43 protein-coding genes and 4 pseudogenes are annotated in these 52,416 nt (G+C 72.0%); 27 read left to right on the top strand and 20 right to left on the bottom strand.

Going from position 1 to position 52,416, the window contains the following annotated elements; all coding sequences use genetic code 11:
• Positions 1-186: 186 nt before the first annotated feature.
• From ACFWI8_RS28220 to ACFWI8_RS28210, 3 genes and pseudogenes are all read left to right on the top strand, one after another.
• Positions 187-399 carry a hypothetical protein gene (locus ACFWI8_RS28220; protein ID WP_387097114.1) on the top strand — a complete coding sequence of 71 codons (213 nt, stop codon included), beginning with the start codon at positions 187-189 and terminating at the stop codon, positions 397-399.
• Positions 399-1,571: a serine/threonine-protein kinase gene (locus tag ACFWI8_RS28215; RefSeq protein WP_387097112.1), complete on the top strand. Its 1,173-nt coding sequence runs from the start codon at positions 399-401 to the stop codon at positions 1,569-1,571. The genes ACFWI8_RS28220 and ACFWI8_RS28215 overlap by 1 nt, the downstream gene beginning before the upstream one ends.
• Before the next feature lie 130 nt (positions 1,572-1,701).
• Positions 1,702-1,986, top strand: a pseudogene (locus tag ACFWI8_RS28210) (oxidoreductase); the annotation flags it as partial.
• Between the two features lie 74 nt (positions 1,987-2,060).
• Here ACFWI8_RS28210 and ACFWI8_RS28205 read toward each other — a convergent pair.
• Positions 2,061-2,249: pseudogene (locus ACFWI8_RS28205) on the bottom strand (DUF6420 family protein); the annotation flags it as partial.
• 539 nt (positions 2,250-2,788) lie between these two features.
• Between ACFWI8_RS28205 and ACFWI8_RS28200 the strand changes: the two are divergent.
• Positions 2,789-3,850: an LLM class flavin-dependent oxidoreductase gene (locus tag ACFWI8_RS28200; protein WP_387097110.1), complete on the top strand. Its 1,062-nt coding sequence runs from the start codon at positions 2,789-2,791 to the stop codon at positions 3,848-3,850.
• Positions 3,851-3,862: 12 nt separating this feature from the next.
• Here the strand turns inward: ACFWI8_RS28200 and ACFWI8_RS28195 are convergent, their stop codons facing one another.
• Genes ACFWI8_RS28195 through ACFWI8_RS28180 form a run of 4 tightly spaced genes read right to left on the bottom strand, consistent with a single transcriptional unit; the run spans position 3,863 to position 8,968 of the window.
• The gene (locus tag ACFWI8_RS28195) at positions 3,863-5,491 is read right to left on the bottom strand and encodes a dipeptide ABC transporter ATP-binding protein (protein ID WP_387097108.1); all 1,629 of its coding nucleotides are present in this window, start codon (positions 5,489-5,491) and stop codon (positions 3,863-3,865) included.
• Complete coding sequence (locus ACFWI8_RS28190; RefSeq protein ID WP_387097105.1) at positions 5,488-6,399, bottom strand: ABC transporter permease; 912 nt, start codon at positions 6,397-6,399, stop codon at positions 5,488-5,490. The genes ACFWI8_RS28195 and ACFWI8_RS28190 overlap by 4 nt, the downstream gene beginning before the upstream one ends.
• Positions 6,396-7,346 carry an ABC transporter permease gene (locus ACFWI8_RS28185; protein ID WP_387097102.1) on the bottom strand — a complete coding sequence of 317 codons (951 nt, stop codon included), beginning with the start codon at positions 7,344-7,346 and terminating at the stop codon, positions 6,396-6,398. The genes ACFWI8_RS28190 and ACFWI8_RS28185 overlap by 4 nt, the downstream gene beginning before the upstream one ends.
• Complete coding sequence (locus tag ACFWI8_RS28180) at positions 7,346-8,968, bottom strand: ABC transporter substrate-binding protein (protein WP_387097099.1); 1,623 nt, start codon at positions 8,966-8,968, stop codon at positions 7,346-7,348. The genes ACFWI8_RS28185 and ACFWI8_RS28180 overlap by 1 nt, the downstream gene beginning before the upstream one ends.
• Positions 8,969-9,292: 324 nt before the next feature.
• Between ACFWI8_RS28180 and ACFWI8_RS28175 the strand changes: the two genes are divergently transcribed.
• A complete protein-coding gene (locus ACFWI8_RS28175; protein ID WP_387097096.1) occupies positions 9,293-9,532 on the top strand; it encodes a hypothetical protein in 240 nt (79 codons plus the stop codon).
• A pseudogene (locus ACFWI8_RS28170) lies at positions 9,421-9,846 on the top strand (F420-dependent methylene-tetrahydromethanopterin reductase); the annotation flags it as partial. The gene ACFWI8_RS28175 and the pseudogene ACFWI8_RS28170, both read left to right, overlap by 112 nt.
• 276 nt (positions 9,847-10,122) lie before the next feature.
• Here the strand turns inward: ACFWI8_RS28170 and ACFWI8_RS28165 are convergent.
• The 6 genes from ACFWI8_RS28165 to ACFWI8_RS28140 are packed head-to-tail and all read right to left on the bottom strand — an operon-like array spanning position 10,123 to position 15,762.
• Entirely contained in the window at positions 10,123-11,202 is a 1,080-nt protein-coding gene (locus ACFWI8_RS28165) for an LLM class flavin-dependent oxidoreductase (RefSeq protein WP_387097094.1), read from the bottom strand.
• Between the two features lie 12 nt (positions 11,203-11,214).
• Positions 11,215-12,132, bottom strand: a complete 918-nt coding sequence (locus ACFWI8_RS28160; RefSeq protein ID WP_387097092.1) for an ABC transporter substrate-binding protein — start codon at positions 12,130-12,132, stop codon at positions 11,215-11,217.
• The gene (locus ACFWI8_RS28155; RefSeq protein ID WP_387097089.1) at positions 12,133-12,858 is read right to left on the bottom strand and encodes an ABC transporter ATP-binding protein; all 726 of its coding nucleotides are present in this window, start codon (positions 12,856-12,858) and stop codon (positions 12,133-12,135) included.
• Positions 12,855-13,712 (bottom strand): ABC transporter permease, encoded by an 858-nt coding sequence (locus ACFWI8_RS28150; protein ID WP_387097086.1) that lies wholly within the window; start codon positions 13,710-13,712, stop codon positions 12,855-12,857. The genes ACFWI8_RS28155 and ACFWI8_RS28150 overlap by 4 nt, the downstream gene beginning before the upstream one ends.
• On the bottom strand, positions 13,712-14,710 hold the full coding sequence (locus ACFWI8_RS28145; RefSeq protein ID WP_387097083.1) for an NrtA/SsuA/CpmA family ABC transporter substrate-binding protein: 999 nt from the start codon (positions 14,708-14,710) through the stop codon (positions 13,712-13,714). Before ACFWI8_RS28145 ends, ACFWI8_RS28150 begins: the two co-directional genes overlap by 1 nt.
• An 8-nt stretch (positions 14,711-14,718) precedes the next feature.
• On the bottom strand, positions 14,719-15,762 hold the full coding sequence (locus ACFWI8_RS28140) for an ABC transporter substrate-binding protein (protein ID WP_387097081.1): 1,044 nt from the start codon (positions 15,760-15,762) through the stop codon (positions 14,719-14,721).
• Between the two features lie 472 nt (positions 15,763-16,234).
• Between ACFWI8_RS28140 and ACFWI8_RS28135 the strand changes: the two genes are divergently transcribed.
• The 8 genes from ACFWI8_RS28135 (at position 16,235) to ACFWI8_RS28100 (ending at position 25,870) form a co-directional block, all read left to right on the top strand.
• Entirely contained in the window at positions 16,235-17,014 is a 780-nt protein-coding gene (locus tag ACFWI8_RS28135; protein WP_387097077.1) for an IclR family transcriptional regulator, read from the top strand.
• 280 nt (positions 17,015-17,294) lie between these two features.
• A complete protein-coding gene (locus tag ACFWI8_RS28130) occupies positions 17,295-18,404 on the top strand; it encodes an ABC transporter substrate-binding protein (protein ID WP_387097075.1) in 1,110 nt (369 codons plus the stop codon).
• Positions 18,397-19,497 (top strand): ABC transporter ATP-binding protein, encoded by a 1,101-nt coding sequence (locus tag ACFWI8_RS28125; protein ID WP_387097072.1) that lies wholly within the window; start codon positions 18,397-18,399, stop codon positions 19,495-19,497. Before ACFWI8_RS28130 ends, ACFWI8_RS28125 begins: the two co-directional genes overlap by 8 nt.
• A gap of 69 nt (positions 19,498-19,566) precedes the next feature.
• Positions 19,567-20,415, top strand: coding sequence for an ABC transporter permease (locus ACFWI8_RS28120; protein ID WP_387097069.1), 849 nt, complete (start codon positions 19,567-19,569; stop codon positions 20,413-20,415).
• Complete coding sequence (locus ACFWI8_RS28115; RefSeq protein ID WP_387097066.1) at positions 20,412-21,203, top strand: ABC transporter permease; 792 nt, start codon at positions 20,412-20,414, stop codon at positions 21,201-21,203. The genes ACFWI8_RS28120 and ACFWI8_RS28115 overlap by 4 nt, the downstream gene beginning before the upstream one ends.
• On the top strand, positions 21,190-23,085 hold the full coding sequence (locus tag ACFWI8_RS28110) for an FAD/NAD(P)-binding protein (protein ID WP_387097063.1): 1,896 nt from the start codon (positions 21,190-21,192) through the stop codon (positions 23,083-23,085). Before ACFWI8_RS28115 ends, ACFWI8_RS28110 begins: the two co-directional genes overlap by 14 nt.
• Entirely contained in the window at positions 23,082-24,338 is a 1,257-nt protein-coding gene (locus ACFWI8_RS28105; RefSeq protein ID WP_387097060.1) for an amidohydrolase family protein, read from the top strand. Before ACFWI8_RS28110 ends, ACFWI8_RS28105 begins: the two co-directional genes overlap by 4 nt.
• Complete coding sequence (locus tag ACFWI8_RS28100; RefSeq protein WP_387097057.1) at positions 24,335-25,870, top strand: carboxylesterase/lipase family protein; 1,536 nt, start codon at positions 24,335-24,337, stop codon at positions 25,868-25,870. Before ACFWI8_RS28105 ends, ACFWI8_RS28100 begins: the two co-directional genes overlap by 4 nt.
• Before the next feature lie 624 nt (positions 25,871-26,494).
• Here ACFWI8_RS28100 and ACFWI8_RS28095 read toward each other — a convergent pair.
• Positions 26,495-27,805, bottom strand: a complete 1,311-nt coding sequence (locus tag ACFWI8_RS28095; RefSeq protein ID WP_387097055.1) for an aspartate aminotransferase family protein — start codon at positions 27,803-27,805, stop codon at positions 26,495-26,497.
• Between the two features lie 83 nt (positions 27,806-27,888).
• Here ACFWI8_RS28095 and ACFWI8_RS28090 point away from each other — a divergent pair, with 83 nt between their 5' ends.
• Positions 27,889-28,830 carry a LysR family transcriptional regulator gene (locus ACFWI8_RS28090; RefSeq protein ID WP_387097052.1) on the top strand — a complete coding sequence of 314 codons (942 nt, stop codon included), beginning with the start codon at positions 27,889-27,891 and terminating at the stop codon, positions 28,828-28,830.
• Positions 28,831-29,476: 646 nt separating this feature from the next.
• Positions 29,477-30,061 carry a hypothetical protein gene (locus tag ACFWI8_RS28085; RefSeq protein ID WP_387097049.1) on the top strand — a complete coding sequence of 195 codons (585 nt, stop codon included), beginning with the start codon at positions 29,477-29,479 and terminating at the stop codon, positions 30,059-30,061.
• A 759-nt stretch (positions 30,062-30,820) separates the two neighbouring features.
• On the opposite strand, the gene ACFWI8_RS28080 is transcribed toward ACFWI8_RS28085, so the two are convergent.
• Positions 30,821-31,384, bottom strand: a complete 564-nt coding sequence (locus tag ACFWI8_RS28080; protein ID WP_387097047.1) for a DinB family protein — start codon at positions 31,382-31,384, stop codon at positions 30,821-30,823.
• Between the two features lie 950 nt (positions 31,385-32,334).
• Here ACFWI8_RS28080 and ACFWI8_RS28075 point away from each other — a divergent pair.
• Positions 32,335-32,583: pseudogene (locus ACFWI8_RS28075) on the top strand (TIGR02391 family protein); the annotation flags it as partial.
• 323 nt (positions 32,584-32,906) lie between these two features.
• Here ACFWI8_RS28075 and ACFWI8_RS28070 read toward each other — a convergent pair.
• On the bottom strand, positions 32,907-33,596 hold the full coding sequence (locus ACFWI8_RS28070) for a BlaI/MecI/CopY family transcriptional regulator (protein ID WP_387097044.1): 690 nt from the start codon (positions 33,594-33,596) through the stop codon (positions 32,907-32,909).
• An 829-nt stretch (positions 33,597-34,425) separates the two neighbouring features.
• Between ACFWI8_RS28070 and ACFWI8_RS28065 the strand changes: the two genes are divergently transcribed.
• The gene (locus tag ACFWI8_RS28065; protein ID WP_387097042.1) at positions 34,426-36,195 is read left to right on the top strand and encodes an ABC transporter ATP-binding protein; all 1,770 of its coding nucleotides are present in this window, start codon (positions 34,426-34,428) and stop codon (positions 36,193-36,195) included.
• A 107-nt stretch (positions 36,196-36,302) separates the two neighbouring features.
• On the opposite strand, the gene ACFWI8_RS28060 is transcribed toward ACFWI8_RS28065, so the two are convergent.
• The gene (locus ACFWI8_RS28060) at positions 36,303-37,328 is read right to left on the bottom strand and encodes an NADP-dependent oxidoreductase (protein WP_387097039.1); all 1,026 of its coding nucleotides are present in this window, start codon (positions 37,326-37,328) and stop codon (positions 36,303-36,305) included.
• Between the two features lie 136 nt (positions 37,329-37,464).
• On the opposite strand from ACFWI8_RS28060, the gene ACFWI8_RS28055 reads away from it, so the two are divergent.
• Positions 37,465-40,629, top strand: a complete 3,165-nt coding sequence (locus ACFWI8_RS28055) for a BTAD domain-containing putative transcriptional regulator (protein ID WP_387097036.1) — start codon at positions 37,465-37,467, stop codon at positions 40,627-40,629.
• A gap of 395 nt (positions 40,630-41,024) precedes the next feature.
• On the opposite strand, the gene ACFWI8_RS28050 is transcribed toward ACFWI8_RS28055, so the two are convergent.
• Positions 41,025-42,218 (bottom strand): MFS transporter, encoded by a 1,194-nt coding sequence (locus tag ACFWI8_RS28050; RefSeq protein ID WP_387097033.1) that lies wholly within the window; start codon positions 42,216-42,218, stop codon positions 41,025-41,027.
• Between the two features lie 67 nt (positions 42,219-42,285).
• On the opposite strand from ACFWI8_RS28050, the gene ACFWI8_RS28045 reads away from it, so the two are divergent.
• Positions 42,286-42,675: a MerR family transcriptional regulator gene (locus ACFWI8_RS28045; protein ID WP_387097030.1), complete on the top strand. Its 390-nt coding sequence runs from the start codon at positions 42,286-42,288 to the stop codon at positions 42,673-42,675.
• A gap of 8 nt (positions 42,676-42,683) precedes the next feature.
• Here the strand turns inward: ACFWI8_RS28045 and ACFWI8_RS28040 are convergent, their stop codons facing one another.
• Entirely contained in the window at positions 42,684-43,208 is a 525-nt protein-coding gene (locus tag ACFWI8_RS28040; RefSeq protein WP_387097028.1) for a hypothetical protein, read from the bottom strand.
• Positions 43,189-43,494: an ATP-grasp domain-containing protein gene (locus tag ACFWI8_RS28035; RefSeq protein WP_387097026.1), complete on the bottom strand. Its 306-nt coding sequence runs from the start codon at positions 43,492-43,494 to the stop codon at positions 43,189-43,191. Before ACFWI8_RS28035 ends, ACFWI8_RS28040 begins: the two co-directional genes overlap by 20 nt.
• A gap of 307 nt (positions 43,495-43,801) precedes the next feature.
• On the opposite strand from ACFWI8_RS28035, the gene ACFWI8_RS28030 reads away from it, so the two are divergent.
• From ACFWI8_RS28030 to ACFWI8_RS28010, 5 genes are all read left to right on the top strand, one after another.
• Positions 43,802-44,863: a protein kinase family protein gene (locus ACFWI8_RS28030; RefSeq protein ID WP_387097023.1), complete on the top strand. Its 1,062-nt coding sequence runs from the start codon at positions 43,802-43,804 to the stop codon at positions 44,861-44,863.
• Between the two features lie 88 nt (positions 44,864-44,951).
• Entirely contained in the window at positions 44,952-45,992 is a 1,041-nt protein-coding gene (locus ACFWI8_RS28025; RefSeq protein ID WP_387097116.1) for an LLM class flavin-dependent oxidoreductase, read from the top strand.
• 151 nt (positions 45,993-46,143) lie between these two features.
• Positions 46,144-46,356: a hypothetical protein gene (locus ACFWI8_RS28020; RefSeq protein WP_311594799.1), complete on the top strand. Its 213-nt coding sequence runs from the start codon at positions 46,144-46,146 to the stop codon at positions 46,354-46,356.
• The gene (locus ACFWI8_RS28015) at positions 46,353-46,724 is read left to right on the top strand and encodes a fic family toxin-antitoxin system, toxin component (RefSeq protein ID WP_387097020.1); all 372 of its coding nucleotides are present in this window, start codon (positions 46,353-46,355) and stop codon (positions 46,722-46,724) included. Before ACFWI8_RS28020 ends, ACFWI8_RS28015 begins: the two co-directional genes overlap by 4 nt.
• 235 nt (positions 46,725-46,959) lie before the next feature.
• Positions 46,960-47,397, top strand: a complete 438-nt coding sequence (locus ACFWI8_RS28010) for a GNAT family N-acetyltransferase (RefSeq protein ID WP_387097018.1) — start codon at positions 46,960-46,962, stop codon at positions 47,395-47,397.
• A 193-nt stretch (positions 47,398-47,590) separates the two neighbouring features.
• Here ACFWI8_RS28010 and ACFWI8_RS28005 read toward each other — a convergent pair whose 3' ends face one another.
• A complete protein-coding gene (locus tag ACFWI8_RS28005) occupies positions 47,591-48,766 on the bottom strand; it encodes an MFS transporter (protein WP_387097015.1) in 1,176 nt (391 codons plus the stop codon).
• Positions 48,767-48,953: 187 nt separating this feature from the next.
• Between ACFWI8_RS28005 and ACFWI8_RS28000 the strand changes: the two genes are divergently transcribed.
• Positions 48,954-49,868 carry a LysR family transcriptional regulator gene (locus ACFWI8_RS28000; protein WP_387097012.1) on the top strand — a complete coding sequence of 305 codons (915 nt, stop codon included), beginning with the start codon at positions 48,954-48,956 and terminating at the stop codon, positions 49,866-49,868.
• 95 nt (positions 49,869-49,963) lie between these two features.
• Here ACFWI8_RS28000 and ACFWI8_RS27995 read toward each other — a convergent pair whose 3' ends face one another.
• Positions 49,964-50,314 (bottom strand): hypothetical protein, encoded by a 351-nt coding sequence (locus tag ACFWI8_RS27995; protein WP_387097009.1) that lies wholly within the window; start codon positions 50,312-50,314, stop codon positions 49,964-49,966.
• Between the two features lie 466 nt (positions 50,315-50,780).
• Here ACFWI8_RS27995 and ACFWI8_RS27990 point away from each other — a divergent pair, with 466 nt between their 5' ends.
• Positions 50,781-51,986 carry a MalY/PatB family protein gene (locus tag ACFWI8_RS27990; protein ID WP_387097006.1) on the top strand — a complete coding sequence of 402 codons (1,206 nt, stop codon included), beginning with the start codon at positions 50,781-50,783 and terminating at the stop codon, positions 51,984-51,986.
• Positions 51,987-52,416: the final 430 nt, after the last annotated feature.

The following is a 52,416-nucleotide window of genomic DNA, read 5'->3' as shown; positions in this document are numbered from 1 at the left end:
CCCGCCACCAGCCGCAACGCCTGTTACTGACCGGGAGGAACGGCCGCAGCCGTTCCCACTCGGCATCCGTCAGATCACCCCGCTCCATGTCCACATCAACGACCAACACGCGAAGTAGTCACATGATCGGCAGGACAAGTCCTAGGCGGGCGTTACCGACTGAAGTCCCGGCTGGGTCACGGCGGCATGGGCACGGTGTGGCGGGCGCACGACGAGCTGGTGGACCGTGAGGTCGCCATCAAGGAGCCGCGGGTCCCGGAGTCCGTTCCCGACCGGGAGCGGACGACGATGTACGAGCGCATGCAGCGCGAGGCCCGGGCTGCGGCGCGGATCAGCCACCCGGCCGTGGTCACGGTGCACGACGTGGTGTGTCGGAGGCCGGCCAACCGTGGCTGGTGATGGAGCTGGTTCGCGGGCAGTCGCTCGAGGACGTGCTGGAGGCCGGCACCCTGGACGTGCGCGAGGCGGCGCGAATTGGGCTGGCCGTGGTCGACGCCCTTACCGCCGCGCACAAGGCGGGCGTGACCCATCGGGACGTCAAACCCGCCAACGTGCTGCTCGACCAGAACGACCGTGTGGTGCTCACGGACTTCGGCATCGCCCAGGTGGAGGGCGAGCAGGGTCTCACGGACACCGGTTCGTTGATCGGCTCCCCGGAGTTCATGGCGCCCGAACGGGTCCTTGGCCAGCGCCCGGGCCCTTCCTCCGACCTGTGGTCGCTCGGCCTGCTCCTGTACGTGGCGGTGGAGGGCGTGTCGCCGTTCCGGAGGAACAGCACCGCGGCCACGTTCCAGGCGGTGATGTCCGCGGAGCCCCAACGGCCGGTCCGAGCAGCCGGGCCGTTGGGGGACCTGATCACACGCCTGCTCGGTAAGCGTCCGGACGCGCGCCCGGACGCGGCCGAGGTTCGCCGCGCCCTGGAGGCTGTCGTCTCCCTGCCACCGGCCCCCCAGGCGGTGACCCAACCGTCGTGGATGCCGCTGCCGCCCGGGCGCCGGCTCGGCCGGAGGGGCCTGGTGGGGCTGGGGGTGGCGGCGCTCGCGCTGGTGATCCTGGTGGCGCTGTTCGTGGTCGGGCCGGTAGGGGGAGGCGGCCTCCCCGATGGTTGGGAGGTTGTCCCGGAGGAGCGTTTCCAGATGGACATCGCGCTGCCGGACGAGTACGAGCGGATCGTCGACGAGGAGAACGAGGACCACGTCATCTATCGGTCACCGGACGGCATCTACACCGTCGACGTATGGCTGAGGCGTTCGGAGACCCGAGGCGCCGTCCAGGCGGCCAGCGCCGTCCTCGACGACTTCCAGGAGGGCCCGTCGATCTACGACGACGGCGACATCCAGGAGACGGAGTTCCAGGACCGCGGCGCGGCCGAGCTGCTCGTGCTCAGCCGCTCCGAGGCAGACCAGCCAAGAACGCAGCGCAGGGCGCTCTTCTACGGACTGGAGGACGAGGAGCTGATGTGGCGGGTGCAGGTCCTCATGCCGGGTGAGGACGGACCACCGAGGTCACACGGCGAGGAGCTCTACACCGGCGTCATCGAGCACCTGCGGATTCGCGACTCCGCTGGATGACGCCTCGGCGCCGCGAGCATCGTCGGACCTCTCCCATCACCTGTGACTCACGTCCCCGCCCTTCCTGTCAGCAATCGGGGCGCCGTTCCGCTCAAGTCACCGAGAGTAAGCGGACCGACAGGAGCATCACATGAAGCACCGCATCGTCGTCCTCGGCGCCGGCTATGCCGGGGCCTACGTGGCCGGGACCCTGGCCCGCAGGCTGTCCCCGGCGGACAGCGAGATCACCGTGGTCAACGCCGAGCCGGACTTCGTCCAGCGCATGCGGCTGCACCAGCTCGCGGCCGGGCAGGACATCGAGGCTCCCAAGCTCGCCGACGTCCTCGCGGGCACGGGGGTACGCCTGCGCCTCGCCCGAGTCACCGCCGTCCGCCCGGGGCGCCAGGTCGTCGCCGTGGCCGATGCCGATGGAGAACCGGGCGGGGTGTGTGCTCCTGTCCGGAGACACTGGCCTTCGGCCGAGAGGGCGAGCCGCTTGAAGGCGTCTTCCTTGGGGGCGGTCGTCTGGGCTTCGCAGCCGGGGTGGTCCACGGTGATCTGGGGGCGGGTGGTGGTCCCAATGGTCAGCCGGCCGCCGCCGGGCGTCAGGCAGCGGCCGGTCCAGCTGGTGCTGTCGGTCGCGTTGACGCGGGCGAGCAGCGTGCGGACTTCCTTGGGGCGCCGACCGGCCACCGCCATGTCCAGGCGGGTGAAGAGGCCACGGCTGACCTCGGCCTGCTCCTCCAGCCAGCAGGGGTCGGGTGAGCGGGTCGGGGATCCGGACTCGGACGACTCCTGGCAGCCGGGTCCGTAGGTTCGTCGACGTCACGGCGGTGGTCTCGCTCCCTTGCTTCCTGTCGAGGGAGCGGGAGTCGGAGAGGTGGGCCGACGGCCGGGCACTCGGCACTGCACGGGAGCGCGCGGAGGCACGGGTTGGGGCACGCGCCGCCTGGTGACTCGGCTACACAGACAGCTGGCGGAGCGGCGCAGGCCGCTCGGCAGGCAGCGGACCAGCGGCACCATGTGTGCACCGGGCATGGTCGACCCCTCACCCGGAAACGACGGCGACCCGGCGTGCGTGGCCGGGTGGGACGACGCGAAGCTGACAAAGGTGCTTCCGGCTTGTCCACGGGTCGCGGCGATGTGTGACCTCGCGCCGGGCAGCCCGCCATGTGCCGGCCACGCCCCCGCAACAACCGGCGCGCAGAGTGGGGTTCGGGTCCGTCGGAGGGGTCGCCATGAGGTTCTCCGTCCTCACCATCGTCGGTAACGCGCCGCATCCCGTGACCGGTGCGGTGACCCCGACCGCCGAGCGGTTCGACGAGGTGGTCGGGAACGGCGTGCTCGCCGAGCGCCTCGGTTTCGACGCCTACGCCGTCGGCGAGCGGCACGCCGGCACGTTCGTCTCTTCCAGCCCTACCGTGCTGTTGGGCGCGCTGGCCGCCAGGACCTCCCGGATCCGCCTGATGACCGGGGTGACGGTGCTGGCCATCCTCGACCCGGTGCGGGTGGCCGAGGACTACGCCACTCTCGACCAACTGTCCCGGGGCCGGATCGAGTTGGTCGTCGGGAAGGGCGCCGAGGCAGGGCACTTCGACCTCTTCGGCCTCGACGAGGCACGGCAGTGGGAGTACCAGGCGGAGAAGTACGAGCTGCTGCGCCGGCTGTGGCGAGAGGAAGGGGTGGACTGGCAGGGCGAGTTCCGGCCCGCGCTCAAGGGCGTCACCACCGTGCCACGCCCCTTCGCCGGACCGCCGCGCGTCTGGCACGGCTCGGCCACCAGCCCTCACTCGACCGAGTTGGCCGCCAGACACGGCGACCCGGTCTTCACGGCCAACGCCATCCAGCCGCGCGCGGCGTACGCGGAGCTGCTCGCGCACTACCGCGAGCGGTTCGAGGCGTACGGGCACGACCCGGCCGGCGCACACGTGGCGGCCGGGTCCGGCGGCCTCTACGTCGCGGACACCACCGAGCGGGCGATCGCCCGGCTGAGGGAGCGTTACGAGGCGCGGGTGGCCCAGAACTTCAAACCGCACCTGGTCGGCAGGGCCGGCTACAACACGCCGTTCCGCACCATCGAGGAGGCGGTCGAGAACGGCCCCGCGTTGATCGGAAGTCCGCAGCGGATCATCGAGAAGATCCTCGACTTCCACGCGGCGTACCGGCACGACCTGCAGTCCGTCACGGTGGACGGCTTCGGCCTCGACCGCGCCGAGCAGGAGGAGCAACTCCGGTGGTTCGCCGAGGAGATCGCCCCGGTGCTCCGCCGGGAGGCGCCGACCCGCCTGTGGTCAGCCTGAACGGGCGCACGGTCAGCCGGCTGCCGTCCCTCCCGGGATGGCCGCCAGCAGTTCCTCGGTGTAGGCGTGGCGGGGCTCGGCGAAGATCCGCTCGGTGGTGCCGGTCTCCAGCAGCCGGCCGGCCCGCATGACGCCCACCCGGTGCGCGATCTGTCGCACAACCGCCAGGTCGTGGGAGATGAACAGGTAGCTCAGCCCGAGCTCTCGCTGGAGCTCGGCGAGCAGTTCCAGGATCTGGGCCTGCACCGACACGTCGAGTGCCGAGACCGGCTCGTCGCACACCACCAGGTCGGGTTCGAGGGCCAACGCCCTGGCGATCGCTACGCGTTGGCGCTGGCCACCGGAGAGCTCGGCCGGGCGACGGTGCAGCGCGCTGGTGGGCAGCGCCACCCGTTCCAGCAACGCGGCGGCGCGGCGCGCCCGTTCCCTTCGGCCGGCCGTCCGGAAGGCCCGTAGCGGCTCTCCGATCGACTCGGCGACCGAGAACCTCGGGTCGAGCGAGGCGTAGGGACTCTGGTAGACGATCTGCATCCGGCGGCGGAGCCGGCGCAGCGGTTCGCCGGTGAGCGCGGTGGCGTCCTTCCCGTCGAACGTCACGGTGCCCGCGGTGGGGGCGGTCAGCCGCATCACCATCCGGGCCGTGGTCGACTTGCCCGAGCCCGACTCGCCGACCAGGGCGAACGTCTCGCCGCGGGCGATGGTGAAGCTGACGGCGTCCACCGCGCGCAGCCGCCGGGTGCCGGCGGAGCGTGGTAGCGGGAAGTCCTTGACCAGCTGGTCGGCCACCACCAGGGGGCCGGCGTCCGGCTCGCGCGCGGCGCGCGCGCCGACGAGCCGGGTGTCGGCCAGGCTGGGGGCCGCCGCCAACAGCCGCCTGGTGTAGGGGTGTCGGGGGCCGCGCAGCACCTCGTGCGTGGGGCCGGCCTCCACCACCTCGCCGTGTGACATCACCACGGTCCGTTGTGCCCGGTCCGCCGCGACGCCCAGGTCGTGGGTGATCAGCAGCAGCGCGGTGCCCCGGTCGCGGGTCAGGCGTTCCAGGTGGTCGAGGACCTGGCGCTGGACGGTGACGTCCAGCGCGCTGGTCGGCTCGTCGGCGATCACCAGCCGGGGCGCGGCGGCCAGTGCGATGGCGATCAGCACCCGCTGCCGCATCCCGCCCGACAGTTCGTGCGGATACTGCCTCGCCCGTGTCTCGGGGGCGTCGAAGCCGGCCTTGGCCAGCAGTTCGACGGCCTGCTCCCGGGCTCCGGCCCGGTCGGCGAGGCCGTGGATCAGCAGGCTCTCGGCCACCTGGCGCCCGACGCGCTGCACCGGGTTGAGCGCGAGATAGGGGTCCTGGGGGATCAGGCCGATGTCGGAGCCGCGCCTGGCGCGCAGCGCCCGCTCGCCGCCGGCGGCCAGGTCCTCCCCGCCGAACAGGAGCTGTCCCGCGGTCCGTCGGCCACCCCGCGGCAGCAGGCCGATGACGGCGTGCGCGGTGGTCGACTTGCCAGAGCCTGACTCACCGACCAGCGCCACGGTCTCACCGGGCGCCACCTCCAGGTCGACGCCGCGCACCGCCTCGGCCCGGCCGTAGCTCACCCGCAGTCCGCGCACGGCGAGCAGCGGAGGGTGGATCGTTCCGGTCTCCCGGTTCATCGTTCCTCGCCTTCCCACGCGCGGGCGATCCGGTTGGCGGCCAGCACGGTGGCGGCGATGGTCAGGCCGGGGAAGGTGGTGAGCCACCAGGCGCCGGCGAGGTAGTCGCGGCCCTCGGAGACCAGCGAGCCCCACTCGGGTGTCGGGGGCTCCGCGCCGTAGCCGAGGAAGCTGAGCGCCGAGACGGCGAGCACCACGGCGCCGAACTCGACGGCCGCGAACACCAGGACCGGTCCTGCCGCGTTGGGCAGCACGTGCCGCAGCAGCACGGAGTGGCGGCGGGCGCCCGCCGCGTGGGCCGCCTCCACGTAGACGGTGCCGCGCACCCGCAGCACCTCGGCCCGCATCACCCGGGCGAACCCGGCGACGCTGGTCACGCCGACCGCGATGGCCACCCGGGTGGTACCGAAGCCGAGCGCGGTCACGATGGCCAATGACAGCAGCAGCGCGGGGATGGCGAGCAGGACGTCGGCGCAGCGCATCAGGACGTCGTCAACCAGGCCGCCGAGCGCGCCGGCGAGCAGCCCCATGGCCGAGCCGGCCACCAGACCCAACGCCACCGCGAGCGAGGTGGCGCGCAGCGAGAGCGAAGCGCCGTGCACCGTCCTGGCAAACAGGTCGCGTCCCAACTGGTCGGTTCCGAAGGGGTGTTCCAGGCTGGGGCCGCGGAGTTTCTCGGCCGGCACGCCGGCCAGCGGGTCGCGCGAGGTGAACAGCTCGGGCAGGAAGGCCGCCGTCAGCACGGCGGCGACCACCAGCACGGAGAGGGCGAGTCCCGGCCGCCGCAGCCAGTACCCGAGGCGGGGCCGCGGCCGCCCGGCGCCGACCGTCGCCGCCGCCGGCGACGGGGCTGGCGCCGCGCCCGCCGCGCCGTCCGGCCGGCTCGTCACGTCCGTCCGCCGGCTCACGCCGGCACCGCCCGCTCGGCCGTCAGCCGGGGGTCGAGCAGCGGGGCGACGAGATCGACCAGCAGGTTGGCGAGCACGTACACCAGCGCCCCGAAGCTCACGATCCCCAACACCAGGGGAATGTCCTGCGCGTTGACCGCCGTAGCGGTCGCCCGGCCGAGCCCGGTGCGGGAGAAGACGCTCTCGACCACCACCGAGCCGGCGAGCAGGTTACCCAGCAGCACCCCGAGCACCGTCAGCGGCGGGAGCGCAGCGTTCCGCACCGCGTGCCCGAGGTGGACCCGGGCGGGCGAGGCGCCCTTGGCCCAGGCCGTCTCGGCATAGGGCTCGGCCAGCGCCGTCCGCAGGCTCTTGGCGAAGACCTGGGCCAGCACCGAACCAACGGGCAGGGCCAGGGTGATCGCGGGCAACACGATGGCGTCCCAGCCCTCGTTGCCGAACGCGGGCAGCAACCCCCAGCGGAAGGAGACGAGTTGCACCAGCAGCAGCCCCACCCAGAAGGTGGGTGCCGACACGCCGAGCGCCGGCAGCGAGAGCAGGGCCTGCCGCAGCCAGCCCCGGCGCGACCAGCTGGCCGCCAGCGCCAGGGTGCCGCCCCCGACCGTCGCGAGGGCCAGGGCGCAGCCGGCCAGTTGGAGGGTGGCGGGCAGCGCCTCGGCGATCACCCGACCCACCGGTTCGCCGCTCGACACGGACTGGCCGAAGTCGCCTCGGACGGCGGCCACCAGCCGCTCCAGGTACTGGCGCCAGAGCGGCTGGTCGAGGCCGTGGGCCGCGCGCAGCTCGGCGACCTGCTCGTCGGTGACCGCGGACGCCTCGCCACCGCCGGCCGCCATGATTGCCACCGGATCGCTCGGCAGCAGGTACAGCACCACGAACGCCAGGGTGAACGACGCCCAGAGCACCAGCGCCGACTGGCCGAGACGGCGGGCCAGGAAGCGGCCCATCAGGAGATCCAGGTGTCGTGTAGCTGGATTCGGGAGGATGCCTCGAACTCCAGGTCGTGCACGTGCTCGGCCACTCCGAGCACGGTGGTCAGCTCGAAGACCGGGACGGTCGCGCCGTCTTCGATCAGCAGCCGCTGGGCCTCGGCCGACGCCTCGGCGCGCCGCTGGGGATCGGTGGTGGTGTTCTGCGCGGCCAGCGCCTGCTGGAGCGGGGTGCCGGGCGGCTGGCGGTAGATGTTGCGTAGGTCGGCGGAGAACGCGGTGCGCATGATGTCCGGGTCGGTGCGAGTGGTGTTGCCCCAGGAGTAGTCGAAGTCGCCCTCCTCCTGGGCGGCCGGCAGGTCGGGCAGCGGCACGGTGCGCAGCCGCAGGTCGACGCCCACCGCCCGCAGTTGCTGCTGGATCAGCTGCAGGGCGTTCTCGTTGGGCCCGAAGTTCGGTATCCACATCACCGTCAGCCGCAGCTCCTCGCCGTCCCGTACTCGTACCCCGTCGGGGCCCGGCATCCAGCCGGCGTCGTCGAGCAGCCTGGCCGCCTCGTCCGGGTCGTGCGGCAGCAGCTCGGAGAGGTCCGCGTAGGTGTCGGTGGTGTGCGCGAGCGAGCTGGTGGCGACGGTGAACGACGGGCTGAGGACGGTGTCCACCACCTCCTGCCGGTCGACGGCCAGGCTCACCGCCCGGCGGATCGTCTCGTCCGCCGGGAGTGGGCGGGAGAGGTTGGCGGTGAGCACGAACGGCAGTCCCGGGTTGGGGCGGCTGGCGAGGGTGAAGCCGGCGTCCGCCAGGGCCGCCTCGTCCTGGGCCGCCACCCCACCGATCGCGTCCACCTGACCGGACTGGAGGGCACCGGTGCGCACCCCGGACTCGGGGATGACGCGGAACGTCACCCGGTCGAGGAGGGCGGGGCCCTGGTCGCGCCAGAGCGACGAGCCCCAGGCGTAGTCCTCCCTGCGGGTCTCCACCACCGACACGTTGGGCGTGTACTCCTCGAGGACGAACGGGCCCGAGCCCACCACGTGGTCCGTGCACCGCTCCGCCGCGGGCAGTTCGGTGGTGGACCTGGCGAGTATCCCCAGCGCGGACGTCGAGGTGGCCTGGAGGAACTGCGCGTTGGGCGCTTCGAAGCCGACTCTGGCCGTGTACTCGTCGACGACCTCGGTGCCGGTGTACCCGGACAGGTAGCCGCTGCCGAGCGCCGCCTGCGCGCCGAGGGCCACGATGCTGTCGAAGGTGTCCTTGACGGCCTGGGCGTTCACCGTTGTGCCGTCGCTGAACGTCGCGTCGTCCCGCAGCGTGAAGGTGAACGTCCGCGCCTCCTCGTCCACCTCCCACCCGGTGGCCAGCCACGGCACGATCTCCCCGGTCTGCGGATCCTGGTCGGTCAACGAGTCCACCAACTGCCGCGCCGGGTAGATCGCGTCGTTCGTGGCTCGCTGATGCGGGTCGACGCACACCGGGTCGGAGGCGAGCGCGAAGGTCAGCTCGCCTCCGGAGCTTGGCTCGCCGCCTCCGCCGTCGTCCCCGCCGCCGGACGGGGGACCGGCGGCCGAGCACGCGGCCGTGGCGAGGATGACGGTCGACAGGACGGCGGGAAGGACGCTGTGACGGCGCGATCTAGCCATGAAGTCCACTGTCTCCGCGAGGCGTTGACACGGTGTGTCCGCGTCATGGACGGCTGCCCGAACCCGGCCTGGCGGCAGACTTCGGGGGACCGGGGGCCGTGGACAACCCGAAGCGCTCTTCTTAGCGCCGAAAGGCTTCACGCCGCTCGGCCAGCTGTCTGTGTCGCTGACCCCGACGCGCCTCCCCTCCCCCTCCACACCCCGAAACGCGACCTCGCTGAGGGGCGTGTCGGCCCGCCCGCGCGCCGCCGTGCCGCCTCGTGTCCTCTTCCCGCGGGCAGGGTCTTCGACCAGGACATCGTCGGCCGCCCCGACACCCTCCCGGTGCTGGCCGTCACCTCCTTCGACGCGTTCACCGGCCGCAACTTCCGGCGCGGCGGCTTCCTGGCCCGCGAGCAGCGCTACGTCCGCGCCGGGGAGTTCCTGGCCGTCACCCGCCGCCTGTGGGACTCCTGGCCGGCCGACGCGATCTTCTCCCCCACCACCGGCTCGACGAGGCCCAGGAGTTCTACCGCGACATCCAGGCCAGGGCCACCCGCCTCGGCCGACCGCCGGGCTCCGTGAAGCTGCTGCCCTCGGCGTCCTTCGTGCTCGGCGACACGGAGGCCGAGGCCGAGGAGCGCCACCGGGACATCCTGCTGCGGCGGATCACCGGGCAGACCGCCCAGATCCTGCTGGAGTCCGTCTGGAACCGTGACCTGTCCGGCTACGACCCGGAAGGACCGCTGCCCGACATCGACCCCGACCCGGCCGGGCCGCCCGTCATCCAGGGGCGGGCCAGGATCGACCAGGACCCGTTCGCCACCGTCGCCGAGTGGCGCCAACTCGCCGCCGCCCGCGGCTACTCGCTGCGCGAGCTGGCCATCCACGTCTTCGGTAGGACCGAGTTCGTCGGCACCCCGACCCAGGTGGCCGACCGCATCGACGCGTTCGTCCAGCAGGACGGCTCCCAGGGCTTCATCCTCGGCTCCCACCCGGCGCCGAGCGGCCTCGACGAATTCGTCGACGAGGTCGTGCCGCTCCTCCAGGAACGCGGCTCGCTGCGCGCCGAGTACGAGGGTGGCACGCTCCGCGAGAACCTGGGCATCCCGACGCCCGCCGCCGTCCTGGCCGGGACCCGAGCCGCCGGGGGCGGGTCCCGGCGCGCGGCGGGGTCAGGAAGGCGCCGGCACGCCGAGCGCCGGCAGGATGGTCTCCCCGACCCGGTAGGCCTCCTCGAGGAGGGGGTTCCCCGACAGGATGAAGGTGTCGACGCCCAGGTCCTCGTACTCCTTCAGCCGCTCGATGACCTGGGCGGTCGAGCCGACGACGGCGGTGCCTGGACCGGGGCGGAACAGGCTCATGCCGGGCCAGAGGTTCGGATGCCGCTCCAACTCGCGGGCCCGCGCGGGCACCCTGCCCCCGTGCTGCCGGAACTGCCGTTGCCAGCCGACCCCGTCCTCGCCGGAACGGTCCCGGAGTTGGCGGGCGTAGGTCGCCTCGCTCGTGACGTCGAGCAGCCGGTCGGCGGCGGCCCATGCCTCGTCCTCGGAGTCCCGGACGATCAGGTGCAGGCGCAGCCCGAAACGGAGGGTCCGGCCGTGCCGGGCGGCGCGCTCCCGCACGCGGTCGAGCTTCTCCTTGAGCTGCGCCGGGGGTTCGGCCCAGGTGAGGTAGACGTCCATGTGCTGGGCCGCCATCTCGATGCCCGGCTCCGAGGAGCCCCCGAACCACAGCGGCACGTGGGGGGACTGGACCGGTTTCAGGTCGCCGAAGGAGCCGCCCGCGTCGGTCAGGTCGTAGTAGTTCCCCTGGTGGTCGAAGACCTCGCCGGCGGTCAGGCGTTTCACGATCGACCAGTACTCCGCGCTCAGCGCGTACCGTTCGTCGTGTTCGACGTTCAGTCCGTACTCGCGCAGGGTCCTGGTGGAGCCGTTGACGACGTTGAACCGCAGCCGGCCGCCGAACAGGGTGTCGAAGGTGAGCGCCATCTTGGCCAGCAGCGTCGGGGAGATCAGGCCCGGGTGGACCGCGAGCAGGGGCCGGAAGCGTGTGCTGGTCGAGGCGGACAGTGCGCTGCCGAGCGGCCACACGTCGTGCAGGTCGGTCGCCAGCAGGGCGCCGCTGAAGCCGAGGCTGTCGACCGCGCCGGCGAGCCGTCGCAGGTAGCCCAGGTCCACTGGGCGGCGCCCTGCGGGCTCCCATGGGTAGGCACCCTCGCGGGGGATGAGGTACCAGAGGACTTCGGAGGCCATGGTGTGTGTTCCTCAGGGACGCGACCGGTCGGGGGCTGTGGTTCCGGGCGTGGACCCGGCGGTGGGCTCCGGTTCGCGCGCGACGGCGTCGGCGGTGCGCACCGGCCGTTCGATGAAGCCGACGCGGGCGAATATGTCGGCGGCCCGCTGCTGTTCGGCGAGGAACTCCTCGCTGACGTCCTCGATGTGCCAGGGCAGCGCCCGCAGCGCCGTCTCCCAGTCGCGCACCTCGCCCCCCTGGTGGTCGGCGGCGATGGCGGCGGCCTCGCGCGGGTGTGCCGTGACCCAGGCGTCCGTCCGGCGGAGTGCGCGCAGCAGCGCCGCGATCACGTCGGGCCGCTCCTCGGCCAGCGCCCGGCGCGTGAAGAACACCGAGCGGTCGGTGATGACCTCGCCGGTGGGGAGGAGGACGCGGAGTCCGCCCGCGCGTCGGGCGGCGGCCAGCTGCGGGCCCTGGGCCACCCAGGCGGCGATCGCCCCGGACCGCAGGAGCTGTTCGCTGTCCTCGCCGCCGCGCTCGGCGACGATGTCCGTGGCGTAGGAGAGGCCGTTGTCGTCGAGCGCCTTGGCGACCAGGTGGGTCTGCCAGGAGCCGATCGCCAGGTGCACGATGCCGCCCTTGAGGTCGGCAACGGTGCGTGCGGGGCTGTCCTCGGTGACGAGGAGGGCGCCGTGGTCGGGGCGCGGGGCCGAGACGGCCGTGTAGACGATGTCGTGCCCCGCCGCCTGGGCGGTGATCGGCGGGGTCGATCCGGTGCCGCCGAAGTCGATGACGCCGTCTGTCAGCAGAGGGCCGGTGCGCACCCCGTTCGCGTAGGGGTGGAAGACGGCGGTCTCCCCCACGGTGGCGAGTTCCTCGGCCGCGTGGTCGAGGCGGGAGAGGTAGTAGAGGGTGGGGTTGCTGTTGTGGACGCCGATGGTGACGGCCATTCAGTTCACTTCCCTTCGGGTGGGTGTGGGGGCGGGGGTGGGGACGCCGAGGTCGGCGAGCAGGCGGCGGCGCAGCGTCGCGAAGGACGGGTCGCCGGGGTCGCGGGGTCGGGGGACGTCGACGGGCTGGTCGGTGATGAGCCGGCCGTCGCGCAGGACGCAGACGCGGTCGGCCAGGCGCACCGCCTCCTCGACGTCGTGGGTGACCAGCAGGACGGCGGGGCGGTGGGTTCGGCACAGCTCGTTGACCAGGTCCTGCATGCGGAGCCGGGTGAGCGCGTCGAGGGCGGCGAACGGCTCGTCGAGCAGCAGCAGTTCGGGTTCCCGCACCAGGGCGCGGGCGAGCGCCACCCGCTGTGCCTCCCCGCCGGAGAGGGTGGTGGGCCAGGCGTGGGCGTGCTGGTCCAGGCCGACCTCGGCGAGGGCCCGCCGGCCGCGTTCGGCCTGGTTCCTGGGGAGCGCGACGGTCACGTTGGCCAGGACCCGTTTGGAGGGGACGAGCCGTGGCTCCTGGAAGACGGTGGTGCGTGCCCGGGGTACCAGGATCTCGCCCGAGTCCGCGGCGTCCAGGGCGCCGAGGATCCTCAGCAGCGTGGTCTTGCCACTGCCGCTGGCCCCCAGCAGCGCCACGAACTCGCCGGCGCCGATGGTGAGGTCGAGGCCGTCGAGCACGGCGCGTGCGCCGAACGTCTTACGCAGGCCGCGGACGTGTACGGCGGTGCTCATCGGCCGGCCCTCCGCCACGGCATCAGCAGCCGTTCCAGTACGCGCACGATGACGTCGGCGAGCAGCCCGAGCAGCCCGTAGACGAGGATGCACACGGCCAGGATGTCGGTTCGGGCGAAGTTCCCCGCCTGCACCATGAGGTAGCCGATGCCGGCGGTCGCGTTGATCTCCTCGGCGGCGATCAGGGCGATCACGCTGAGGGTCATGGACAGCCGGAGCCCGGCCAGCAGCGAAGGCAGCGCCCCGGGCAGCACCACCTGGCGCACGATGGCGAGCCGGCCCATGCCGAAGCTGCGCATGGCCTCGACCAGTTTGGGGTCGATGCCGCGGACTCCGCTCGTGGTGGAGACGTACATGGGGAAGGTGGTGGCCACGGCGATCAGGAGGATCTTCGCCGTCTCGTTGATCCCGAACCAGACCATGAACAGCGGGACCAGCGCCAGGAACGGGATGGTGCGCAGGATCTGGACGGAGGAGTCCAGCAGTTCGTCGCCCAGCCTGGTGAATCCGGTGAGGACCCCCAGGCTCAGGCCGGCGGTCAGGCCGATCAGCAGGCCGCCGCCGGAGCGGGTCAGCGAGGTGGTGAGCGCCTCGGGAAGCTGGCCGTCTCCCCACAGTTCGCCGATGGCCTGGGCCACGGCGCCGGGCGAGGCGAGTACGTCGGGGGTGAGCACGCCCGTGGCGGAGGCGGCCCACCACAGCGCGAGCAGGGCGAGCGGGCCGACCGCGCGTACCGTCGCCGCGTACCAGCGTGGGCGGGGGCGCCTGACGTCGGCGCGCGGCGTCACCAGACGGGTCACGTCCTCGGTGCGTTCGGTGGCCGGCGTGTCGGGAACTCTCTCGGTGGCCGTCATCACAGCGTCGTCACGTCGAGCACGTGTGCCGCGATGTCCACTTCTTCGGGGGTCACTCCCTGCTCGGCGTAGAAGCGCGCGACGTCCTGGAACCGCTCGATGTCGGCGTCGGTGATCGGTTCGACGGTGCCTCCCTGGGCGGAGAACTCGACCTGCACGCGCAGGGCCTCGCCGGTGAGGGCCTGCGGGCCGACGTCGGTGTTGACGTTCAGGAACGCCTCCGGGTCCTCGCGCTCCCGCACGCTGGCCTCGTGCAGGTAGGTGTAGAGGGCCCGCACCACGTCGGGATGCTGTTCGGCGAACTCCGTCCTGACGGCCGTGAGGCTGTAGTTGTCGGAGCCGATGTCCGCTCCGTCGACCAGGAAGTGGGCGTCGCCGCTGCCGATCTCGGCCACGGAGTACGCCGCCCACACCGCCCAGGCGTCCACCTGGCCGGCGTTGAAGACGGCGGCGGTCTGGTCGGGGCGGAGGTACACCCGCTCCACTTCGTCCGGATCGATGCCCTCCTCTTGCAGCGCCTTCAGCAGCAGGTACTCGCCGGTTCCGCCCTCGTTGACGGCGACCTTCCGCCCGACGAGGTCCGCGACGGAGTCGATGCCCGAACCGTCGCGTACGAGGATGCCCTCGCCGGCCGGGTCGGGCGCGGTGGCCGTGAAGAAGGCGAACCCCGGGTTCTGGGACAGCGATGTGATGCCGGAGGTGATGGATCCGGTGGCGATGTCGAGTTGGTCGGCGTTCAGGGACTGGGCGGCCGGCGCGAACGGGCCGGCGCTTCCGGTCCAGGCGACCTCGGCGTTCACCTCGGCGAGGGCGCGCTCCAGCGAGCCGTCCTGTTTGCCGAGGGCGAGGACGCCGGAGTTGCCGGGGTCGGGGATGCGGATGGTGACCGCGGGCTCCGCGCCGTCGGCCGCGTCCGCCTGCGAACCCCCGCAGCCGGTGAGTGCCGTCAGGGTGACGAGGGCGGTGACGGTGACGAGGGCGAGTCTGGGAATGCGCATGGTGGGTCCTACAGGTCCGATGAGGGGTGGGAGGGGAGGGTCGACCGCTCCGTGGCGCGGTGCGTCCGGGTCGCCCGGCGCAGGGGTTCCGGGGCGGCCCAGGCCCGCACGTCGACGCGCGCGGGCAGGAAGCCGTGGCCGTACAGGGACTCGGCCTGGCGGGTGAGCAGCTCCAACCTGTCCTCGGACAGGTCGGGATGGAGGGCGCGGTGCGAGCCGGCGCGGTAGGCGCCGTGGACGCCCTCCGGGCCGGCGCCCGTCTCGGCGCCCAGGATGCGGGCCACCTCGTGCGGCTGGTCCGCGGCCCAGTCGGCGGCACGCAACAACACGGCGAGGAAGCGGTCCACCAGGGCGGGGTGCTCGTCGAGCAGCCGCTGGTGCACGGTGATCGGGCGCGGGGTGCCGTTGTTCACGCGGTGCGCGCGGTCGGGCAACTCGTCGAGTTCCAGGGCAACTTCGGCGCCGATTCGTTGGGCGGCCTCGACGGCCACGGCGCCCTTCACGTACACGGCGTCCACCTCGCCCCGGCTCAGGGCCGCCAGTTCCGCCGCCCACTGCCCGCCGGGCCCCCCGGCGCGCACCTCGACCAGGCTGGCGTCCGCAAGTCCCGAGTCGGCGGAGGCGAGCGCTCCCTCGAAACCGCGCAGGGCCATGGCCCGCCAGAAGTCGATGGGCAGGTCGTGTCGGGGCACGGCGAGGCGGCGTCCGCGCAGCGCCGCCGCGCCTCGGATCCCGGAGCCGGGTGCCACCAGGATCACCTGTCGTTCCTCGATCCAGGTCAGCCCGATCAGCCGGGTCGGCTCCCCCCGCGACCGGGCCCACAGCGCTGGCACATTGCCGCCCTCCCGGAACAGCGTGGCCTCGGCGTGGGTGTAGTGCGTGCTTCGCGGCACCGCGTCCGCGCCGGGCGCCGCGTCCTGCAGGGAGCGGACCGCGATGCCGTCGGGCGCGAACTCGTCGGCCAGCCAGTGGCGATCGGCCGCGATGCCGGTCGCGGTCGGCACCGGACAACGCGTGTACCACAGGGTCGTGGGCAGGGCAGGGTGTGTCATGGGCTCTTCCCTGAAGGAAGCCGGTCCCCTCGACGGGGGTGGCGGTGAGAGTGAGCGGGCGCCGCTACGCCGGAGGCGTGGGCCGGAAGGAACACGGGCGCGCGGAGGAGAGCTTGGGGGCATCCCCGCGCCTCGGGCGGGGACGGGGATCAGCGACAGCCAGCGCTGGAGACGCGCCCCAGGTCGACGTGGCGGCGGACCGTGAGCGGGCACGGAACGGCGTCGGTCGAGCGCATCGCTCCGCTCCCTTCGGTGACTCCCGGTCGGACCTGCTCCGGCGGATGCGTCGCAGCCTGACACAGCGCGGAGAGGCCCGGCAAGGAAGGTCCCACGATGTGGGACCAGGTGTGAACACGGTGTTGCGAAGGGGGGCCGGCGTCCTCGACGGATGCCGGAATGTGGGAAGTTCGCCCTCCGGGACCAGAGCGCAGTGGCCGCTTCGCCGAGCCGGGCGCACACGAAGGGACAGGTTGTGACGCGGACTTCGGGCACGGGAACGCAGGCCGTCGGGCGCGCCCTGGACATCCTGCACTGCTTCCACGACAACGCGCCCGACCTCAGCGCCTCGGAGCTCGCCCGCAGGCTGGAGTTGTCGACATCGACGGCGCACCGGCTGGCCCGCGCACTGCTGGACGCCGGCTTCCTGGAACAGGACCACCGCACGGCGCGCTACCGCCTCGGGCCCGCGGTCACCGAACTCGGGCGGCTCTCCTACCACCAGCGGGGCCTGCACCTGGTCTCCCCCGAGCTGACCGACCTGGCCGAACGCACCGGAGCCACCGCCGACCTGGCGCTGCGCAGCGGCCCTTACGCCGTGATCGTGGCCGGTGGCTCCGTCACCCCGCGGGTCGGCCTGCGCCGCCCGCTGCACTCCACGGCGCTCGGCAAGGTGCTGCTGGCCTGGCCCCGTCCGGGCGAGGGCGGCGCGGAAACCCTCCCGCCCCTGCCCGCCTTCACCGACCGCACCATCGTCAGCCCCGCGCTCCTCGCGGCAGAGCTGGAACAGGTGCGCACGCGGCGCTACGCGGTCAACGACGGCGAGTCCGCGCAGGGCATCCGCACGGTGGCCGTGCCGGTGCTCGACCACCTCGGCGCCGCGCGCTTCGCGCTCGCCCTCCGGGGAACGCCCGCGCTGATCACCGACGAGCGCAGGGAGTGGTTCGTCGACCAGGCACGCGCCTGTGCCTGGGCCCTCGAGGTGCTGCTGCTCCCCCCGGCGGAACGCCGCCGCGCGGCCGAGCGCGACATGTGACGAACGCCACAGACTGACCTGCTGCATCAGATGCCGCGCCGTCGTGCGGCACCCCTCGCGCGGACCAACGGGAGTTCTCGGGGGCCCTGCGGCGCCTCGGAACCTGTTGCATCAGCCTGGGAAGGCGAGGGCAAGGTTGCCACGGGAGATTTAACATGCCCGAATTACTGCGCAATGAACGGGCTTGACCGGTCGGCCGCCCGCGGGGCACAGTCTCGGCTCACCCGGCCCGCGGTGCGCGACGCGAGGCAGTGACCACCAGAGTGATGAGGAAACTCCCATGCCGCACACCGCCCGACCTACCCGCCTGCGCCTGGCCGTTCTGGCGGGTGCGTCCGCCCTCGTGCTCGCCGCCTGCTCTTCGTCGGCGTCGTCGCCGACGACCGGAGGCGACGAGGGCGGCGAGGGCGGCGAAGGAGACGGTCAGACGCTGAACGTGACCGGTTTCTCCGGCGCGTTCGCCGACCAGTTCCAGGAGACGGTCATCGACCCGTTCGTCGAGGCGAACCCCGGCGTGACCGTCAACTACCAACCCGCGCAGAACTCGGCCGAGATGCTGGCCGGGCTGCGGACCAACCAGTCCTCGGCGACCTACGACGTCGTCGTGATCGACAGCTCGGTCCAGCGCACCGCGAACTCCGAGGGCCTGTTCGCCGAGCTCGACCCCGCCGACGTGCCGAACCTGGAGCAGCTGATCGACACGGCGGTCGTCGACCCCGGCTACGGCCCGGCGCTGTACATCGACAGCCTCGCCATCATCTACAACCCCGATGTCGTCACCGAGCCGCCCGCCACGTGGAGCGGGTTGACCGACCCGGCGTACGACGGGCAGCTGGCCCTGCAGATCGCCGACACCCGCGGCATCGCGCTGATCGCCGGGCTGGCCGACGAGTTGGGCCTCGACTACCAGGAAGGCATCGACCCGGAGCTCGAGGTGCTGCGGGAGATGGCGCCGCAGGTGCAGACCTGGGAGCCGCAGCCGAACCTCTATGACGCGATCATGTCCGGGAGCGCCGGCATCGGCGTCGGCTGGAACGGCCGTGCCCAGGCCCTGCACGACGCGAACGAGGGCCTGCTGAACGTCGTCGTCCCCGAGGGCGGCGGCGTCGCGCAGATCAGCACCATCAATCAGGTCGCCAACTCCGAGAACCCGGAGCTCGCGCAGCGGTTCATCGACTTCGCCATCGGCGAGCAGGCGCAACAGGCACTGGCCTCGGAGGGTTTCTACGGCCCGGTCAACCAGAACGTCACCCTCGACGACGAACTGACGCGGCGGATCGCCTCGCCTGACGGCCTGCTCGCCGACGCGGCGCCGATCGACTGGGCGTGGATCTCACCGCACTACGCGGAGTGGGTCGAGCGCATCCAGCGGGAGGTCATAGGTGGCTGAGGCGGGGGCGCACCTGTCGGTGCGGGGGCTGTCGAAGACCTATCCGGGCGCGGCGGACCCCTCGGTCGACGGCGTGGACCTGGATGTCGAGCAGGGCGCGATGCTCGCCCTGCTCGGCCCGTCGGGGTGTGGCAAGACGACGACGCTGCGGATGATCGCCGGTCTTGTCGAGCCGTCGGCCGGCACGATCAGCGTCGCGGGCGAGGAGATCACCCGGCGGCCGGTGCACAAGCGCGGCATGGGCATGGTCTTCCAGTCGTTCGCCCTGTTCCCGCACCTGGACGTGGCCCGCAACGTCGCCTTCGGATTGGAGATGCGCAAGGTCCCCAAGGCGCGGGCGGCCGAGATGGTCGAGGCGGCTCTCGAGCGGGTGGCGCTGCGGGAGCTGGCGGGGCGTCGGGTGTCGCAGCTGTCCGGTGGTCAGCAGCAGCGGGTCGCGCTGGCCCGTGCCCTGGTGATCGATCCGACGTTGCTCCTGCTCGACGAGCCGCTGTCGGCGCTCGACGCCAAACTGCGCGAGTCGCTGCGCACCCAGATCCGCGACATCCAGCAGGCGTCAGGTACGACGGCCGTCTTCGTCACGCACGACCAGGACGAGGCACTGTCGATGGCCGATCGGGTCGCGGTGATGAACGAGGGCAGGGTGATCCAGGTCGGGACGCCCAAGGAGATCTACGAGAACCCCGCGACGGTGTTCGTCGCGACCTTCATCGGCAGGGCGAACCTGTTCCGCGGCACGCTGCGGCAGCTCGGGGCCGGGGCGGCGCTGGACACCGAGGGACTCGGCGTGATCGGCCTGCCGGCCACTCCGATCGCGGCGGGCACCGAGGTCTCGGCGGTCGTGCGGCCGCAGTCCGTCCAGGTGCGGGAGCTGGGCGCCGACACGGACACCGCGCCGGGTGAGCCCGTCGCCCGGTACGAGGGGGTCGTGGCCGCCACGAGTTACACGGGCGACCAGATCGGTTACCGCGTCCGGGTCGGCGACACGGTGATCGAGAGCGAGCAGAGCTCCCACGCGGTCCGGGTACTGGCGCCGGGCACAGCGGTGACGGTGTCCTGGCCGCGCCGGAACACGCTCGTGCTGGAGCGGTGATCGCCGGTGTCCACCACTTCTGCCTCCGAGGCGCCGCGGGGCACCGCCCCGACCGGGCGCCGTCGTCAGGTGCGCACGATTGTCCTGCTGCTCGCGCCGGGCGTGGCGGCGCTGTCGATCGGGTACCTGCTGCCGATGGTCTGGGTGCTGCGGATGTCGGTCAACCGCGGCCTGCCAGGCGGCGGCATCGAGCAGACGGTCACGGCGCACTCGTTCGTCACCGTCCTCGGCGACCGCTTCTACTGGGACGTCGCGCTGCAGACGGTCCGGCTCGGCCTCGTCGTCGCGGTGCTGACGGTGCTGGTGTCCTATCCGGTCGCGTTGTTCCTGGTGCGTACGACGTCGCGGTACCGCGGGCTGCTGACGGCGCTGGCCATCACGCCGCTCCTCGTCTCCGGCGTGGCCCGCACCTACGGCTGGATGGTCGTGCTCGGCAACCAGGGCCTGGTCAACAGCACGCTCGACACGTTGGGCGTGATCGACCGGCCGATCCAGCTGTCGAACAACTTCACCGGCGTGGTGATCGCACTGGTCCAGATCTTCATGCCGATCGCGATCCTCGCGATGGTCAGCGGCTTCGGCCGTCTCGACCGGACCGTCGAGCAGGCGGCGGCCTCGCTGGGCGCCAACCGGTGGCGGGTCTTCACGCGGGTGACGCTGCCGCTCTCGCTGCCCGGCGTCACCTCGGCGGGCCTGCTCGTGTTCGTGCTGGCGATCAGCGCGTATGTGACACCGCGGCTCATGGGCGGCGGTCGGGTGTTCGTCCTGGCCACCGAGATCTACGACCAGGCGACCAACACGTTGAACTGGCCGGTGGCCGCGGCTCTTTCCCTGCTGTTGTTCGCCATCTTCGGGGTGGCCATCGCGGGATACCAGATCGTGCAGCGACGGGTCGAGAGGAGAGCGAGCGGCCGATGAGGAACGTCGTCGCCAAGGTCAGCTGGCGCCTGCTGATCACCGTCCTGTTCGTGTTCCTGTGGGCGCCGATCGTCGTCGTCGGGGTCATCTCCTTCGACACCTCGACCTACATGCGCTTCCCGCCCGACGGATTCAGCTTCGAGTCGTACGCCACGGTCTTCCGCACGCCCGAGTTCCTCACCGGGTTCCGGGTCAGCCTGGTGATCGCCCTGACGGTCGCGGTGCTGGCCGTGACCATCAGCGTGTGCGTGGCGCTGGCCATCCACCGCCACGGCTTCCGGGGCAGGTCAGCGGTCAGCGGTCTCTTCCTGTCCCCGCTGCTGGTGCCGAACATCGTGCTGGCGCTGGCGCTGCTGCTGTTGTTCTCGCCGCTGGGGCTGACCAACAGCTATCCGGGGCTGATCCTCGCGCACCTGACCATCTGCGTGCCGTACGCCGTCCGGACCGTCAGCGTCAGCCTGTCCACCGCGGACGCCGCCTGCGAGGACGCGGCCCGGGTCCTCGGCGCGAACGGCTGGGCGACCTTCCGGCGGGTGACGCTGCCGCTGATCCGGCCCGGCGTGGTGGCCGGCGGGGTGATGTCGTTCCTGGTGTCCTTCGACGAGGCGGTGCTGTCACTCTTTCTCAGCGGCTTCCACGTCACGCCGCTGCCGGTCGAGCTGCTGCACTACGTGGAGACGCAGGCCGGCCCCGAGGTGGCGGCGCTGTCCGTCGTGCTGATCGCCCTGTCCCTGGTCGTGATGGTGGTCGTCGAGCGTTCGTTGGGGCTGCGGCGTGCGCTCCGCTGAGGGCGCCGGCGGCGGGCGGGCACCGGCGATCGTCGTCGTCGGTGGCGGCCCGCGTGGTCTCGCGGTGCTCGGCCGGCTGATCGCCCGGGCCCGCGACGCGAGTGACCTGACGCTCCATCTGATCGACCCCTTCGAGACCGGCCGGGTGTGGCGGGACGACCAGTCGCCGACGCTGCTGATGAACAGCCGCCTCCGGCAGGCCACGATCTTCGCCGACGCCGGCCTGCCCGACGTCACCCCGCTGCCCGGCTCGCTCGACTTCCGCGAGTGGGTCGAGCGCGTCGCCGTGGCGGAGCTGCCGGATCCCGACCGCCGGGCCGAGGCGATGTCGCTCGGCCCCGACGACTTCCCCACCCGGGCCCTGTTCGGCGGCTATCTGCGCTGGTGCCGCCGGTTCCTCGCCGCGTCCGCCGCGCCGGGTGTCCGCCTCCTCGTCCACCGGGCGACCGCGATGTCGCTCACCGAGTCGACGGATCGCGCCCAGCACCTCGAACTGCGCCACGAGGAAGGCGGAGAGGTCGGAACGCTCGTCGCCGACGCCGTGGTCCTGGCCACCGGGCACACCGCCGTCCACGCCACCCCCCGGGAGGCGGGCCTGGCGGCCTTCGCCGCCGAGCGCGGCCTGCACTACGTGCCGCCGAGCCCGGCCATCGACGTCGACTGGGATCCGATCGCCCCCGGCACGCCGGTCGCGCTCCTGGGCACCGGGCTCAACTTCTACGACTGCGTGGCGCTGCTCACCGAGGGCCGGGGAGGGAAGTTCGTCCGCTCCACCGAAGACACCGACGGCCGGCTGCGGTATCTGCCCAGCGGCCGGGAGCCGCGGCTGATGGTCGGTTCCGGGCGCGGTATCCCCTACCTGGGCCGGGCGCTCGTCCCCGGCGCCGCCCAACCGGTCTTCCTCGACGCCGAGTCGGTGGCCGGGCTGGTCGGCAGGCGACATGTCGACTTCGCCGCCGATATCTGGCCGTCGATGGTGAGGGACCTGCGGTGGGCGTACTACTCCTGCCTGTCGAGTGACCCCCGACACCGCGCCGTCCTGGACGCCTACCGGTCGCTGCCGGCCGAAGGACCGGCCGTCGACGAGCTGTTCCGCTCGGCGTTCCCAGGGGTGCCCGCGTTCGATCTCGCCACGCTGCTCGACCCGGTGGGCGCCGAGATCTTCGCGGATCAGGCGGCGCTCGACCGGGCGGTCGTCGACGTGGTGCGTGCCGATCTCGCCGAGTCGCTGGCCAGGCCGCGCGGCCGGGTCAAGGCGGTCGGCGAGATGCTGGCCGCCCTCAAGGACCGCCTCAGGACGGTCGTCGCCTCCGGCGCGCTCGACGGCGCGTCGCAGGTGCGCGACGTCGACGGCTGGTTCGGCAGCGTCGGGGCCTATCTCGCCGCGGGCCCACCGGCTCTCCGGCTGGCGCAGCTGCTGGCGCTCGCCGACGCCGGCCTCGTCGGCTTCCTGGGTTCGCGGGCCCGCGTCCGACCGGACCACGAGACCGGCCGGTTCGCCGTCACCACCGCCAACCTCGCCGGCGAGCGGCTCTTCGAGGTCCTCGTCGACGCCCGGCTGCACGGCGTCGACCTGCGGCGGACCGCCAGCCCGCTGCTGTCGGCGATGACGGCGGCGGGCCTCGCCCGCCCGCACGACATGACCAGCGCCTCGGGCGAGCGGATCGCGTCGGGCGGGCTCGACGTGGACCGCGACACGTTCGGGGTCGTCGGCGCCGACGGGGTCGTGTCGACGCGCCGGTTCGCCTACGGCATCCCGATCGAGCCGATCCACTGGAACATCGCCAACCTCCCCCAGCCGGGGAAGGGCCACCCAACCATCCGGCAGGCCGACGCCATCGCGCGCGCGGCCCTGGGAGCCGTGAGAAAGGAGCATCCGTGACGGTCGTCGTGCGCAACGCAACGGTCATCACCGGAGTCGGTGACGAGGTCATCGAGAACGCCGGCGTGCGGATCGAGAACGGGATGATCGTCGAGGTCGGACGCGGGCCGACGTCGGTGCCGGACTCGGCGACGGTCCTCGACGCCGAGGGCGGCACCGTCCTGCCCGGACTGATCAACCTGCACGACCACATGGCGCGCAAGAAGCTGCGGATCTCCGAACCCGGCAGCCGCTACCGGGACCAGAGCGACGCCCTGATGCGCAGCCCGGAACCGCTGCTGGCGTACCACACGGCGGCCAACATCCAGGCCCAGCTGCGCTCGGGCGTGACCACGATCCGCGACTTCGGGCTGCCCGGATCCACCGGCATCCTGGCCCGCCGGGCCGTCGACGCCGGGGTGATCCCCGGACCGCGCATCATCGCCGGTGGCGACCCGATCTGCATCACCGGCGGCCACGGCAGCAACTGGGGAGCCGTGGAGGCCGACGGCCCGGTCGGGGTGACCACCGCCGTGCGCCGGCAGATCATCAACGGCGCCGACGTCCTGAAGTTCATGGCATCCGGCGGGTTGGGCACCTACCCCGAGGAGGACCCGGGGATTCCGGAACTGAACCCGGAGGAGTTGGCGGCCGGCATCGCGGAGGCGCACAAGTTCCACAAGCGGGCCGCGGCGCACGCCTACTCGACCGAGTCGATCAGGAACGCGGTCGAGGCCGGCGTGGACACCATCGAGCACGGCGCGTTCATGGACGACGAGACGGTCGCGCTCATGGTCGAGAGGGGCACGGCACACGTCCCGACGATCTCCGGGCTGATCGCGATCGCCTTTCAGTACCGGCTGATCGGCAACGAGGCGATGGCCGGGCAGATCCTCACCGACATCATCGAGCGGCTGCGGAACAGCGCTCGGCTGACGTGGCGGGCCGGCGTGCCCGTCGGCACCGGCACCGACACCAGCGGTGAGGTCGTCGAGGAGCTGGAGCTGCTGCAGGAGGCGACCGGGGCGGCGACGGTCGACGTGCTCCGCGCGGCCACCAGCACCGCGGCGGGGATAGCCGGCGTCGGTGAGCACACCGGTTCGCTGGTGCCCGGCAAGGCGGCCGACGTGCTGGTCGTCGACGGCGACGTGCTCGCCGAAGGGCTCGACGTCCTGCGCCGGCCGCGGTGGGTGCTGCGTGCCGGAGCGGTCTTCGAGGGCGCGCCGATGCCGCTCGGCGTTCGCGTGAGCATGCTGCGCGGAGTCCCTCAGTGAGCGGCCGCCCAGTGACCGGCGTCGGCGCGGGCCCCGTTGTCGCCACCTCGGCCGGGCGCGTGCGAGGGTTCACCAGGGACGGGGTGCACGCGTTCCTCGGCATGCCCTACGCTGCCCCGCCGGTCGGCCCCCGGCGCTTCGCCCCGCCCGGCCCGGTTGAGCCGTGGGACGGGGTGCGGGACGCCCTGCGCCTCGGCCCCGTCTGTCCGCAGGTGCCGACCTACGGCCCGGTCGGCACCGCGGCGACCTCGGCTTTGCCGTCGGGCGACGACTGCCTGACGCTCAACGTCCGCACGCCGGACCTGGGCGGTGGCCTGCCGGTGCTGGTGTGGCTGCACGGTGGCGGGTACGCGGTGGGCTCCGGTGCCGAGATCGTCCTCCAGTCGGCGGCATTCGCGCACAGCGGCGTCGTGGAGGTGACGCTCAACTACCGCCTCGGCGCACTGGGCTTCCTGTACGCCGAGGGCGCCGGAGCCGCCGGGAACACCGCGCCGGCGAACCGGGGACTGCTCGACCAGATCGCCGCGCTGCGGTGGGTGCGGGACAACATCGCGCGGTTCGGCGGCGACCCGGCCAACGTCACCCTGGCCGGGCGCTCGGCCGGCGGGTTCGCCGTCGCCACGCTGATGGCTATGCCGCAGGCGCGCGGCCTGTACGCCCGCGCGATGCCGCAGAGCGGCGCGGGTCCCGCGTACCTGTCGGTCGACACGGCGCGGAACATCACCGCGCGGGTGCTGCGCGCTCTCGGCGCCTCGGCCGCGGACCTGGCCGACGTGCCGATCACCCGGCTGCTCCGGGTGCAGAAGGCGCTGTGTGACGACGCCTACACCCGGCATGATCCGGACCGCTACGGAGAAGTGGCCGTGCTCGGCCTGCCGTTCCAGCCGGTGGTCGACGGCGAGACGCTGCCCGCCCCGCCCACCGACGCGGTCGCGGCGGGGTCGGCGGCCGGCATCCCCCTGATGATCGGCACCACCACGGGTGAGGCGGTGACGCACACGTCGATCCACGACGAGCTGACCTCCGCCCGGGCCGCCGAGCTGCTGGACCCGAGGCTGCGCCCGTTGGGGCGCACCGGCGCGGACGCCGTGCGCCACTACGCCGGCCTGTTTCCGGAACTGAGCGGCAAGGGCCTGCTCACCGTCATCACCGGCGACCTGGTGTTCCAGATGCCGACGTCACGGTTCGCCGACGCGCAGGCCGCGCACGCGCCGGTGTACAAGTACCTCTTCGGAGAGTTCGGGGACGACGGCGGCGGCGCGCCACACGGCGCCGAACTCGGCTACGTCTGGCGCCGCCAGGACGGGCCGCTGCCAGGACTGCCGGACAGATTCGTCCCCACCGACGACGAGCTCGCGGAGACCGTCCACGCCGCGTGGGTCTCGTTCATCCGGGACGGCAGACCGGCCGTCCCGGGCGTGGCGGACTGGCCCGCCTTCGATCCGGCGCGCCCCCGACTCGTGCGGTTGAGCGGCACCGGCCCCGCGGTGGAGCATGACCGGTTCGCCGACCGGCTCGCCTTCTGGCGCTGACCGTTTTCTCGTTGTTCGGTGACCGAGCGCGGTCGACGCATCGCGCTAGCCGGCGTTGGCGACGGAGTCGGGCGCCGTCCCCCTGGGCCGTGAACCGACCTGCTGCGCCCGCAGGTTGGTCGGCAGGTCACGTCGACGTTTGACGTTGAGCTTGCGATAGACGCGAGTCAGGTGCTGCTCCCGGTGCTCGGGGTGACGCACTCTCGCCGGTTCTCAACAACTCCCACAACGCCTCCGGGCGGGGGCGCTGGGTGACCGGCAGGCGAGTCCGATAACGACGATGGGCTCTTCTCCGGTCCTGGATGTCCCCGTACGGAGAGGGACGGCACGTGCTTCATCATCACCTCATGGTCGGCAGACCTCCAGCCGGTGAGCTGACTGGATACGGCATGGCAAGCTCCTGACGGAGCGCGAAAAGGTGTGGGCGCGGGCAAGCCCCGTCATCTTTGACGGAATGCGGTGGACTCACGATTCGCGACCAGAGCTGGCGCCTCGTCAACTTCGAACATCGGGGCGATGCTAAGCGCGCGAGCCGGCCGAGCAACCCCCTGATGCGCCTCGGGAACACACCTAGGGGATGTGGTTTACAAGGCAGTGGGCACCGAGTCAGGTCGTCCGTTTTCTTCAGGGGTTTGGCGCCGCCACCGCCGCCCGCTCGATCGAGGTGGCGAGGATGTCCAGGCCGGCGTGCAGCTCGGCCTCGGTCACGGTGAGTGGTGGGGCGATGCGGAAGATGCCGCCCATGCCGGGGAGTTGGACGATGTTGAGGTGTAGGCCGCGGGCGAGGCAGTCGTGGGTGATCCGCTGCCCGATCTCGTCGGCCGGGGTCCTGCTCTGCCGGTCGGTGACGAGTTCGAGCCCCTGGAGCAGGCCGCGGCCCCTGACGTCGCCGACGATGTCGTAGCGGTCACGCAACTCTCCTAGGCGGGTGGCGAGTTGTTCGCCTAGGGCCGCGGCGCGGGCGACCAGTCCCTCGCGCTGGATCACGGAGAGGACCGTCGCGCCGACGGTCGCGGCGAGCGGGTCGGAGACGTGGGTGGTGAAGAAGAGGAAGCCGCGCTCGTGGCAGACGCGCTCGACGCGCTCGCCGGTGAGGACGGCGGCCACCGGCAGGCCGGCGCCGAGGGTCTTGGAGAGCGTCAGCAGGTCGGGGACGACGCCGTCGCGCTCGAAGGCGTACATCGTTCCGGTGCGGCCGAGGCCGGTCTGGGCCTCGTCGAGGATCAGCAACATCCCGCGCTCGTCGCACAACTCTCGCAGGCGGGCGAGGTAGCCGGGCGGCAGCTCGATGATCCCGCCCGAGGAGAGGATCGGCTCCACCAGGCAGGCGGCGAGGCTACCGGAGGACTGTCGGTCGACCATCGCGAAGCCGTACTCCAGCTCCGCCCGCCAGTCGTGCGAGCCGTCGGCGGCGCGGAACGGCGAGCGGTAGGCGTTGGGCGTCGGCAGGGTGAAGTTGCCCGGGGTGGGCGGGCCGTAGCCGCGGCGGCCGGCGGAGAACGTGGCCGAGGCCGCGCCCTGGCTCATGCCGTGCCAGGAGCGGTCGAACGACACGATCTCGTAGCGGCCGGTGTAGAGCTTGGCGAGCTTGATCGCCGCCTCGTTGGACTCGGCGCCGGTGCTCAGCAGCAGCGTCTTGCCCAGTTCGGGAGGGAGGGTGGCGGCGAGTGCCTCGGCAAGGTCGAGGACCGGGCGGCTGAGCATGCCGCTGTAGAGGTGGTCGAGGGTGGAGATCGCCGTGGAGACCGCCGAGACGATGTCGGGGTGGGCGTGGCCCAGCACCGAACTCATCTGGCCCGAGGTGAAGTCGAGGATCGGCCGGCCCGCCGTGTCGTACACGTGGGCGCCGGCGGCACGCTCGATGACGCGTGGGCTGAAGGTCGTGCCGTAGCGGATCAGCAGGCGGTCGGCGTCTTCCCAGAATCGTGAGTCCACGGCTACCACCCTCGCCTCCTCGACCGTCCGTAACAAGCGACAAAAACCGCCGGACCGTTCGGTGGTGGCTTACGGTGGCACCCATGCTCACCACGCATCGGCTGGCGGTCCTCCGCGCGGTCGTCGAGGCCGGCTCGATCAGCGCCGCGGCGCGGAACCTCAGCTACTCGGCCGCGACGATCAGCCAGCACATGGCGGCGCTCGCCAGGGAGACGGGGCTCACGCTTTTGGAGAAGGACGGGCGGGGCGTCGCGCCGACCGCCGCCGCGCTCCAACTGGCCGAGGAGGCGGGGCCTTTGCTCGCCGACCTCGGGCGTCTCGAACGCACCGTCGCGGACCTGCGGGCCGGCCAGGCCGAGCGGTTGGCGATCGCCTGCTTCGCCTCGGCGGCGGAGCGGCTGATCCCCGAGGTGGTGCGGGCCGTCCGCGCGGACCGGCCGAACATCACGGTCGAGGTCAGCCTGAACGAACCGGTCGACGGGCGAGGCCGGCGCCGGCCCGACCTCGACATCCGCACCGAGCCGGTGGGCGGCGCCGGGATCCGTCTGGACGGCTACCGGCGCCACGACCTGCTCACCGAGGAGCTGCTTGTGGTGCTGCCCGCCGACCACCCGCTGGCGGGCGCGCGTTCGATCCCGCTCGGCCGGCTGCGGACGGAGCCCTGGATCGACCACGACATCTATGACAGCCCGGTCGGGCAAATCATCCAGAACGCCTGTGGCGCCGCCGGCTTCGCGCCGCGCCACGTCGCGCGGCTCGACGACCACCACGCGGCGCTCAGCCTCGTCGACGCCGGCATCGGCATCACCGTGCTGCCGCGCCTCGCGGCGGTCGCGCTGCCCGCCACGGTGGTGGCCAGGCCCCTCACCGACCCCGTGGTCGGCAGGCGCGTCGTGCTGCACGCCCGCCGACACCCGCACCGCGACCCGCTCGTCGCGGCCGCCGCCGCGCACCTGCGCCGGGCCGCCGACCGCTGGCGGCGCGACGTGACGCCGGACTTCCCGGCGGCCGGCGGCGACGGGTAGGTGCGCGGCGGGCGCGGGGTGGCTCAGCCGCGGGCGATGGCGATGCTGCCGGCAAGGCGTTCGCCGGCCTCGTAGATCACGTACGGGACACCGCGGTCGGTGCCGAACGCCGGGGCCGCGGAGCGGCCGTTGTCCGGAGCGCCGGCCGGCCACCGGGTGGTAGAAGACGCCCCCAGGAGGCTGTCCCGGGCCGTTGCCGACGCGCCAGCGGCATCGCCCTGGGCAGCCTCTCTGTCATCCGCCCCGCGTCCAACCCGGTGACGGGACGCCGCGTTGGAGGCAGGTGAGCGGACCGCCGCTGGCGTCCGCCAATTCCCGCACGGGCCCCGTCGACCCAAGTTCAGCGAGAGGAGATAATGGCTGTGAGTCCACCGAGGGGGAGCGCATGGCGGGTGAACAGGTTCCCGGGCGAGTGCGTCGTCCCGAGTTACCGTCAGGTGGAGGGCTTGTGCCCACACAGCGGGCCAGGAGTGAAACAGGCCCCTACGTCTCATCGGCGTCCCGGCTCCCCGCGCCGGAAACGGAAGCGCCAGGCCTTGTGTCGCCGATCCATCAGCCTGGCGGCTTTCCCACCGATGGTTCAGCGCCCAACCGGCAGCAGTGCTGGGACATGCTGGGCCCGAGCACTCAGAACACGCTCCAGGAGATGGCCGGCACCGTGCTGGAATGGTGGGCCCGGTTGGAAGAGGGCGGTGATGGGCGTCCCACGGCCTTCGTCTTCGGAACCGACGGCCTGTGCAAGGCCAGCCCCATGCCCCGGAACGGCAAACGGGTTTACCTGGTCGAACGCCTCAAGCTGGACGCGCGAACGATGCGGCGGCAGTCCTTCAGCACGGCAGCCACCAAGACTCATTCACGAGCCGTTTCCCGCATCTTCCGCCGCACTTCCCCGGCCGACGTCCCTCCGCAACCGCGTACCGAGTCCGCGCATCCGCTGAGCATACATACCTACCACCTCGGCGTTCTCGGGAACTTCCCCGCCGATGTGCAGGACTTTCTCCAGCGTCCCTTCCTGCGGGACGACCGACGTGTTGTCGCGGACCACTACTACGAGGACTCAGTCGAGTTCGCAAGCCAGCGCCTGTTTGCTCTCTTCTGTCTGTCCGCCGACCGGAACGTGACGCTGGCCACGGGCACCCGCATCCTGCCCCGGGGCAAGCCGCTGGATCACGCGCAATGGCAGATCGAGTGCTACCACTCTCTGGTCCGAACTCCTTCCCAGCCGCAGTGATCCTTGGCCTGGGTGGCCGAGCCTCCGCTCGATACAGACGCTGAAGCCTCGACGGGGAACACTCACCTACTGCTCGTTCGCCGGCCTGAACCCTTACAGGTCGACGTCGACGTAGTCGATGTAGCCGAAGGTGACTTCGCTGAGGTCGGGGGCGCTGCGGCCGTGATCCTGGAGGTAGGTGTACGCAGGGATTCGGCGACGATGGTGCTCTGCTCCCGTGCTCGCCGCATCGACAGCCAAGACAGACGCCCGGGCCCGCATCGACTACCTGGCGCAGCGGGTCCACGAAGGCGACACCCTCGCTTCCGCGTGCAGCCGCGGAGACCTGCAACGATGTGTCGGAACCGTCGTGCCCCCTGAACTGACCGCTTCCGGTCCGCACCGCGCCGTGTGGACCGCGCACCCCGAGCAGGCCGGGTCGGGTTCCTTCCCTATGGGCCGGTCTGCTAGCACGTTCAACTCGACAGCCACAGCGCTCAGTCACAGCTGCTGCTTGGGACTGAGCGTCGTAGGTGGCGAATGTGCGGTTGAGTTGACCGGTTCAACGTTCGGCTTGCCTTCAGCCCTTTTGTGCGGGGCGACGCCGTGCAGGTCAGCACCATCGCGGCTGTGCATTGAGGAGGATCACGAACGTCCATGCTCGATCCGCTGTGTTGATTCGGCCGACGCGGAGGAGTTCGTCTCCTCTGAAGCTCGGAGCAACGGAGAGTCACGGAGTCCACGTAGGTTTCCGAAGCTCGATCGCCGGTTATCGGAACGTCAGATGCGGCGCGGTACGGCTCCGTCCTGCCAGCGGTAGAGGTCGCGCAGCAGGGAAATCTCGGCGCCGTGATGGATCAGCTCCCTGTTGACGTGCAGGATCCTGTTCTCCATGGGAAACCGCTCGGGACCCGCCGTGGGCGGATTCTCCAGGTCAGCGTCCGAGAGCTCGCGGACCCCCGCGTTCCATCTCCCATACATCTCATCGAGCTGTTTCAGCGCCTCGTCAGCGGTCCCCGCGTAGGCGAACGTCTCGGAGTCGACGTCCTGGCCGCCGAAGTACCATCCGACCCGATAGCCCAGGCAGGAGACGATGATGTGCGCCAGCCGCCAGGCAATCGTGGTCACCGGCGCCGGCACCGGGTCAGGGGACGCGAAGTCCATCGTCCATGCCCCCGAACCTGCCGACATCGGTGCGGCCGACGTGCCACGTGGGCGGATGCTCCAGCAGCCGCGCACCGGCTCCCAGAAGTACTCCTCATTGGTAAGACCGTCCAGCCGCGGCCGCAGGTTCTTGTGCCAGTACCAGTCCAGCTGGTCCGCGAGACGCTCGCTTCTTGTCATTTCCGCACACTACATACAGCGGAGACCTTGCTGCGAACCTCGCGGGCACCGTCGCCGGCCGTGGGCCGCGGGTGTATACCGCACCGGGAGATGACGCTCGGGTCTGGGCCTGCTCACCAGTAGCTGTCCTCGGGATCGTCGACGGGCGAGTCGTCGAGCATCGTCTTCAGACGGTCGAGGACGGCTCGACTGTCGCCGAGAGACCGTGACGGTCTCTGCGGGGCCGCCAGCGGCAGCGCTCGCCGTAGTCGTTGGGCTCGCCGAACCTGGCGGAGTAGGCGCGCATCGCGTACTGCCACCGCAGTGCGTCGATGAGGGCGTCGGCGGCCGGGGGATGTCGCCGTCGCTGCCGAGGTGGCGGCCGGTGGCGCGCGCTTGGTCGTGCAGGTGGAGCTCGTGCCGCAACCGGCCCTTTCCGTGCTTGAGAGTTGCGCCCGGTGGCCTCGGTGTCCAGAACCACGGTCGCGCGGCCGGATCTGACTCGACCTGCTCCCACTCGTGGTTCGGCCTCGTCGGCCCGTCGCTCCAGCTCGGTCGCGCACCGGTCGCGGGGACGGGGCGCCAACCAGACGTCCGCGGCCGGGGCGTTGGCGGATGACCGGAGGGGTCTCGCGATCCTCGCGTCTGGTGCTTCTCCACCGGGGACACGCCTGACTCTCCCCCAGCCTCTGGCCAAGGGCGCGGCCGGCCACTTTCGTCGCAGCGGCTTGACGTCGAGGCACATCGATCGCAAAGGATCGCGCCAGGAGTGAGCACCCGATGGGCACCGTCGCGGTCCATCTTCAAGGGCCGGCAGAGCAACGAGATAATGCTTTGGCCGCGCTTGCAGCGGCTGACATCCGCGGAGAGCTGGGCGATTTTGGCATCATTGCCTACTTCCACGACAGCACCATGGATCCCGGCGTGGACCTCCACTCGTTCCCTACCGCCGGGTTCGGCTCCGTCGCCAGTTGCGGCGGCCGGAAGGCTTCAGCGGCCCGTCACGTCGCCACTGGCGACGTCGACTGGGGGGGTTCCGGCTGGCGGCGCGGCCCTGGGTCGGCGACTCGAAAACCAGATCGGCCACCGGGGAGGCGGTGGCCACCATGGAGCTCTGCAATGGAGCACTCGGGCTGTTCGACAACCCGGCCAGCCACCGGCACGTGGAGATCGCCGATCCGACCGAGGCAGCTGAGATCGTCCCGCTGGCCGACGTGCTGATGCGGTTGCTCAACAAGATCGAAGCGATACCCGGATGGCGGCCCCCCATCAGCCCTGCCCCGTCTCCCCCAGCTCGTGCCGACGCGTGTTCGGCGAGGGTTGGGCCGCCAGACAGGAGCGCTCGCCCAGGTCAGCCAGGTCGCTCCCGCTGGCCGGCTTCTCCTCCTTCTGTGGCCGGTGACCAGGGCGGGCACACACCGCCGCGCCATGTCACAAAGCCGTGGCCGGCCTCAGTCACCCAACGCCGCAGGATGCGGCTCAGGAGGTCCGTCACACGATGGGAACCGTGCGCTGACCTCCTGCCAGCACAACGCCGTGGCGATCAGACCTCTGCCGCGACCGACTCGCTCACGTCCGCGCCCCGCGGCGCGGCAGCGATGTCGGCTGGAGGCGTGACCTCGTCCACAGGCGTGAGCGCCGTGTACATCACGGATCCCTGCCTGCGCTGCCTCTCGACAAGCCCCTTCGCGACGAGCCGCTCCAAGGTGTTGCGCGTCGTCTGGTGGGAGCTGGCGCGCCCGGTCCCTTCCACTGCTGTGTGGATTTCACGGGCCGTGCGGGGCTCACCAGGGTGGGCGCGCAGAAGGCTCAGGACGACATCCTGGAGCAACGGCCGTGTTGACTTCTCGGCCGTCGCCCTCTTCGCGGTGGCCTTCTTCGCGGCCGGCCTCTTCCTGCTGCGGCCGGCCGCGCCGGCATCGTCCTTCGAGCTCGTTGTGCCCTGACGCTGCGTCGGGAGGCTCCCGGGCTTGGCGGCGTCCTCGGAGGTGAGACCGGTGGACGGTGCCGTCTCGTGGACCTCCTCGCCGGCGTGTGGTGCCTGCTGCGTGTCCGCCGACGCCAGCTGTCCGGTCAGCCAGGTCTCGTCGGCCTTCAGCTGTGTCAGCCGTGCCTCGAGCCCCGCGATCCGCGCCGAGACGGCCTCCTGCTCCTCGCGGTTGTCCTTGAGGTCGGCAGCGAACTGCTCTGCGTACCTGCTTTGAATGGGGGTGGTGTCCGGCTCGTCGGCCACGGCAGCTCACTCTCCTCGTACCTGATGTGTCGCTGCCGGATGCTACGCGCCAGAGCGCGCTCGGGGGTTGCGGTGGGGCCGGGCGGACGTCATTGCCTTTCCGCGCACGGCGCTTGTCAGTGCACGCGTACCCAACAACCCCCGCACCCCCGTGCGTGTCATATCGTCACGCACCCCGATGTGCCCACCCCTGGGGGCCACTGGCGATAGGGCCCGGTTCCTCACCATGGACGCCACTCTTCCGGGCTATGCGAAGCCGAGAGCTGACGACGACTCCTGTCGAGGACGAAGCCGTGTGTTTTCTCGACGAGCTCTTCGCGTGCCTGCACCCCGTCGGCGGTCAGCCGCCGCTGACCGCCGAGCAACGCGCCGCCGGCCGCTCCCGCTCCGGTCGCCGAGCCCACCCCGGCCGGGTCCTCGGCTTGAGCCGGACGCCACACGTCGCAACGACGCCACGCTGCTATACCGCCATGCTGTGCGACGTCGTAGCCGACCTCGCTGACCGGCAGCTCCGCGGTGTGGCGATGCCCTGCCGGGAGGGGGCGCGGCCGTCCCGCTGCGCGCCGGGCCGGGAAAAATCCTTGGACTCGCCCGGAGCCGGTACGGGAGACTGACTCGTCCCTGCCCCGTACTCGCATGTTCTTCCCGCCAGTACCGCGTGGCGGTCCGGCCCGGTCCGGACCTCGCAGGGCGCCCATGAGAGGGCCCCACTCGACCGATACTCATCGCGGCCGGTCTTCCCAGCCACCGGCGGTGGGCCGCCGCACGACCGTACAGAGGTGGGATGGGAACGTCGCCTCCACACGAGAGTCAACCGCAGAGGGGCTCCATGCTCCTCGCCCTTCGTCACTACACAGGTGAGCTCGTCCGGCTGCGCCTGCTGGCCGTGCCCGGGATGCTGCTTCCGGCGTTGGGCACCATCGGCACCCACTACATCGCGCCGCTGATCGTCGCCAAACTCGTCGGTCACATCGCCGACGGCGGCGCGACGTCCGCCGACGCGACCCTGCCCTACGTCCTCGCTTTCGCCGGTGTCCTGCTGCTGGCCGAGGCGTTGTGGCGCATCGGCATCCACTGCCTGAACCGGCTCGACGCGCTCGGCATCGAGCACCTGTACGTCATCGGCATGGACGAGCTGTTCAGCAAGGACGCCGCGTTCTACCACGACAACTTCGCCGGATCGCTGACCAAACGTGTGCTCAGCTTCGCGTCGCGTTTCGAGGAGTTCGTCGACACCCTGACGTTCTCCGTGCTGGGCAGCCTCGTGCCGCTGGCGTTCGGCTCGTTCGTGCTGTGGGGCTACGAACCGCTGCTCGTCGTCGGGCTCCTGACCGTGATCGCGTTGACGGCGCTGTTCGTGGTGCCCCTCATCCGCCGCCGCCAGGCACTCGTCGACCAGCGCGAGCAGGCCATCGCCCGGGTGTCCGGACACGTCGCCGACAGCCTGATGAACATGGACACGGTTCGCGCGTTCGCTGCCGAGGGGCGTGAGGCCGCCGAACACCAAGTCCGTGTCGCGGAGTCGAGGCGGCTGTCGCTGGCTTCGTGGGACTACAGCAACCTGCGGATCGACGCGCTGGTCGCACCGATGTCCGTGTTGGCCAGCACGCTGGGACTGGTGATCGTGCTCGGGCTCTCCGGGGACGAGCTCGGCGTCGAGGCGCTCGTGGTCACCTTCACCTACTACAGCAACGCGACCCGACTCATGTTCGACTTCAACCGGATCTACCGCCACCTGGAGAACTCGCTGACGGAGGCCGGGCAGTTCACCGAACTGCTGCTGACGCCGCCGACCGTGGTCGACCCGCCGTCGCCCGAGCCGCTGAGGCCCCGGGACGCCGACATCCGGTTCGAGCGGATCTCCTTCACCTACCCGGGAGGCAGACCGCTCTTCGACGGGCTCGACCTGAAGGTGCCCAGCGGGTCGCGGATCGGGCTTGTCGGTCGTTCCGGCGGCGGCAAGACGACCCTCACGCGGCTGCTGCTGCGAATGACGGATGTCGACGCCGGTCGCATCCTGATCGGCGGACAGGACATCAGCAGGCTCAGCCAGGCGGACCTGCGGAGCCAGCTCGCCTATGTGCCGCAGGACCCGGCGATGTTCCACCGCTCGCTGCGGGACAACATCGCCTTCGCCCGGCCGGACGCCACGGACGCCGACATCCGGCGCGCGGCAGACGCCGCGCACGTCACGGAGTTCGCCGACACGCTGCCGCAGGGCTTCGACACCATGGTGGGCGAGCGCGGTGTGAAGCTGTCCGGCGGACAGCGCCAGCGGGTCGCCCTCGCCCGGGCGATCCTGCGGGACGCCCCGATCCTGCTGCTCGACGAGGCGACAAGCGCCCTGGACTCGGAGAGTGAACTCCTGGTCCAGGAGGCGCTGTGGCGGCTCATGGAGAAGCGTACGGCGCTCGTGGTCGCGCACCGGCTGAGCACCGTCGCCGGGATGGACCGGCTCGTGGTCCTCGACCAGGGGCGGATCATCGAGCAGGGCACGCACGAGGAACTGCTCGCACTGGACGCCACCTACGCGAAGCTGTGGCAGCACCAGTCGGGCGGCTTCCTTGACGAGTCGGCCGCGCCGCTCGTCCACGACTGACAGCGGGCGCGACCGCGGGGCCACCGGTACTTTCCCGGTGGCCCCGCGGTCCCCCCGACCACCACGACTGAGGGCGCGCGAAGGCCGTGGCGGATGACATCGTCCCGTCACCGCGGCCCGATGCCGTCAAGGGAGACCAGCATCTTGCCGGTGTTGGCGCCGCGTAGCACGCCCAGGAATGCCTCGGGGGCGTGTTCGAAGCCCTCCACCACCGTCTCTTTGGTCCGCAGGCGGCCGTCGGCCAACCAGCCGGCCGCCCGCGAGACGTACCCGGGGAAGCGGTCCAGGTGGTCGGTGACCAGCACCCCCCGGAGCGTCAGCCGCCTGGTGACGATGTCGTACAGGTTGCCGGGGCCCGGCACCGGGCCGGTGGCGTTGTACTGGCTGATCATCCCGACCAGAGCCGCCCTGCCGTGCACCTTCAGCGCGCCGATGGCCGCCTCCAGGTGCTCTCCGCCGACGTTGTCCACATAGACGTCGATGCCGTCCGGCGCGGCCTGGGCCAGCTGCGCGGCGATCGGCCCGGCGCGGTGGTCGACGGCCGCGTCGAACCCGAACTCCTCGGTCAGGATCCGGCCCTTCGCCGGCCCGCCGGCCGACCCGATCACCCGGCTGGCGCCGAACAGGCGGGCCAGCTGTCCGGCCACGCTGCCGACCGCGCCGCCGGCGCCGGAGACGAACACCACGTCGCCCTCCCGCACCGGCGCGATCTCGGTGACGGCCAGGTACGCCGTCAGCCCGGTCGGCCCCAGCGCCGACAGGTGGTCCTGCGGGCGGGCGGCCGAGACGTCCACGACGGCCGCGTCTGCCGCGTTCAGCAGCGCGTACTCGCGCCACCCCGCGAAGTGCGACACGGTCGCGCCCACCGGGACGTCCGCGCTGCGTGAGGCCACCGCCTCGCCGACCGCGCTGCCCTCCAGGACGCGGCCGACCTCGAACGGTGGCATGTAGGACTCGGCGTCGTTCATCCGCCCGCGCATGTACGGGTCGACGGACATCCAGGTGTTGCGGACCAGGATCTGTCCCTCTTCGGGCTCCGGCACCCGGGTCGTGACCAACGCGAAGTTCTCCGGCCCCGGCTCGCCGACCGGGCGGGACGCCAGCCGGAACTCACGGCTCACGATCGCGCTCATCGTGCCGCTCCCCTCTCTCGTCGGGTTTCTCGCTTGCGCTGTCCCCGCACGGTGTCGCACGGCACTTCAGGTCCGCTCCAGGTCGGCTGCGGATCCGCCTGCAGGCGGCGTCGGGGCCGTTGGGTACGGTGCCCCTGTGCGTTTCGGGGTGCTCGGCCCGCTGGCCGTCTGGACGGAGGGCGGCTCGCCGGTGCCGGTCCCGGAGGCGAAGGTCCGTGCGCTGCTGGCCGACCTGCTGACGTCCGAGGGGCGGCCGGTGCCGGCCGACCGGCTGGTCGAGGACCTGTGGCGGGAACGGCTGCCGCGCAACCCCGCCGCGGCGCTCCAGACCCGGGTCTCGCAGCTGCGCCGCGCTCTCGGGGATGCGGAGCCCGGTGGCCGCGACCTGGTGGTGCGGCAGCCGCCCGGCTACCGGCTCGCGGTCCCCGCCGACGCCGTGGACGCCGGCCGGTTCCGCGCCCTGGCCGCCCGGGCCCGCGCCACCGGCGACGCGTGGGAACGCGCCGCGCTGTTGGCCGACGCGCTGGCCCTGTGGCGCGGCCCCGCCTACGCCGACTTCTCCGACCAGCAGTTCGCCGGCCCGGCCGCCGTGCGCCTCGAGGAGGAACGGCTGGCCGCGGTCGAGGAGCATGCCAGGACCCGTCTCGACCTCGGCGAGCACCACACGTTGGCGGCCGAACTCGGCGACCTCGTCGCCCGCCACCCGCTGCGCGAGGGGCTGCGCGCCGTCCATCTACGCGCCCTCTACCAGTCCGGCCGGCAGAGCGAGGCCCTCGCCGCCTATGCCGAGCTGCGGGTGCTCCTCGCCGACCAGCTCGGCGTGGATCCCGGGCCCGAACTGGTCGCGCTGCACGCGGCGATGCTCCGGCAGGACCCGGAGCTGCGGGCCACCGTGCCCGCCCGGCCGCCGAGCAAGCTGCCGACCGCCCTCACCCCGCTGATCGGCCGCGAGGAGGCGGTCGCCGAGGTTCGCGGGCTGCTGGCGGAGCACCGGTTGGTCACCCTTACCGGGCCCGGGGGCGTGGGGAAGAGCCGGCTCGCTCTGGAGGCCGCGCGTGCCGTCGGCGAAGGTGCTGACGCCGGCGCGTTCGCCGACGGCGTGTGGTCGGTGGAGTTGGCCGGACTCGACCGGGCCACCGTCACCCCGGCGGCGGTGGCCGACCTGGTCGCCTCCGTGCTTGCTCTGCGTGACGAGGTCAGCGCGGCGGCCCCCGGCGATCCGGTGGACCGGCTCGGCGGCGCGCTCGCACCCCGGCGCCTGCTGCTGCTCCTGGACAACTGTGAGCACGTCGTCGCGCCCGTCGCCGCGGTGGCCGAGACGCTGCTGCGTGCGGCTCCCGGCCTGCGTGTGCTGGCCACCAGCCAGGAGCCGCTGGCGATCCCCGGCGAACGGCTGTGGCCCGTGCCGCCGCTGCCCGCGCCGGGGCCGGGGGTGCCGCCGGAGGAGCTGGAGTCGTTCGGTGCCGTGCGGCTGTTCGCCGAGCGGGCCGCCGCGGCGTCCCCCGGTTTCCGGCTCGGGCCGGAGAACGCCGCCGCGGTCACCGCGATCTGCCGCCGCCTGGACGGCATTCCGCTCGCCCTGGAACTGGCCGCCACCCGCGTCCGCGCCCTGGGCATCACGGAGTTGGCCGCGCGCCTGGACGACCGGTTCGCCGTCCTGGCGACCGGGCGGCGCGGCGGCCCCGCGCGGCAGCAGACGCTGCGCGCGGTGATCGACTGGAGCTGGGAGCCGCTGTCGCCGTTCGAGCGGGCCGTGCTGCGCCGCCTGGCCGTGCACGCCGACGGCTTCACCCTGGCGGCGGCCGAGGCCACGGCGGGCGGCGACGTCCTGCACGCGCTGTCCCGGCTGGTGGACCGGTCGCTCGTGGTGGCCACGGACAGTCATGACGGGCCGCGCTACACGCTGCTGGAGTCGGTCCGCGCCTACGGCCTCGACCGGCTGCGGGAGGCCGGCGAACTCGACCGGATCCAGCGGCGGCACGTCGGCCACTACACCGCGCTGACCGAGCGCGCCGGGCCCCATCTGCACGGCCCCGGGCAACGGCACTGGCTGCGGACCCTGGACCGTGAACGGGCCAATCTGCGCGCCGCTCTGGAGACGGCCGTCCGACTGCGGGACGGCCGGTACGCGGCGCGGCTGGTCACCGCCCTCGCCTGGTACTGGCACCTGCGCGGCCGCCTCGCCGAGGCCGTGCGCTCCTTCGACCTGGCGCTGAAGACGACCGACGACGCCGGGGCCGTGGCCTGGCGTGCCGGCCTGGCGCTGCTCGCCAGCGACGGGGCCGACGCCGCCGCGCGGACGGCCGCGACCGCGCCCGACGGGATCGCCGACCCGGCGGCGCGGGCCCGCGCGCAGTGGTTCCTCGCCTACGCGCACCGCCGGTTCACCGACCCGACGGCGACCACCGGCCTGCTCGACGCCGCGCTGGATGGCTTCCGCGCGGTGGGCGACCGGTGGGGCGTCGCCGCCGCGCTCGGCCTCCGGGCCAGCATCGGCCGCGCCCTGGGCACGCTGGACGACGCCGAACGCGACGCCCGGGACAGCCAGGCGGTGTTCGAGGAACTGGGCGACGCGTGGGGCCGCCTGAAGGCCGCCACCACCCTGGCCGAGATCGCCGAGATCAGGGGCGATCACGCCGAGGCCGAACGGCTGAACCGGCACGGGCTGCGGCTGGCCGAGGGGCTCGAACTGTGGGAGGAGGTGTCCCTGCGGCTCTCCGGCCTCGGCCGGATCGCCCTGCTCGCCGGCGACCTCGCCACCGCCGACACCCTGCACGGGCGCGCGGCGCGCACGGCCGCCGCCCAGTCCCACCGGGTCGCCGAGCACTTCGCCGAGATGGGGCTGGCGTTGAGCGCCAGGCGCCGGGGGCGGTACGCGGAGGTCCCCGCCCGCCTGACCCGGTGGCTGGAGTGGCTGCGCCATGCCGGGGGCGAACCCGGCCTGCCCCTGGTCCTGGCCGAGCTCGGCTTCGCCGCCGAGCAGGGCGGCGACGCGGCGGCGGCGCTGCGCCTGCACCGTGAGGGGCTGGCCGCCGCCCGCGAGTTCGGCGACCCACGGGCCGTCGCACTGGCCCTGGAGGGACTGGCCGGCGCACACGCCCTGGCCGGTGCCCCGACGCACGCCGCCCGGCTGCTGGGCACGGCCACCGCGCTGCGCGCCCGGCTCGGCGCCCCACTCCCACCGGCCGAGCGCCACGACGTCGACCGCATCACCGCGGTCCTCCGCGGCGCGCTCGGCGAGCGGACGTTCGCCAGTGAATTCGCCCACGGCACCCACCACCCCGCTCCCCCGGATCCCTGACCCGCCCGCCGCCACCCATTCGGGGGGCGAGGGCGTCGAGTGGGGTCTGCACTGCTGCCTGGTGCTGGCCCGGCTCGACGATCGGGCGCCGATCCCACCGGGCGGTTGGCGGAGATCTTCGAACTGCCGCCGGAGTACCTCAAAAGCGCTTGCAGCCGCTGGTGCGCGAGGGGATCCTCGAGTCCACGCCTGGGCGCGGGGTGGGTACCGCCTGGCGCGGGCGCCGGAACGCGTGACGGTGCTGGACGTACTTCCTCGGTTCCGCCCTGGCCGCCGCCTCAGTCGTCTACCTGCGCGCCACCGCCAAACGTGTCACCCCGGGCCGCTGGCCCCGGTGCGACCGTCCGGGCGCCCCTGACTGACCAGGAAGGGTCCACCCGCGGAACGGGCCCCGGTCAGACGGTGGTGAGCATGTCGCCGTCGGTGGGTCGCGTGGACCGTTTCTCGTGGGGAGTGCGGGGCAGGACGAGCAGGGTGAGGGCCAGCCCGGCGAGGCTGAGTGCGGCGCCGGCCAGCCCGGCCCAGCGCAGGGCGTCCGCCGCGACGATGAGGCCGCCGATGGCCGAACCGGCGGCGGCGCCGAGGTTGAACGCGCCGACGTTCGCCGCCACGGCCAGGGTCGGGGCGTTGCCGGCGTGGCGCAGGATCAACCCCTGTAGCGGTGCGATGGTGGCGGTGGAGAGGAGTCCGAGCACGAGGATCGCCACCACTGCGGTGGGCTGCCATACGGCGGCGAAGGGGAAGAGGAGCAGCGCTCCCGTCAGAGCGCTGAAGACCGCGCGCACGGTGACGCTCATGGACTTGTCGGTGAGTCGCCCGGCGATCAGGTTACCGAGGAAGCTGCCCGCGCCGTAGGCGAGCAGGAGCCCGGAGACCGTCGTGGTGGAGAAGCCCGACACCCGGGTCAGCAGCGGGGCGACATAGGTGAAGACCACGGCGACTCCGGAGAAGCCGACGGCCGTGGTGGCGATGGCCAGCAGGACCGGGCGACGGGTCACCACGCGGGCCTCCTCCCGCAGCCGCGTGGCGGGCGCCGCCTGCCTCGGCAGGACGGCCGCGAGGAGCACCACGCCCACCAGGGCGAGGCCGGTCAGCGCGATGAACGGGGCACGCCAGCCGGCGAGTTCCCCCAGGAGCGCGCCCAGCGGCACACCCAGCAGCGTCGCGACGGTGAATCCGGAAGCGACGGCGGAGATCGCCGTTCCGGCCTTCTCCCGTGGCACCACGCTCGTGGCCATCACCAGCGCCAGGGCCAGGAACGCGGCATGGCTGAACGAGGAGACCACGCGCCCCACCAGCAACAGCTCGAAGGTCGGGGCCGCGGCGCTGATCACGCTGCCCACCGCGAACAACAGCATCAGGCACATCGCGAGCGCCTTGCGAGGCACCTTGATGGTGAGCGCGGCCACGACGGGCCCGCCCAGCACGACGCCGAGTGCGTAGGCGGTGACCGCCTGTCCGGCCGTGCCCACGGACACGTCCAGGTCCGCCCCGACCTGGGGCAGCAGCCCGGAGATCAGATATTCCGACGTGCCGACGACGAAGACGCTCACACACAGGGAGGCGAGCGTCGCGAAGCTTCCTCTCATGACGCGGACGCTAAACTCTCACATCGATGTGAGAGTCAAGCCGTGTTGTCGAGGGAAGGGGCGATGGATGCGTATCGGCGAGCTGTCGCGGAGAACCGGCGTCCACGAGCGCCTGTTGCGCTACTACGAGGAACAGGACCTGCTCCATCCGGAGCGGCGCCCCAGCGGCTACCGGGACTACGACGAGGACGACGTCGACACCGTGCGCCGCATCCGCGGCCTCCTGGCCGCCGGCCTGAACACCACCACGATCGCCACCATCCTCCCCTGCCTGCGCGACACGGGCGAGGGCCTGGTTCCCACCTGCTCCGACCTGCTGGCCGACCTGCACCGGGAACGCCACAGGATCGCCCAGTCGATCAGCGACCTGCAGACCTCACTGGGCGCACTCGACAAGGTCATCGCCGCAGCCCCGCCCGAGGTCGCCCGCCGATCCCTCGCCATGCTCGACGACTGAGACGTACGTCAGCCGGCGGGTTCGATACGGAGGACCGCGGTGCTGCCGAGGGCTTCGACGACCTCCAGGCTCATGGCCTCGTTGATCGTCGCGACGGTCCCCGCGTCGCAGCTCAGCCCGACACCGCCGCCCCCTCCGGACGACACGCCGCCGCCACCGGAACAGCCCGAAACGCTGTAGCCCGAGCCCGTCAGCGGCGCGACCATCTCGACCGTGCCGTCGCTGATCGCCGTCACCTCGATCGGCCCGAGACCGTACGTCTCGGGCACCGCCACGACGTCCCCCACGGCGACCTCGATCTCGCACGTCCCGTCAACGCACGGCCCGGTCGGCGAGGGCGACGGCGTGGCCGTCTCCGTGGGAGTCGGCGCGGGGTCGGACGCCCGCGCCCCGGAGCCGGACCCGCCGGACCTGTCCTCGGCGGGGGCTCCCTCCGAAGGATCCGACGAACACGAGGTGAGCGCGGCGAACACGACGGCGACAACGACACCGACGACCGCGGTGGATGACGTTCTACGCATCATGGTCGCCATGGAACCACCCTCGCTCGGGACCCCTCCCGGCCCTTGCCCGGGCAGGCGCGCCGCCACGATGCCCGCTGAGGAGCGCGGTGATCAGGTCTTCGGCCGGCACCGTCCGGGGACGGTCGCTGACCTGGCCGTCGCCGAGCTCGACGATCCGCCGGGCGCCGTCGGCTCTGCGGGCCAGGTCCACGGTGACGAAGTGCAGGCCCAGCCGGGCGACCAGTTGTGCGACGGGCGCCAGGTCCAGGTCGGCGGGTGCGGGGTCGTCCGGAGTGTCGGGATCCGCTCCGATCATCTTCCGGGGCGTCCCTCGCGTCCGGTGCAACGAGACGCCTGGCGGCTCGTCACGAGGCGTCCCCAGACCGGGTGCCGGCGTTCCCGTGAACCACTTCGGGCTCGGCGGCATCATGTCGGCATGCCCTGGCCTTTGCGAGGTGACTCGGAGATCACTCGCGGAGCTTCTGGAGTGTGAGTCGGTGTAGCCGGGGCGCTGCGGCAGTGACCAGGGCTCCGGCACCTCCGCTGTGAGAGAGTTGCGGCGGCCCCCACCGGGTGCCTGGCGAAGTGGCTGCCCGAGAGGCGGGGGCCGGGTTGGAGGCGTCATGGAGAGCCCTGACATGTCCCGCGGTGCTCGGCTGGCCGCCCATAGTGCCGCTTCCACGTCGCTGGCGTTGTGTGGCGATCGCCGACTGCACGAACTCCTGAACGCCGCCATACCGATGGGCTCCGGCATCGGCGGTAGGACAGCGCTGCTGGAGGTCGACGGAACCTCGGTCTTCGTCAAGCAGGTGCCCCTGACCGACCTGGAGCGACTGCCGGGGAACGTGCACTCCACGGCGAACCTGTTCGACCTGCCGGACTTCTGCCACTACGGCCTCGGCACCATCGGCAGCTCGGGGTTCGGCGCCTGGCGGGAGCTGGCGGTGCACATCATGACGACGAACTGGGTGCTCGCGGGTGACCATGAGGGCTTCCCCCTGATGTACCACTGGCGGGTGCTGCCAGGGCGCGGCCAACCACTTCCCGAGGAACTGGCCGACGTGGAAAGGGCTGTCGCCTACTGGGGAGGTGGACCGGCGGTGCGCAGCAGGATCGAGGCTCTCCGGCAGTCCTCGGCGAGCCTGATGCTGTTCCTGGAGTACATCCCGCAGAACCTGCACGACTGGCTGGGGACCCAGATCGGCGCCGGGGAGGAAACAGCCGAGCGCGCCTGCGCCATGGTGGAGAACGAGCTGGAAACCGGCATCTCGTTCATGAACGACCATGGGCTGCTGCACTTCGACGCCCACTTCCAGAACATCCTGACCGACGGCCGGCGCCTCTTCTTCACCGACTACGGCCTCACGATCTCCTCCCGCTTCGAACTCACCCAGGACGAGCACGACTTCTTCGAGCAGCACCGCACCTACGACCGGTGCTACGCCGTCACGCATCTGGTGAACTGGCTGGCCGTCGCTCTCTACGGGTACGAACCGGAAGAACGCCGGGCGTTCGTGCAAGCCTGCGCCCGGGGGGTGACGCCTGAGGGCGTCCCTGCGGCGGTCGCGGCAGCGCTTGTCCGGCACGCGCCGGTCGCCGCGTTGATGGGCGCCTTCTACCGCCGCTTCCAGCAGGAGAGCCGGGCGACTCCCCACCCGTTGGAGGCGATCCGCCGGCTCGGATGAGCCTTCCGCGCAGGCACCCTGCGGGCCGGTGCCAGGACCTGTCATGCTGAGCGAGTTCGACTCGTTCCTCGCACCGTGGAGGGCACTGATGCGTGCCGGCGTCGTGGTCACCGCACACCCCGGTGTGGAGGATCTCGCCCGGCGGGCGGAAGAGTTGGGCCTGCACAGCTTCTGGGTCTACGACAGCCCGATGGTCCACGGCGACCCCTTCGTCGCCTTGAGCCTCTGCGCGAAGGCCACCAGCCACATCAGGCTCGGCATCGGTGTGACCTCGCCGGCGCTGCGCTCGGCCCCGGCCGCCGCAAGCGGGCTCGCCAGCCTCAACGCCCTCGCGCCGGGCCGGATCATCTGCGGGGTCGGTACGGGAAACACCGCCCGACGCACCCTGGGGATGCGGCCAACCACCGCGGCCACACTGGAGCACTTCACCTCCGCGCTGCAGGACCTGTGCGCCGGACGCACGACCGGGCATCACGAAGGTGACCGGGTCCGCGACATCCGGTTCCTGCACACCGGCGGGCATGTGAACACCACCGACCCGATCGAGTTCGTCGTGGCCGCCCTCGGCCCGAAAGCCGCCGCCGTCGCCGGCCGCCGCGGCACCGGCCTCATCTCCTTCGGCCTGCTGGACCCGACCGCCTGGCACGCGCTGCACGACGCTCGCCGCCATGCCGCCCAGGGCACACACGGCGATCCCGACTCGTACCTGGTCACCGCGGTGCACGTCCTCGGCGAGGGCGAGGACCCGCACGGCGACGCGGCCCGGGACGCGACCGGCCACCTCGCACTGTCACTGCTGGCGTACGCCGCCGACACACCCGCCTTCGCCGAGCGTCTCGGCCCTGAAGAGCGCGAGGCGGTCCGGCGACTGCTCGACCGGCGCGGCACCACCGCCACCGCACCGGACCGGTACACCAGGCTCTACCCCAACTACCTCCTTCGCATCGCACCGCGGGACCGGGACCTGGTCCTGCCCTCGCTGATGAACACCCTGGCCCTTGTCGGCACCCGTGACGACCTCCTGGCCCGCGTCACCACCCTGGAACAGGCGGGCATCGACGAACTGCTCGTCCAGCCGGTGATCGACCCACCCACCGAGATGGCCCAGCTCGCGAAACTCCTCGTCTGAGCGGGTCTGCGGAGGTGTTGCCCTACTCGCGTACCGAGTCGCAGTCCGGCCGGCGGTTCGGGCCACGAGACCTCGCCGGCGACGCACCCGCTGCCCGCTGTCCGCTATCACCCGCTACCAGGCTCTGCTACCAGGTGATAGCTTTCCTTTCATGGCGAAGACCCAGATGAACCTCCGGCTGAAGGAGGACGCGGCCGAGATGGCGCGGCAGGCCGCGGAGACACGGCACCTCCCGGTGAACGAGTACGTCGAGCAGTTGATCCGAGCAGACAACGAGAAGCTCCGCGAGACCTTCCTCGCCGGCGCCCAGGAGGTCCTGGACGGCTACGGCGACCTCATCGACCAGATCGAGGACGCTGCGTGATCCTGCACGTCGACCTCTCCTGGATCCTCGAGGTCGCCCGCCGCGCGGGCCAGGACGACCCGGCCCCCGACGACTACGGCGTGCCGATCGCGGCCGTCGAGCGGCACCGCGCCGTCCTCGCCGGTCAGGACGTCTACCACGGCGCCTACGCCAGGGCCGCGGCGCTCGCGCACACATTGGGCCGGCTCCGATGGCTGGAGCGCTCCAACCTCCGCGTGGCCATCGCGGTCGCCCACGGCTACCTGGTCGCCTCCGGAATCGACGCCAAGCTCACGCAGGAGGGCGTCACCGCCCTCGCGACCGAACTCAAAAAGGATGACGCCACGGCGGCGTCCGTTGCCGCCGTCCTCCGCGACTGGTCGGCCTGACCAGCCGAGCGTCTCCGTCTGTGCGGCGCCGAACGCCGCGACCGGGCGCCGTCGCCGATGCCCGTCGCAGTGCCCGTTTCCGAGAGGGCGCCGCTGCCGACACTGCCCCCGTGACCAGGACGATGAGGGAACCACTGCCGGGAGGCGGGCTCGTACGGGCCGTGGCCGTCGGGCGATGTTCGCTCGGTGGTGCGTAAGGTCTACCTCGATCACTGGGTCGTTTCGGGGGATGGGTGTGATCCGCTATACCGATGACATCGCCGAGGTCGATGAGGGCATGCTGCACGGGTTCTTCGTGGGCTGGCCCCAACCGCCTTCGGCCGGGCAGCACTTGGCGGTGCTGCGAGGAAGCTTCCGATCGGTGGTGGCGATCGACGGCACGGCAGCCCGGGTCGTCGGCTTCGTCAACATGATCAGTGATGGCGTGCTGACCGCGTCGATTCCGTGGTTGGAGGTCCTTCCCGGCCACCAGGGGAAGGGGATCGGGACCGAGCTGATGCGCCGCGTCCTGGAGGGCACTGAGTCGTTCTACTCGGTGGACCTGCTGTGTGACGCCCCGTTGCAGCCGTACTATGCCCGCTTCGGGATGGCCTCGGTGCCTGGTGCGACCCTGCGCCACCCCGCGGCACTGCGCGGCCGCGCAGTCCGTGGCGACGGGCGCCCAACGGGCTGATGTCGAAGGCCACATGCGCACCTGTCGCCCCTTCGAGTGGGCCCGTCACATGCCTCGCGCCGGCAGTTGGAGGCGTAGGCCCGGACTTCGCGAAACGCGCGCACCCGGTGAACGTCACGCCGCGGACGCGCCCGGCAGCCAGACCGCCGCTTGACATCACCGTGCCCGATCAGCAGTTGGGGGCGCGCCTCGCTCATCGGCGGCGCAGCAGCCTGGTGCTCACCGCGGCATTCACCATGAGGAGGGCCGTGGTGAAGCCGAGCAGGGCGACGGGGTCGCTGACGAACCGGGTCGCGAGGCCCACTCCGACGACGGGCACCGCCAGACCGAGGTAGGCCGCCAGGAACAGGCCGGCGAGCGCCTCGCCACGGGCCCGGTGGGGAGCCACCGAGGCCACCGTGGCGACTGTCCCCCTGAACAGCGTTCCGGCTCCGGCGCCGGTTATCACGCCGGCGACCAGGAAGAGCCCGAGGTGGGGCAGCCAGACCGCGGCCGTGATGCCGACGATCCCCGCACTCATCAGCAGCAGGCCGCTCGCCAGTTGTTGGCGCGCGGTCAGCCGTGTCAGCGCGACCTGGGTGGCCGCCGCGGTGCCGAAGACCAGGAAGGTCACCAGGCCGGCGAGCACCCGCGAGGGGTGGTGCATCGTGCCGGCGACGAAGCCGGGGGCCAGGGAGGTGAACAGGCCGAGCACCGAGAAGGCGGCGAGCGCGGCCGCCGCCGCGGCGAGGTACAGCGGGCGGGAGGCGGCCGGCACCTTCACCCGCTGCGGCCGGTACGGGGGCCGTTCCTCGGCCAGTTCGACGGTTTCGGGCACCAGCGCGACCCCCACGGCGCTGAGCACGAGCAGGATGAGGAAGACGAGGTAGGGCGTGCGCAGCGGGTCGGCGACGTACTGTGCGAGCAGGCCGGACACCAGCGGTCCGACCGCGAGGCCGCCCAGGTTCGCCGCGGTGGCCACCACGTCGGACCTGGTCCTGTCGGTCGTGGGGCGCGCCGCCAGGTGCAGTTCGGCCAGGTGCGCCGTGGCGGTGGCGGTGATCATGCCGACGCCGAGCCCGGAGACGACTCTCGCCACGATCAGGACGGGCAGCGACGTGGACGACAGGAACAGCGCCGCCGAGGCCGCCTCGATCAGGACGGCGGGGAGCAGGACCCGCCGGCGTCCCAACCAGTCCGAGATGTGTCCGGCGAGGAAGAGGCTGACGACCACGCCGAGGGCGTACATGGCGAAGACCACGGTCACCGTGAAGGTCGAGAGCCCGTTCTGCAGCTGGTAGAGCGCCCACAGTGGGGTCGGCACGGTCGAGAACGCCATGGCGGTCAGGAAGGCAGCCGCGATGAGCCAGAATCCCGCGCCGTGGCTCACGGTTCCGCTCTCGGGCCGGGGCCGAGGCACCGAGTGGCGGCTCCGGGGACCGGCCACGTGTTGCCGAGTGGTGATGGACATCCACTGCTCCCGTTCACTGTTGTTGAACCCAGAATCAGTCCGCCACAGCGATCTCGTCCAACACATGTTCTTGCTCGGATCAATCATTGAATGCGATTGTTGTCGGGTGGAGCTGCGTCACCTCGAGTACTTCCTCGCCATCGCCGAGGAGCTGAACTTCACCCGGGCCGCCAAGCGGCTGCACGTCGCCCAGTCGGGCATCTCAGCCGCCGTCCGCAGCCTGGAGCGCGAACTCGGCGCTCCACTGTTCGAGCGCACGTCCAAGCGCGTGGCCCTCACCGACGCGGGCACGGCCCTGCTGCCCGAGGCGCGCAACACGCTTGCCGCCGCCCGGGCGGCGCGCGACGCCGTCGACCAGGTGCGTGGCGGGCTGCGAGGCACGCTCACCATCGGCACCCTGACGTCCGTCGACATCCTCGATCTGCCCGGACTCTTCGGGCGGTTCCACACCGAGCATCCTGAGGTCGTGATCCGCCTTCAGGCAGCCCCGAGCGGTTCGGCCGGCCTCGCCCACGCACTCGTCGCGGGCGCGCTGGACGCCGCCTTCCTGTCCTTTACCGGCCCAGCGCCCGCCGGGCTCACCGTCAGGACGCTCGCGTCCGTCCCGATGTTCGCCCTGCTGCCCGCCGGTCATCCCCTGGCGGGCCACGCCGAGCTCACCCTGGCCGACCTGGCGACCGAGCCCTTCGTCGACTCGCCCGTCGGATACGGCAACCGCGCGGTCGTCGACCACCGGATGGCCGCGGAGGGGCTGAACCGCCACGTCAGCATCGAGGTGGCCGACATCCGCACCGCGGCCGACTTCGTCCGCCAGGGGCTCGGCGTCGCCGTGCTGCCGTCCTTCGCGATCCCCGCGACCGACCCGCGCCTGGCCGTGTCACCACTGGCCGGCGCCTCCTCACACTGGACGCTGCACATCGCCACTTCCGCGACCCGCCGTCCGAGCGCCGCGCTCCGGGCGTTGCTCGCCCTTGTCGACCGCTACGTCCGACTCCCCGGTGCCGCCGACGTGTTCGCCTGAGCGGGAGGGACCGGCACGGTCCGAGTGTGACACGAACCAGGCCGCCGGGGTCCGATGCCCGTCCTCCCCTCAGTCGCTGCGGGTACGAGTGGGCGTCAGAGGTGCAGGGGCTGCCAGGGCAGGGCGTCCCGCCAGTTGTCGTCGTCCGCGGCCCAGCTGGCGATGACGCGGGCAACGGGTTCGGTGGCCCAGGGGGTCGGGTCGCGGGGAATCCGAGCGGTGTAGTGGGCGTGAGGGCCGCCTTCGCGGTGTTCGACGGTATGGCTGAGGTCGTCTTCGAGGTAGACCTGGATGTAGTGCTGCTGGGGATCGGGGGAGGCCAGGCGCTCCACGATCAGGAACCGGTGGCGGAGGTTCAGGTCGGCGATCAGGTCGTGGAGTTGCTCGTCGGTGGGAGCTTCCCACGTGGTGCCGTCGGACTCGCGGGCGCGTATCGGGCGCGTCATGCACGGCAGCGTACCCGGGTGTCGTGGGGCCCTTCGGGGAGACGGGCGGAGCGTCGCCGAGGCGCGGGCACCCACGGCCGGCCCGGCGGCCCCGCCGTCAAGCGTCGCGTCGCGGCCCGAGAGGCCACCTGGCGGCACGCCCCCGTCTTGGTCTGCCGCCAGCACGGGACATCGGTCGTAAGGGCCCCGTCGAGCGGCCGCAGCGGACCCGCCGTCAGCGAGAGCCGTTGCGGCCGGTAGGCGCCGAGCAACTCCCACTCGACGTCGAAGTCCGGGACGGCGTCCCGTCCGCATCGGACGGCGAAGTCAGGGGTAGTGGAAAACCCCGCGTCGGCCCCTCCCGCTCTGCACCGTGTGCCGGCTTGGCGGGGTGGCGACATCACTTGGCGCTTCGTCGGAAGCGGAAGCGCCCTCGGCGGGCCGATGATCAGGCGGAACCCCTTCGAACGTAAGGAACCCGCACGTCATGGGCATTCTGCCGATCGATTCGCTGCCCGTCCTCAGGCAGCGTCGGAGCGCGAAATGGCGCACCTACCCGGACGACGTCCTGGCGCTCACCGTCGCGGAGATGGACGTTCCGCTGGCCGAGCCCGTCGCCAGGGTGCTGCACGAGGCGGTCGGTCGGTCCGACACCGGCTACGCGGCGCCGACCCGCGATCTCGCCGAGGCGGTCTCCGGATACGCCTGGCGCAGTTGGGGCTGGCGGATCGACCCCGACCATGTGCGCACCGTCGCCGATGTCGGCATGGGCATCGTCGAGGTCCTGCGGCGCGTTGTCGGACCGGGCGATCGCGTGGTGATCAGTCCGCCGGTGTACGAGCCGTTCACGTGGTGGACGGCGGAGGTCGGGGCCCAGGTGGTCGAGGCCCCACTGGCCGAGGAGCCGTCCGGCTGGCGGCTCGATCTGGACGCCCTGGAACGGGCCTTCGCAGCGGGCGCCTCGGCGTACCTGCTGTGCAACCCGCACAACCCGGTCGGCCTCGTGCACCCACGCGAGGACCTGGTGGCCCTCGCCGGACTCGCCGGCCGGTACGGCGTCCACGTCCTGGCGGACGAGATCCACGCGCCGCTGGTGCTGCCCGGAGCCGAGTTCGTCCCCTTCCTCTCCGTCTCGGACGAGGCGCGGCGTTGGGGGTTCTCGTTCCACTCGGCCAGCAAGGGCTGGAACCTGGCGGGGCTCAAGGCGGCCACCGTGATCACCGCGGATCCCGGGCCGAAACGGTATGTCGACCGGCTCTCGCCGCACTCGCTCTACCGCACCGGGCACCTCGGGGTGCTCGCCACGGTGGCCGCCTTCAACGAGGGCGAGCCCTGGCTCGCGGACACCCAGAAGCTGCTCGACCACAACCGCCGACTGCTGGGCGAGCTCCTCGCCGAACTGCTGCCCGCCGCCCGGTACCGGCAGCCCGAGTCCAGCTTCCTGGCCTGGCTCGACCTGCGTGCGCTCGGCTGGGGCGACGACCCGACGCAACGCATCCTCGACACGGCCCGGGTCGCGCTGAACGCCGGCCTCAGGTACGGCGCTTCCGGCAGCGGCCACGTCCGCCTCAACTTCGGTTGCTCGCCCGCGACGCTGACGGAGGCCGTCACCCGTGTCGCCGAGGTCGACGCCCGCTTCGTGGACACGGTGGTCCCGGAGGGCCACGCGGGTGGTCAGGCTCGCGAGCCGTGAACTGACGGCCCCGTGCTGTCAGGTTGGCGCGGACGTTGATCGTTTGTTGAGAGCCCAGACATGGCGGTGGACGACGACAGGCCACGGGCCGGCACGCGTGGAAGCGCCGCCAACGTGGCCTCACCGGGTCAGAAACGGTGTCATCGTGTGGTCCGGATAGGTGTTGGGGCCGAACGGGCAGACTCCGCCGCCCTGGTCGGCCAGAAACGCGAGGCCCGATCTTGGCCGTGGACCCGCCAGCGTCGGATACCTCAACTCGTCGTGTGCGACGTGCCGCCTGTCCCCGCGCGACGCTCCGGCGCCCACGCTGGGGGTGGGTGCTGTAGCGGAACTGGTTCAATCGCAAGGTTGACCGGTTTCCGACCGTCGCTAGATTAAGCGCCGTGCCAGCGCCTCTGAACGCCGAAGACCCCACCGCCATCGCCGGATA

This window comes from Streptomyces sp. NPDC127098 (assembly GCF_042722465.1).
GTDB classification, from domain to species: domain Bacteria; phylum Actinomycetota; class Actinomycetes; order Streptomycetales; family Streptomycetaceae; genus Streptomyces; species Streptomyces millisiae.
Note: the sequence above shows the minus strand (reverse complement) of the source record. Positions and strands in the feature narration are given on the sequence as shown.

Excerpts from the sequence above, each read along its gene's own strand:
- ACFWI8_RS28050 (WP_387097033.1), bottom strand. The coding sequence starts at position 42,218 with ATGAGAGGAAGCTTCGCGACGCTCGCCTCCCTGTGTGTGAGCGTCTTC.
- ACFWI8_RS28020 (WP_311594799.1), top strand. The coding sequence starts at position 46,144 with ATGGCGAAGACCCAGATGAACCTCCGGCTGAAGGAGGACGCGGCCGAG.
- ACFWI8_RS28025 (WP_387097116.1), top strand. The coding sequence starts at position 44,952 with ATGCGTGCCGGCGTCGTGGTCACCGCACACCCCGGTGTGGAGGATCTC.
- ACFWI8_RS27990 (WP_387097006.1), top strand. The coding sequence starts at position 50,781 with ATGGGCATTCTGCCGATCGATTCGCTGCCCGTCCTCAGGCAGCGTCGG.
- ACFWI8_RS28040 (WP_387097028.1), bottom strand. The coding sequence starts at position 43,208 with ATGGCGACCATGATGCGTAGAACGTCATCCACCGCGGTCGTCGGTGTC.
- ACFWI8_RS28180 (WP_387097099.1), bottom strand. The coding sequence starts at position 8,968 with ATGGCTAGATCGCGCCGTCACAGCGTCCTTCCCGCCGTCCTGTCGACC.
- ACFWI8_RS28065 (WP_387097042.1), top strand. The coding sequence starts at position 34,426 with ATGCTCCTCGCCCTTCGTCACTACACAGGTGAGCTCGTCCGGCTGCGC.
- ACFWI8_RS28195 (WP_387097108.1), bottom strand. The coding sequence starts at position 5,491 with ATGAACCGGGAGACCGGAACGATCCACCCTCCGCTGCTCGCCGTGCGC.
- ACFWI8_RS27995 (WP_387097009.1), bottom strand. The coding sequence starts at position 50,314 with ATGACGCGCCCGATACGCGCCCGCGAGTCCGACGGCACCACGTGGGAA.
- ACFWI8_RS28215 (WP_387097112.1), top strand. The coding sequence starts at position 399 with ATGGAGCTGGTTCGCGGGCAGTCGCTCGAGGACGTGCTGGAGGCCGGC.
- ACFWI8_RS28200 (WP_387097110.1), top strand. The coding sequence starts at position 2,789 with ATGAGGTTCTCCGTCCTCACCATCGTCGGTAACGCGCCGCATCCCGTG.
- ACFWI8_RS28085 (WP_387097049.1), top strand. The coding sequence starts at position 29,477 with ATGGCCGGCACCGTGCTGGAATGGTGGGCCCGGTTGGAAGAGGGCGGT.
- ACFWI8_RS28130 (WP_387097075.1), top strand. The coding sequence starts at position 17,295 with ATGCCGCACACCGCCCGACCTACCCGCCTGCGCCTGGCCGTTCTGGCG.
- ACFWI8_RS28045 (WP_387097030.1), top strand. The coding sequence starts at position 42,286 with ATGCGTATCGGCGAGCTGTCGCGGAGAACCGGCGTCCACGAGCGCCTG.
- ACFWI8_RS28160 (WP_387097092.1), bottom strand. The coding sequence starts at position 12,132 with ATGGCCGTCACCATCGGCGTCCACAACAGCAACCCCACCCTCTACTAC.
- ACFWI8_RS28155 (WP_387097089.1), bottom strand. The coding sequence starts at position 12,858 with ATGAGCACCGCCGTACACGTCCGCGGCCTGCGTAAGACGTTCGGCGCA.
- ACFWI8_RS28115 (WP_387097066.1), top strand. The coding sequence starts at position 20,412 with ATGAGGAACGTCGTCGCCAAGGTCAGCTGGCGCCTGCTGATCACCGTC.
- ACFWI8_RS28140 (WP_387097081.1), bottom strand. The coding sequence starts at position 15,762 with ATGACACACCCTGCCCTGCCCACGACCCTGTGGTACACGCGTTGTCCG.
- ACFWI8_RS28090 (WP_387097052.1), top strand. The coding sequence starts at position 27,889 with ATGCTCACCACGCATCGGCTGGCGGTCCTCCGCGCGGTCGTCGAGGCC.
- ACFWI8_RS28150 (WP_387097086.1), bottom strand. The coding sequence starts at position 13,712 with ATGACGGCCACCGAGAGAGTTCCCGACACGCCGGCCACCGAACGCACC.
- ACFWI8_RS28060 (WP_387097039.1), bottom strand. The coding sequence starts at position 37,328 with ATGAGCGCGATCGTGAGCCGTGAGTTCCGGCTGGCGTCCCGCCCGGTC.
- ACFWI8_RS28220 (WP_387097114.1), top strand. The coding sequence starts at position 187 with ATGGGCACGGTGTGGCGGGCGCACGACGAGCTGGTGGACCGTGAGGTC.
- ACFWI8_RS28030 (WP_387097023.1), top strand. The coding sequence starts at position 43,802 with ATGGAGAGCCCTGACATGTCCCGCGGTGCTCGGCTGGCCGCCCATAGT.
- ACFWI8_RS28185 (WP_387097102.1), bottom strand. The coding sequence starts at position 7,346 with ATGGGCCGCTTCCTGGCCCGCCGTCTCGGCCAGTCGGCGCTGGTGCTC.
- ACFWI8_RS28035 (WP_387097026.1), bottom strand. The coding sequence starts at position 43,494 with ATGATCGGAGCGGATCCCGACACTCCGGACGACCCCGCACCCGCCGAC.
- ACFWI8_RS28145 (WP_387097083.1), bottom strand. The coding sequence starts at position 14,710 with ATGCGCATTCCCAGACTCGCCCTCGTCACCGTCACCGCCCTCGTCACC.
- ACFWI8_RS28165 (WP_387097094.1), bottom strand. The coding sequence starts at position 11,202 with ATGGCCTCCGAAGTCCTCTGGTACCTCATCCCCCGCGAGGGTGCCTAC.
- ACFWI8_RS28080 (WP_387097047.1), bottom strand. The coding sequence starts at position 31,384 with ATGACAAGAAGCGAGCGTCTCGCGGACCAGCTGGACTGGTACTGGCAC.